We start from the raw sequence: 56,649 nt of genomic DNA on the forward strand, positions 1-56,649 counted from the left end.
CGCTGCCATCACGGCAGCCGCCGTCGCTGTTGGTAACGCGACTCCCATCGCCGCTGCCGCTGCGCCGTCGAGTGCGGGCCCGGAGCGTGTCGACGCGGCGGTCGCGGCCGATCGGGGCGGCAGCAGTGCCCCGGAGGTGCCGGTCGGATTTGGCCGTTGAGCGAGCTGGCTCACCGGCAGCTATCCGATCTCGTTGACGTTAGCGGCGGCGCGATCCAGCTGTTGGGAGTCGAGCACGACGACAAGGGCCTGACCACTTTCACCGTCTCCCTTGACACCTCCGGGGTCGTCACGCGCGGGTCGGGTATCCGCGTGCGTGCGCGGGAACGATTCGAGATCCTCGTCGAGGGTTCCTTCCCGTTGGCGCATCCAGACGTTTACGTCACGCACCGGCGATGGGCAGGGACGCCCCATGTGCAGTGGGGACGCGTCTTGTGCCTGTACGCGGCTCCTTCGGTGGAGTGGAACCCCGCGGACGGGATGCGCGGCCTGATCGGCCGTCTAAACCTTTGGTTGCAGCGTGCTGCGGCTGGAGAGCTCGACCCGGCAGGTCAGCCGCTGCACCCGCCGGTTGCGTACAGCTCGTACAAGAACGGCTGGGTCGTGGTCCGACCCGATCTGGGCGACCTCGCCCCATGGACAGACACCGAACCCGACGCCACGCGGGTGCGCCTGCTGTTCGCCTGGTGCGCCCAGCGTGGCAAACGGATCGACGTGCTGGAGTGGCTGACTGGGCCGCAGGTCTACCAGCGTCTGATGGCTGACGAACTGCAGGCCCGCGACGAGGACGGCACAGCTCACTTCGCTGCCCCGCTGGTACTGATCAGCGACACCCTCGACATGGAATACCCCAGCACGGCCGACGCCCTTGCGGCCTCACTTGAGACCTACGGGTACAGCCGCGACGAGTTGCTGCGGGCTTTCGTGACCGCCCGCACCATCAACAAAGCAGTCGGTGTCGCGCTCGACGGAGACGCTGCCGTCCCCGCCATGATGCTGCTCGGCACCCCCGCACGCCGGCTCAACCCCGGGCAGGCGCTAGCTCACGTCACGGCCTGGCTTCTGGATGACCTGGGGGCGCAGATCACTGATCTACTCCAAGACGTCAGCCCCGAACATGTCGAGCTCACCCAACAAGTGCACGACCTGGCGAAGAGCTGGCTGGGCTTCGCAAAGATTCAGTGGATGGTCATTCATGAAGCCCGCTCAGAGGTGACCCGACGCCGCGACTCCGGATCGCCCTCCCAATGGCTCACGGGCCGCAAGGTGCTGATCCTGGGATGCGGCGCCCTCGGCGCACCCATCGCGGAACACTGCATTCGCGCCGGCGTGGCGCAGCTGCACGTGGTCGACAAAGGCGTCGTCACGCCCGGAATCCTGGTCCGACAGCCCTACGACGACGCGGACATTGGCTATAACAAGGCCGAACGACTCGCGCAGCGGCTGTCTCGTATCCGCCGAGACCTCACCGTCACCAGCTCCAGGTTCGATATCGTGACCGGCACCCTCGCCGATCCCGCAACACTGCTCGAGTACGACCTCATCATCGACGCGACCGCCGACATCGGGGTGCGGGTCGGGATCGAACGCGCACGCGCAGTCACGCGCGAACACTGGCCCCCGATGATCAGCGCGCTCTTCGGGCACACCGCGCAGCGCGGCATCGCCACGGTCTCGATGCCCGGAGCTACCGGCAGCGGCCACGACATCCTGCGTCGCCTTGCCATCGACACCGTCACCAGCTCACCCCCCGGGTGGAAAGCGATCACAGAAGACCTGTTCCCGAACCCGCCGCGCGCCGATCGATTCTTCCCCGAGCCAGGCTGCTCAGCTCCCACCTTCACCGGCGCAGCAGCCGAGGTCACGGCACTGGCATCCACCCTGTTCTCCGCCGCCCTGGTCATCGTCGCCAACACGAACGCAGCACCGATGTCCGCGGTCGGCTGCGACCTGGCACCCACAGCATCAGGTGCTCGACCCGTGCCGTTAACCTGGCCAAACGATCTCACTCTCACCGACCACACCGGTGAGTACAACGTGTGCATCAGCGAACGGGCGCTGACCGAGATGCGCACCGAGGCGCGGCGAGGACGACGGGTACGCGGGGAACGCATTGAGACCGGGGGAATGATCCTGGGCAGCCTCGATGAAGCCACCCAGACCGTCTACATCGATAGCGCGACCGGCCCGTCGCCCGACAGTCACCTGTCCGCGACGTACTTCGACCACGGTATCGAGGGCACCCAGGACATCGTCACGAACATCCGCACCGCGACCGTCGATCGGGTCGGATTCGTCGGCATGTGGCACACCCATCCGAACGGCATCGCCTCACCGAGCCGCACCGACGAGGCCGGTATGGCTGACATCGTCTCGCCCGACGGTACGGGGCGCCGAGCCGTCATGCTCATCCTCGGTGGACGCAGCACCACCTGGCAGGCATGGCTGGAGACAGGCACACCACCCGACCTATACGTGCGCGTAGTGAACCGTACGACCCAGTCCCGGCCCGAAGGGCCGATCGCATCCCACCTCATCTCGACCAGCGCATGGTTCCCGGGCGGATACGCCTACCCGAGCCACAGAGCCTCAGACGACGAGCATGAGCGCTCGGGTGACCACCGATGACCGCAAAAATCGGCCTCGCCCTGTCCGGTGGCGGGTTTCGCGCCGCAGCCTTCGGTCTCGGCGCACTACGAGCCCTCCACGACCGCGACGTCCTGGACAAGATCAGCGTCGTCTCCGGCATCAGCGGTGGCAGCCTCCTGACGGCACTGTGGGCCTACGGGCCCCGACGGTTCGACGAGTTCGACGAGTTCGACGACACGGTCACCGCTCTGCTCCGAGGCGGCCTACAGAATGAACTCGTCAGCCGCGCCTTCACCCCACGCGCCGCCTTGCGCTCAACGTTCAGCACGATGCGTACCCTCGGCACACGGCATGGACGCTCCTACTCCCGCACCGACGCCCTCGTCGAGGCACTGGCCGCACGCCCATTCGGCGCCTTACAGATGACCGACGTCACGCATACCGGCCTAGACACGATCATCTCCGCCACCGACATGAGCACCGGGAACGCCGTTAGGTTCGGCAGCGCCCTGAGTGCGTCCTCCCCATACGGACGCATCCTCGATGAGGTGAGGGTCGCCGAAGCCGTCGCTGCCTCGGCCGCGTTCCCCGTTTTGCTCCCCGCCCTCCATCGGCATTATGCGTTCGAACGGACCGACGGCACCCGCCACAACGAGACGCTCGTGATGACCGATGGCGGCGTCTACGACAACCTAGGCGTTGCCCCACTGCTACCCGGTAGGTCCACCCGGCACAGCCCTCACGTCTATGACCTGGACTACATAATGGCCGTTGACGCTGGTCGAGGACGCGGCGCACGAACGGCATCGCGCTTCCTCACCGGACGACTCGCACAAAGCTTCGACATCACCCACACCAAGTCCCAAGACGCCGCCCGCAGCCGCATCCACCTCGCCGGTGAGCGAGCCGAGATCAAGGGCTTCATCCACGTCTACCTCGGAATGCAGGACCACCGGCTCCCAACCCCTGTGGCTGATCTCGTTCCGCGCCGCGCCGTGCACGCCTACCCCACGAACTTCGCAGCGATGACCAAAACGGACCTCGAGGCACTCGCCCTGAGAGGCGAACAACTCACGCGCACACTCATCACCGCCTACACGCCCGACCTCGGCGTGTCACCAACGTAATGACCCACAACAACTAGCAGCTTCGCCCTGGTTCACCCTTACTTAACGATGCCGTCCCCGGCGGGGTCGCCGGTCCTCCTCGAGGATGTACTTCACCCGACTTAGGAAGGTGATCGCCGCGTGGTCATGCTGTCTCCGGAGAGCCGGGATCGATCTGACGTGCACACCTGGGACCGTGAAGGCGTGTTCGTACTCGAGGGTTGTTCCTGAAGCGTTCGCCGTGAGTTGATAGCTCGTCCTAGCTGTCGGGTCGTTGGTCGCTAGGTATCGCACTACAGCGTGGCTCTCGGGGACTTCCTCAACGACTTCGATGAGTTGAACGTGTTCAGCACCATCGCGGGAGGCTATAAATCCCTGCATCTCCCCTACCCCATCTGGGGTGCCTGGCACATGGAAAGCCCGGACGATCGATGGGTCTAGGAACAGCGCGGCCTCTGCTGGCCGGATGAGCGCCCATACTTCAGCTGATGAGGCTGAAATATGGGTGGAGTGTGAGACCCGAACTACCTCGTCCTTCGTGCGCTGGATGAGCAAGCTACCTTCCCCCTTCTGTCTAAAACGCCACTCGAAGACGGAGTAGCTAGCCGTCAGTAAAGCAACCCATCGCTATTTCGATGAGCAATGATGCCTCCTCATGTCGCGGGAGCAGCCGCATCACAACCCTTCGGCCGAGTTACTCGAGGCCGAAGCTCTTCTCACGGGCTGGCGTATGGGGCGTCTTTGGCCGTCCCTGGAAGGGGCGCTTGGTGGTCGTGACCGATGTAGATGGTGGGGTGCCGTTGCTGAGGTCTGCGGCGAGGAAGGCTTCGACTCCTTCGCGTGCGGCGGCGTCGTCCCTGAATTGGGTCATCAGTGTGTCGGCCAGGGCTGCGCGGCGGTCTCCTGAGTCCCACAACTCCTCCGAGTTCGCGGCTGCGTTCTGGGTATCTACATCGTTTTGGAGGTTCCCGCGGATGACCTCGCTTGATTGCTGCTCAGCGGCCGCATGGTCGCGTTGAGTGTCCTTGTTTTCCGATGCCTGCTCCAGCTCGACGTTGTTCTCCTGGCCGCCCTTATGTGCCTCGAGGTACTCCTTGGAGGTCAGTTTGTACCTGGTGCGGATCTCGTCCTCCATCTGCTCGCGGGAGGCCAGCGCCATGTTGTCGAGCTTCTCCCACTGCTGGGCCATTGCGTAGTGCAAGGCGATGTCCTCGGGGCGAGCTGATTCCCAGAACTGCGGCTGGTGAACTGCCGCAAGTTGGGTGCGCATGACTGCTCTCTCGGCTTCGAATCGTTCCTGGAGTTGCCGGCGTTGCGCTTGCTCAGCGCGCTGCATCTGTTCGTTTCGTTCGGCACGTTGGCGTGCCAGCATTTCTCCCAGTCGGCCGGCTACAGCCAGTGCAGACTGCAGCTGAGGCCGGAACAGTCCTTCGGCTCCGTCGGGTGCGTCGTGATTCATTGTTCTATCTCCCCATCTCCTGGTCATTATTCCTGTCGTGCCCTTGGTGCAGCTTCACTCGGGGCGGCACCATGATCGTCGGTTGCGCTTCGTTCAATGGACGGACGGCCTTCGGCGTCATTCCTTCGGGTGCCGGCAGCTGAGGCTCTGTCACCTCGGGCAGCGGTGCTGCGACGATGGCGAGCTGCTGACGCACGCTGTCGGTCAGAACCCGGGCTTCACGTAGGTCATTGTTGCTGCGCTGCATGTCCCGCAGGAGGCGGATGGTGCGCACGACCTGCTGCATGATGAGCGCCTGCGCAACCGGTGACGGTGCAGTCGCTGCAGCCATGAGGAACGCAGCTGTACCGGTCATCCTCAAAGGCGCCTGTACGGGTGTGCTGATCGTGACACCGGAACGGTGAGCAGAACGAGCGAGAGCCCGCGATGCCTGTGCAAGGGGTCCGGGTTCGGCTTCCGTGGCCTTCGACCAGGCGCCGAGGACACCAGATGTTTCCCGGGCCACGTGCGCCCACGTCTGGTGATCATCAGGGGCGACTGAGGACATGAGCCTGCGAGCCTTGGCCATGTCGAGCGCAAGCTTCCGCGCGGCTTCCTCGTCGATGGCACGACCGAACACGGTCGTCGCACGAGGACCACGAAGCATGTCCGGGGCCCGCCCGTGAACGATGCGCTGGTGGCGCTTGGCAGCCCACCACTCCTCAGCCGCTTCCTGGGACGCTTCCGGAGTATCGGACCACTCTGTGCGCAGAGCTGGAAGGGTCAGATCCTTTGCCAGCTTCCCGCCACCGAACCACACCGGGTCCATGCCTTTGGGTGGTCGTTCCGCGACGGAGTAACCGGTGACGACAGAGCGGCCACCGTCAGCGAAGCGGGCACTCACGAGCAGGTCCTGGCGGCGTAGCCGGCGCACGAACTCTGCCTCGCTTTCGGAGGCGACAGCACTTGCCCTGACGACGCGCTCCATCCGGTGACGGGCCGGTTCGATGGTGTTCCCGGTACGGCGGTCGGTTAGTTGTTCGGCGGGCTTCAGGCCTCGCTCGGAGTGCTGTCCCAGCTCGATGAATCCGAACTGCTTCTCGAGGTTCCGGGCGGCGCTCTGCGCCTTCGGGAAGTCCGACCAGTCGCTCCACTTGGTGCCGTCTTCACGGACGCGGGACGCGACGATGTGGATGTGGTCGTTCCCTGCGGTGCTCGTGCCGTGGTGCACCGCGACCCATTGGCAGGGTGCTTTGCCGTCACTCCCAGTGAAGCCCATGTCGTCCATGAACTTCCCCGCCATGTCCGCCCACTCGCGGTCGCTGACGAGACGCTCGTCGGAGCGCAACGACAGGGAGCAGTGCCAGACGTGGCTGGCCATCTCGACGTCGTTGATGCGCTCGTTCAGGTCGATTTCATCCGCGACCAGGACCGCGGACTGGTCGTTGAGCTGGGCGTCATCGAACCACGACATGATGACCGGACTGCCCGTCACGAGGTGCGGGTCGGTGTGCTCATTACTCTTACCCGGGCCGACCAGGTACTTCATCAGCCCAACGGTGCGAGAGCCTTTGGTGATGTTGGGAATCATGGCTTCAGCTCGTACATCTTCGCTTCGATCTGGCGCATGAGTCGGCGTGCTTCCTGCACAGCTGCCAGGGCGTTGTCCTTGACCTCGCCCGTGGCGTTCGCGTGGCGTGCCAGCTGGTTCACATTGTTCGCCGCTGTTCCCACCAAACGGCGAATCTCGAGCAGCGTCACGACTTCCTGCTTCTTGACCGTCAGCACGGCGGGGTCACCGGAACCGAGCGCAGCATCGACAAGGATCGCGGACGGCGACAAACCTGTTTGAGCTTCCAGCTGCAGCAGCTGAGCCCGCTCCATTTCTGACATGGAAACCCGCACGTACACGGTCTTTCCTTCGATGCGCTTGCGCCGAGAAGACCACACGTGCCGCTTGCCGGCGCTAGGAGGACGCACAGCAGGCTCCTGCTCCTGGCTCTCGCCCATCCGCTTGTCCTCCCCTCATGCCCAGCACAGCGCCCCTCCAACGGAGGCACCACACCCCAAGTGTGTCACCGCTCAGCCGCAGGCGCCAGCGGAATCAGTGTTTGTGGCACATAAATATATAGCTTGCTCCGCAGGTGATCCGTAAGCCTCTCGCGCGGCGGTCCGTGCCGAGTGGGGTGTTCGAGCATGCGGTGCGACGCTGCGCGTCTGGATTGATCCTCACGGCTGCGCCGTTCCGTTTCGGCTTGTGAATGTACTGTCCGCCCTTCTCTTGGCAAGGCTCCGAGGACGGCTTTCGCGGCATATCCTCGCTGCGCTCCGGTATTCCACGGTCCGATCTCTCCACCTTGCCAATTCACTTCGCGTCCAAGTGATGACGGCGTTGCCGAAAGGAACGCAGGGCAAAGATGAAAGAGGGACTCATGGTGGGCACGATGATGGCACCGAAAGATGTGGCTGAGTTGTACGGTGTGACAAGCCAGGAGCTTGCTCAGTGGCGGCGGGCCAACCTCGGACCGCCCTACTTCATGCTCGGACGAAACACAGTTCGGTACGACTCCGGCGACATCGAAGACTGGTTCAACGACCCTGCTAACGGGTACCTCCACGACTACCCAGCAGGACGATAGTGATGGCAACTGGCAAACACCGGTTCGTGCACCTGATTGCACGTTCCCCGCCACCGTCTTAGGTGGGCGTTAGGGTGGTTCGTATGGCAACCATCGACCTTGAAACCACCAAAGACCAGGCGCGCAAACTCCTCGACTCGCGCATCGCATCCGTCACCGATCTGGTGATTGCCCGTAAGCGCGTAGACGAGTTGCGTGAGCAGCTCGCGGAGGCCGAACGAGAAGACAAGAAGGCATACGTCCGAGCAACGAAGGACGGATGGAGTGAGGACGAGCTGAAGAAGCTTGGGCTCGACAACGGGGCCGCAACGAAACGTCGCACGCGGCGGACGAACTCGCCATCAACTGATCAGGATGTAGCCGCCGTTTGAGTGCGGAAGATCAACACAGGAGCACAGTGCAGTCGCCGATGAGTGGCCTTTTGATAGTCGGAAATCCCTACTGATGTCGCGACCCATGCGATTCTCCTTCGGGAACATCGAGACGGATGAGGATGCGCACTACTGGCGGCTCGATGGTGTCGAACGGAGAGACCGCAACGACTCGATTGACGTTCTCGAGAGTGAGCTAAAGAACCTCAGTGCCACTCACATGCAGCAGATCTACCGGAGACTGAACAAGTTCATAGGGTGGCCCCCATCGGACATCAACGTTCGCTTTGGAGACCTTTCCTCAGACCAGGACGCTTCGGATCTTGAGTACTTCCCCCACACTGGGGTCAGCTTCTCGTTCTACGAGAACAACTTGGTGCTCGTCGTTCAAACCTTCGTCGAACTGCCCGACCGCTTTCGGGGCGAACAAGATGTGGTGACTCTCATCAGCCCGCTGTTAGCGCGAAAGCGCCTGTCCCTGCTGGATGTTGATGCGGACGGGGACAGTGATGGGCACTGGGATGTTGACGCTGCACCTAGGCTTCAACACTCGTTCGCGCAGTCTTTTCGATCTACATGCCGACGCACTCCTCGTGAAGGCCCTGCTGGAAGCATCATCTGGCGATGTCTCCCACCAAACCGTCTCAGAGTTGATCCGGGGAGGGAATGTTGAAGCACTTTTGGGTCAGCCGGAGGGTGACTGGCTCGAGGTGAAAAGGCAGCACGCGGATCTCGCGACAGATGTCGGAAAGATCCGCCTCGCCCAATGGGTGTCGCAGTTTGCAAACGCCCCCAACGGTGGGGTCCTAGTGCTTGGTCTAGCGACGAAAGATCAAGGCAGTGGAGACGTAATTATCAAGGTCTCGCCCCTCCCTCGGCTCACTGGAGTTCGAAGGAAGTACGCACAGGCGATTGACGCGAAGATCGTCCCACCGATCGAGGATCTTCGGATCGAAGTAGTCGCTCACGAGGACGGTGATTTGATCTTGATCGAGGTTCCACCGCAGAGCGAGGAGAACAAGCCCTTCCTCGTACATGGAGCAGTCATCGAGGGCAAGGCTCATGGAACCTTCTTCTCAATCGTCCGCCGCCGGCATGACGAAATGGCATCAACACATCCGGCTAACGTGCACGCCAACCTGACAGTCGGCCGAGCCTTCTTGCGAGGAAACAGGCCCCCCTCGCCCCGCAACGCGGCCGATAGAGCGGCTAATGACACGAGGCGGGACAAGGGAGGGAGGTTCGACTGATCAGCGCTCGATGCCCTCGTCGCGACGAGCAGTCTTCGTCCGGAGTGCCGCGTCCGAGCGCTGATCAGGTGGGAGCTGCACGGGCAATCCCGACTGTTTTGGTGTCGGGGTGGCGAGCCGCATATCGCGTCGTAGCTCCTCGAGCTCGGCTGTCAGTACGGTCTGCGCTCCATCCTCGCCGCGCATCTCGCGGTTGATCCGCTCGACCTCCCACTTCGCCGTCTGCAACGCGTCGGTGTGCTTGAACGGTTGCTTCAGTGCGTTCGCTGCATCCCGGTACTCTTGGCGCGCTTCCTCCAGCTGCCGCTCACGCTTCACCACCTCATCGGGCAAGCGCGTGACCTGATTCTCGAGGCGCTGGATCACACCTACGGTCGGGAAGAGAGCGTCAGTGCGTTTGAGTTCCACCGCGACGCCGGGCGCGCCCTCGATCTGCAACGCGACGCGGGACGCACCCATCTCAACCATGTTCGCCTGGCCCTGGACAAACCTGATGTCGTGACCGCCGATGGAGGCCATCACACCAAGGTCCTTCGACCCCTGAATAGGAGGTCGTCCTGCTGCGTTCCTGTCCGCCCACGTGCGCAGCGCTTCCACGGCGTCAGTGCGCTTGTCGACGGTCCTACCGTTGATGGTCATGCGGAAGGCATCGCCGCCGACGTCGGGCGTTGTACGCGCAGCGGCGTCCTTCAGTGCGGGTAGTTCAGCGGCGAGTGCTTTGCCTCGGACGATGGCGCTGTCCTTGCGCCGGCTGAGCGCTGCCTGGTTGCGGTGCCAGCCGCGCTCAAGGCGCTGCAGGCGGGTGAGTTCCTGGTCGGCTTTGGACTTTTCCAAAATGAGCGGGTTGCCGCTGGAGATGGCTTTGACCTCGGCGAAGGACAGGGTGTTGTCTCCTACGTCCTCGATCTCGCGGACGTCGAGTCGGCCGCGCATGATCTGGTCGATGAACTTGCTTTTGCGCTCCAGCGTCTGCCACATGAAGGTGTCGAACGATCCCTTGGTGACGACCTGTGAGATGCCGATCTCGGGGTTCTGATTGCCTTGGCGGATGATGCGGCCGTGACGCTGGGAGACGTCGGCCGGCCGCCATGGTGCGTCGAGGTCGACCAGGTGCACGGCGCGGGCCTGCATGTTCGTACCCGTACCCATTTTCTGTGTCGATCCGATGAGCACGGCGACGTCCCCTGTCCGGCAGGCCTCGAAAAGTCGGCCTTTCTCGGCGTCGTTCTTAGCCTCATGCGCGAAGCGCACCTTGTGCTCGGGTACGCCTCGCTGCACCAGGTCCTCACGCAGCTGCCCGTACACGTTCCACTTGTCCGACGGTGTGCCGAGGTCGCAGAACACGATCTGCAAGGCTCCCGGCGTAGGGTGCGGATCTTTCGTCTCCGGGTCCATGTAGACACGGTCCTTGGTCTCCTCGTACACCTTGGCCACGAGGTCCGCGGTTGCACTGATCTTCGTGGCTCCGACGAGGGCGTCCAGCTCCGGGTCGACCAGGCGCATGTCGAGGGCGGCTTTGCGTCCGTCGCTGGAAATCTTCAGCATGTTGTCCTCGGTCGGATCGACCAGACGTGCCTGGATCTTCTCGGCGCGGTCTGCGATGTCCGCGATGTACGCCTCGAGCTCGATGGACGGTTCAACGGTGACCATGCGGGGCAGCCGCCTGCCGTCCTCGCGTTCCTCGATGTCGGGCACGGGCAACTGCAAGTCCTCGGCGGTCTTTACGTCCGCGAAGGTGTGGAACATCTTCAGCAGCTCGGGCACATTCTGGAACTTCGAGAACCGTTCTTTCATCTTGAAGCTGTCACCGCCGGCGACGGTCATCTCCATCTCGGTGACGACCTGGCCGAAGGTCGCAGCCCACGTGTCGAAGTCGTTGATGCCGGCCTTCTCCAACAGGTCAGGGCGCAGGTAGCGCTGCATCACGTACATCTCGGTGACACTGTTGGCGATCGGCGTCGCCGTCGCGCCGGTGATCACCCTGTCACCGTGGGTGTCTCGTAGGTACTCGACCTTGGAGTGCAGATCAGAGGCACGGTTGGAGCCGTCGATCGCCGCGTCCTGGATGTTCGAGGCGGTCGAGAGGTTCTTGAAGTCGTGCAACTCGTCCACGATGAGGTAGTCGATCCCGGTTTGCTCGAAGGTGAGCCCTGGGTCGATGGGGTGCTCGAGGAGGCGTTTAATCTTCTCCTCCTGAGCTTGCAGCCGGCTCTCGAGCTTCTTGACGCTCATCGCCTTGCCGCCACTTGCGAGTGCACGCTCCTTTGCGGCCAGAATTTCCTGGCGCATGCGCTCAACCTCGCGGCCGCGGTACTGCGCTTCCGATTCGGTCGACAACGGGATCCGTTCGAACGCGGTACGGGTCATGATGACGGCGTCCCAATCGTTCGCGGCCGCGCGGGCCACGAACTGTCGGCGCTTGTCGCCGGCGAGGTCGGCGGACGACGCGGCGAGGATCTGCGCCTGGGGGTAGATCTGCAGCCATTCGCGGGCGAACTGATCGAGCATGTGGTTCGGTACGACGATCGCAGGTTTGCGTGCCATACCGAGTCGCCGTAGCTCCATCGATCCCATGACCATCTCGGCGGTCTTACCCGCCCCGACCTCGTGGAAGAGCCCAACGGACGGCTCGGAAATCATGCGAGCCACGGCGGCGCGCTGGTGCGGCCGAGGGTGCCAGTCCTTGACGAGTCCGGGCAGGGTGAGTCGTTCACCTTCGACGGTGTAGTCGCGCAGCACAAGCGAGTTGAACCTACGGTTGTATTCGTCGGTGAGGGCGATGGCGCGGTCTGCGTCCTCCCACACCCACTCCCCGAAACGGTCCTGCATCAACTGGGCCTTCTCCTGGGCCGATGCTGTCTCGACAGGGTTGAGGATGCGGCGCTGGCTCTCCGGGTCGGGGTCCGGGTCGGTGACCTGGACTCTGCGTTGCTCGAGCAGGCACTTGAAGATTTCGCCCGCCGGCATCCGCTCGGTACCCCAGTCGTTGCGCACGGTGAAGCTGTGCCTGTTCGCCTGGACGTCCCAGTTCGCGCCGGTCACCCTGTCGACGCGTGCCTGCCGATCCCGCGTAATGGTCTGCAGGAACTCCTGGTGGATGTCGGCTGAGATCCAGATGGAGCCGATACGGGCCTCAATTTCATCAGCACCCAACGGCAGGGGCATGACCGCCTTCAGGTCCTCGACGTTGCGCAGGAATCGTTCGTCCTCGGCCGCGGCGACGGTGGCGACGTCGAGCTTCTCCCGAATGTTGCCGCTGAGGTACTCGGCACGCGTCTCCATGACCCCGGGCTCACCGGGCACGTCGTAGACCAGCTCTCCCAGTGCGTCCCTGGCGGATGCTGGGTCGAGGCCGAGCAGATTGGCTATCTCGGTGAGGTCGACTTCACCTCGGGTGTCGAGGGTGACGGCAAGGGCCTCAGCCGGGGTGTCGACACCTCGAATGGGCTGTCGTGGCTGGACCTGGCGACCGCGCTGCAGGGCTGCCGGGGTCGCTGTCTGGCTGACTTCATCGAACCGCTCCAAAGCCGGGACGATCGGCCCGAAGGGGTCGCTGCGCAGCAGCGCCACCGCTTTCGGCGTCACCCTGGCCATGATGTCCTCACCGGCGTCATTGACCTTCCCGGTGCGGCGCTCAGTGAACCGGTTGATCGGGCCGAAGGAATCCACGTAGGTGCGGTAGGAATCGCGCAGGTTGGCGCGTTCAGCGGCGAGCTCCGGAGTGTCCTCCACGTTGCTCGCCTCGAGCGTGAGCACGGAGCGGGCGAGGTCGCGCAGCCGCAACAGGGACCGCAGTTCTCGTGCCTGGGTCGCAGGGATCTTCAACGGGACGATTGATCCGTCAATGTCGACCTGGCGGAAGGTGCCGTCCGGTTCGGACATGATGTGTCCGGCCTGGAGCTGCTTTCCTGTTGGGACGATGGCGACAGACTCGATGACCTGCCCGGTCTGACGCTCTGCCACTCCCCTGCCGGCGTCGACGGCGGTGAGGGCGATGTCCTGTAGCTGGTTGTGCAGCTGCTCCGCCACGGAGCGCAGATCCTCGTTGCGCACGGTAAGCGTCGCTGACCCGTACATGCCGTTACCCACCACGGGCTCACCCAGCACCCGCTGCGGGTTTTCAATGAAGTAGGCATTCATCCGGGCCACGTCCTGGCTCGCGTCGAGCACCCCATCCTGTGCGGCATCCTGGCTGTCACCTACGGACAGGACGCGCGACTCCAGCCACTGCGGGCTCATCGGTTCTTCACCTGGGAGTCGTTTGCGGAAGATCAGCACGTCGGTCAGGGCATCGGTGCCAGCGGCGCGACGGTGCGCACCAGTCGGCAAGCGGACCGCACCAAGCAGGTCGGCTGTCTCGTAGATTTCACGGCGGGCTGCCGGGTTCTGGGCGTCCATCGTGAACGCAGACGAGATGACGCCGACGACGCCACCGGGTCGGATGAGGTCCAGGGACTTAATGATGAAGTGGTTGTGCATCGAGTGGTTACCCGCGTTGTGTCGCGGGTCGTGCAGCTTGGTCTTGGCGAACGGGACGTTGCCGATGGCAGCGTCGAAGTAGCCAGTCGGCAGGCGCGTGTCAGCGAAGGACTCGGCGCGGATGTCGGCGTCCGGGTAGAGGGCCTGGGAGATACCGGCTGTGATCGGGTCCAGCTCCACACCGGTCATGGTCACGGTCTCAGGCGCGAGGCCGATGAAGGTGCCCGCACCTGATCCCGGTTCGAGCACGCGGCCGCCGTCGAAGCCGAGCGTATCGAGGGTCTGCCAGATTTCCGTGGCGAGGGCAGGATCGGTGTAGTGCGCGTTGATGACCGTCCGGTTCGCGGCCCGGTACTCGCTCTCGCTCAGCAGCTCGCGCAGTTCGGCGCGGTCAGCTTCGTACTCACTCCGGGTCTCATCGAACACCTCTGCCACACCTGTGGCACCCCAGCTCCCCCACCGGGCCAGCACGGCACGCTCCTGTGCGGTGGCTGCCCGATCCCGGTCCTGCAGCTCACGCAGGACGCGCAGCGCAGCGACGTTGGCCTGGAAGCGCGCACGGGCACCAGACGGGGCAAGATCATCCTGCCGCGCAGGAATGAAGCGTGAATCAGCTTCAGCTGAAGAAACTACCTCTGGTAGTTCTGATCCATCTCCTGATTCCGGTAGGCGTCCAGCAACTCCCTCTGTGTCTGCGCGACCTCCTTGAACGCTTCCCGGAGTTCCCTCCGCTGGCGATCCACCTCGTCCTCTTCCGTCTCGTCGTCGCCCTCCGTCTCCATCACGTCCGGCGTCAACATCTCCGCCCGCACGATTTCCTCGGCCTGCATCCTCGAGGCGTTTAACCGGCCCACCTTCTGCAGGTAGGTCTCGCCCTCCAGATCCGGTCCCGCGATTTGGTACTGCAGCTCCCCTACCTGGTTCATCGCTTCCTCCCCCAACTTCCGGAACCACTCCTCCGGGTCCGGGATCAGGGCGTACTGCGCCGGCGCGGTCATCTTCCACGTCTCCTGCGCGAACTTGCCGTACTTGTTCATCGAGAACCTCCTCTGGTGGTGCGAAAAGAAATGCGTCTAGGTCGAGAGTTGCCTGACCATCAATCTGGTTGCGCTTGCGCGATCGCGCCATCGGACGTCCCCCTGGTGCCGGTAAAAATACTGCCTTCACCGTACCTACTCGGAGTCGTTTCACTCTTGGGGATCGAGACCCACCATCTTGTCTTCGGCGTCTCGAATGTACTGAGTTAGAGCTTTCTGCCTAGCTCCTACCTTGCGCACACGGGAGGCGATATCCCATGTGATCTCTGCGTAATCGAGCGCGGCGGCCTTGCCTATCTGCTGCGGATCAGGCGCGTGAACCGCGCTATTTCGGATCCGTCGAAGCTCGTCGATCTGCGCTGCCGTCGCCGCGGGAACGTTGTACCGCTTAGCCAAGACTGAGCCATTAGGCACCCGAACAAGAGGTGTTTCCGCTCCAACAAGGTCTTGTACGGCGTTCTCAACCATTTTCCAGCTCGTAAGGATTGCCGCCAACGGGGAAACATCAACATGAGCGCTCATTAGGTCCAGGTAAGACTCCTTTAGCTCCTCGGCGGACGGTATCGGACTGGCAGAAGCTTGCTCTGCCCGTGCCTCCGGAGTAGTCGGAACTTGATTGCCTTCTTTGGAAGATGCCTGACTAGGGGGCGTAGGCGGTACTGTCGGGCCCGGACCGTTTGGTGTTGGTTGCGGGGCAGAAGGTGGCATCCCGCCACCGTCGGAAGGACCGTCATCATCTATAGGACCAGGCGACGCTTCAACTACGGGTGGCACATTTTCTACCTTGTGCTTCAGCGCGTTGATTTCAGCCCCAAGCACGCGCCCGAATCTCGCACCGAGTCCCGCCGGTCCAGACAGTTCCTCCATCTGCGGAATGCGGAGGGCAATGGCATCAATCACCTGCTTAACGGATCTGCGGAACACGAGAAACAACACGAGGACGGTCGCGGGCCAAGCGAGTGAGGCCACAAGACTTGCGATGAGGGTCAGCAACTCTCCACTGACGAGGAAGCGGCCGAGGGTCAGAAGGTTGTCCAGGCTCATCCCTGATCCTCCCGCTCGTAGACGATGCTTCCAAGGCCATCTGTACGCAGTGCGCGGATGATCGTGGAGCGGTGAACTTTGAACCTTTTCGCGATGGCTTCGACAGTCAACTTTTCCTTCTCGCGGAGCCGGCGGGCTTCCACAACATCATGGGGTTGGAGGCGCGGCGGGCGACCGCCCTTCCCTGTAGCGACGGCGAGGCCGGCTTTCGTCCGTTCCCGGATCAGCTCGCGTTCCATCTCCGCGACGCTGGCGATGATGTTGAACATCAGCCGACCCGAAGCCGTGGTGGTGTCGATGCCCTCACCGAGGGACCGGAACATGATGCCTCGCTCGTGCAGCGAGTCCAGGAGCTCCACGAGTCCGCGCACCGTGCGGCCAAGACGGTCGAGCTTGGTCACCACGAGGGTGTTGCCTGGCTGCAATGCGCGCAGGCAGCTCTCCAACTCGGGGCGGGCCATCGTTGCCCCTGACTTCCCGTGGTCCGCGTAGACGTCATAGCAACCGGCGTCGACCAGCTGACGGGTCTGCGCCTCAAGGTTTTGATCCGTCGTAGAGACGCGGGCGTATCCGATCAGGACCCCGTCCGGCACCAGCCGCGGCTCCTCGACACCCTTAAGGCGTTCCGGCCGATCCATGTTCCTCCCCCAGTCCGGAGGGTCGCAGAATCCGTTCCACCCTCGCGTTATGACAGTACACGTTTCGCACTTGGTTAGAGAGCCAAAAAACGAGAGGATTCGAGTGGTGCATAAAGACTGGCTCTTAAACGGTCCCTTTTGACCCGCGCCCTGAGACCGTACATCGAGGAGCATTCGCACCACGGCAGACCGCGTTGACACTTGCTTGGCGGTACCGTAACGAGGTGACGAGCAATGGGGAAAAGAAACCGCCAAACCGTGTGACATCGGTCGAACTCAGTAAGCGAAGCGTGTGGGCTTGCTGGATCCTCGGCGTCGCCGCCCTATGCATCGGCGCCGTGGCTACCTTCATGTCCGACAACCAGGCTGGAACGACAGCCTTCGTCGTGGTGGGCGGGGTTCTCATATTCCTCGCCGTAGCTGGCAGATTGCCGCTTGCGTTCGAGATGGCAGGAGCTCGGATGGATGCGTCCTACCTTCAAGATTCCGCTTTCGAGGCGGGGCTTGATGCTGGTGCCGATCTAAATCGGCCTGATGACGACGACTCGACGGACTCTTCGGCCGCCAGCGACGTTCCATTTTCCTGGACGCCGACGGCAGCAGCGTGGTCGAGGATGAATTTCTCAGGTCCGGAAACCTGCCGCTTGTCATCCACAACGTACAGGCAACTCGATTACTGGGTGCGCACGGGTCTCATCACTCCCTTGCCGCAGTCTGAGGAGTCGCCGAACACCAGTTGGCGGTCAATGTTCTCCTTCAAAGACGTAGTCATTGTTTCAACAGTCAAGGAACTTCTCGAGGCAGGGCTGAGCCTGCAGGTGATTCGTGAGGCAGTAGATGAGTTGAAACGAGTGCCGATTACCTCACTTCATGAAGCGGTCGTTGTGATGGGTCCAAGGCAGTCACCTCTTCTTACTGACCTGGCGACCGCTTTTTCCATGGTTGAGTCCGGCGTTTCCGCCGTGATAAAGCCACTTGAATCAGTAATTTCGGGAATCATTGGAAAGCTGGAAAAGCGAGCTTCGCATGAGGCAAATGAGAGTAATAAGTAAAGTATGCTCACACATGTCCAACGGCTCGTTTTGTCCCTCTGGCGAGGGTTAGACCAACAGCCGTTCACTGACCCAGGGGAACCGGCCATTGGCAGCCAGACAGCAAAGCCCTAGCCGATGATCAGTGACTGCCCAGTAGCTCGTTCTCGCCTCAGTCAGAGATGAGTAGGTAGAGTGCATGGAACTAGCCCGTCCTAGGAGGGCTCGCAACGACTGGGGACCCTTTGAATCTTGCACATGCTCCATCTGCGCTTTTCGATCTGAACAGACGAAAAGGTCGGTACGGAGTGACATACCTGCGCAATATCTGTGCGCAGTTCGGCGTCGGTCTGGATGAAACATCGTCCGACGAGGATGTACATGGATTTGATTGTGCTGTGAAATATCGGATAGGCAGCGTTCCCGTACAGGTGAAGTGCACTTCAAAAAACTTCAGCAGAGACACACATCTCACAATGCCTGTCGAGGATGGATGGAAAGAAGCTTGGGCTGGCTACACTTCCGGCCCCGCCTACTTCCTGGTCGTTCGAGTGCCGGAGACAGCCGAGGAATGGATCGACCATGCGGTTGACCACGAGACGACGCATCGCGCTGCAGCATATTGGGAGCGTATAGATAAACGCGAAATTGGATCGAGTATTCAAGTTCAGCGATCCAACCGATTTTCTGCTTCCACCCTGCAGAGTTGGTACGAAGATGTACTTCGCGCCAACGGGGTGCCGACATGAACCAAACGACACCGGACGTCCAGGACCTCGTTGACTATCTGAACCTCACCGGCTGGAATCAACGCACCAGTGGCGAGTCCGGCGGTTTGTGGGAAGCGAAGAACGGCGACGTCATCGCAGTCCCACACAAGGCATCTGCCGGCGACCTAGCTTGGAACGGCGTAGTCGAACGTGTTGCTGACAGCGCTGGCCTGAGCAAAAAATCTATTGAAGCGTCGGTTCGGAATCTCTACGTAGATGTAACCGAGTTCCGTGCTGCTGACGACATCCTGATTCATGGATCAATCCCAGTGGAAGCGGGCTTCTCGCTAATCTCCACCGCACGAACACTTTTGCGCACAAGCGCGACCACATCTCGCGGCCCTAAAGCTCTCATTAATGGCAACTACTCCCGCCCTGGAGAACGGATCGTCGAACACGCCCGCTTTGGTCACACCATCCCGGGCTCGTACATCCTGCCGATGCTCGTGCCGATCTCACGACCACAACGCATCAGTGACTCCCTTCTCCATGACCCGAAATCACCAAGCCTCTACGAGCCAGAGGAGCGCCGCGCCACACGCACGATGGCCCAAGCGCTGAGCGCGATCCAGAACCGAGTTGTTGATCCCGATCGCGTGCCGGGACCCACGGTCATCATTGACCTCATCATTGCGGGAGTGAGCCGGGAAATGGTGAGTGCTTTGCATCAAGTGGTCAGCGATGCGTCGGTCACGACCTTCGATGCTTCCTTCCGGTGGGCTCCGGGTTTTCAAGAGCCACAGAAGCTGCCGTCGAAGATTGAGATTCCAGCAGGTGCAGCACGTGTACTGAAGAGCACGTTCGAGCTGATGCGACCACTGAAGAAAAGCCGCACTGAGAGCCTGACAGGTCAAATCGTTCAGCTTCGTGATGATGATTCAGTCGTCTTCGGTGATGTCAGTATTCGCACCATGCGAAATGGAAGAACATCGGAGGTCGATGTTCGGCTAAGAGGGCCCGAACTGCAGCAAGCACACCGGTGGTTCGAGGAACGTGAAGTTCTCGTCGTCGAAGGCGAGGTAGAGTCAACGCCCGGCAAAGGCTTGCGCATTGACGCACCCATACGAGTAGAGCCTCTAACCAACACGCTGTTGTTCGACGGATAAATGAGTCTCGCAAGACCACCCGTAAGGTGGTCGCTGTGATTACACGCAGTGGGGATCCGGCCGTACCGAGTTGGTTGCAGGAGTACGTGTCTGCTTTCGGAGCGGACTGCAAGAGAAAGCTCAAAGATCACGTTGGGCAGGCTGAGGCCTCGATTCGGAAGCCGCTGGACGTCCTCATCACGTCCTTCGGCGCCCAGCTGGGACTCGCCGTCGTCGCGTTCGACGAAGCCGCGGATGTGGAACGAAGCGTGCGACCTGATTACGCGGTACAAGTCAACGGAGCCGTCACCGGCTACGTTGAAGTGAAAGCACCAGGCGAGAATCTGGACCCCGCAGCGTTCAAAGGTCACAACCTGCAGCAGTGGAACCGCCTTAAGGACCTGCCGAATCTCGTCTACACCAACGGGATTGAATGGCGGTTATGGCGCGGAGGTGAAGCGGTTGGCGACCCCGTTCACTTGCTCGGTGGAACACTCATGTCTGCTGGCTCAGCGCTGCTTCCAAACGAACGCTTCGAAGGGCTCCTCACGGACTTCCTGAGATGGGAGCCAGTCCCCATACACTCCGTGAAAAAGCTTGTTACGACGATTGCTCCCCTCACTCGCCTGCTACGCGTCGAGGTCTTGGATACCCTCGCTGCCGAACGGCGCGCTGTCAGCAGTAGCGGCGGCAAACTGAGCAATCAGGTGTTCCTCGGCATGGCGAAGGAGTGGAAACACCTCCTCTTTCCCGGCGCCACGGACGAGGAGTTTGCGGATGGTTACGCCCAAACAGTGACCTTCGCACTACTCCTCGCAAAGTCCGAAGGACTCGATCTGAACGAGAGAGGCTTACATGACACCGCTACCGAGCTCGGGGAATCACATGGCCTGATGGCTCGGGCCCTGCAACTGCTAACCGACACCGTCTCTAAAAAGTTCAGGGTCACCCTGGACCTGATGGTTCGAACCACCAACGCTGTTCATTGGAACGGAGTCCGCTCCGGTGTAAGCGACATGTACCTTCACCTCTACGAGCACTTCCTTGCCGTCTACGACAACGAGCTGCGCAAGCAGTCAGGCAGCTACTACACGCCGGCACCAGTGGTCGAAGAGATGATCCGACTTACAGAAGAAGTGCTCGCCGGCCGACTCGGCAAATCACTGCGCTTACGAGATCCTGATGTTCGAGTGATCGACCCAGCTATGGGAACCGGTACCTTCCCCGTCCACATCATGGAAAGAGCCGCCTCTCAAGCAGCAGCTGAGATAGGCCCCGGAGCAGCCACCGAAGCTATCAATTCGATCGCCAGGCGACTGTACGGTTTCGAGCTCCAGACTGGCCCCTACTCGGTCGCGGAACTCCGGCTATCCGACCTGATTCGCGCTCACAACGCTCGCGTTCCCAGTAATGGTCTCAACCTGTTCGTAGCAGACACTCTCGAGGACCCGACGGCAACAGTAGGACAGATGTCCTACATGACCCAGCTCATTGCACAGCAACGTCAACGAGCCAACCAGATCAAGGCCACTACAAACGTGACCGTTTGTATCGGAAACCCTCCGTACAAGAACAACGCGGAAGGCAAAGGCTCCTGGATTGAGAATGGTGCCATCGACAGCGAGGGCGAGGGCATCCTCCGTGACTTCCGTAAGGACGGAAACGGCCCTGTCGAGTACACACTCAAAAATCTTTATGTCTACTTCTGGAGATGGGCCTTCTGGAAGGTTTTTGAATCAACGCCAGCTCCCGGCGCTCTGGATGGTGACTCTGGAATAGTCTGCTTCATCACGCCATCCAGCTTCATGACCGGGCCAGGGTTTAAGGGGATGCGTGAGTACATCAGGCGCCACTGCACAGAAGGGTGGATCATCGATTGCTCACCTGAGGGTCTTCGACCATCAGTGAACACACGCTTCTTCCCGGCCGTTCAGCACCCCCTTGCAATCTCGATCTTCCTTCGAAAGCCCGACAACGATCCCGACGTCCCAGCTGCACTTCACTACACATCGCTTCATGGCCGTCAGGCCGAGAAGTTCCGTCAGCTACAGGCGGTAAGGATCGATGACTTCGAATGGACTCCCGTCCGTGATGATTGGACTGCCCCATTCACCGCTGCCGCGGCTGGAGAATGGGACTCCTATCCGGGCATAGGGGATCTGTTCTCATGGTTGACTCCTGGAGTGAAACCCAACCGGAACTGGGTATTTGCACCTAGTACGGAGACGCTCGCCTCACGATGGCTCGAGCTGGTGTCGTGCGACAACCGCGCTCGGAAAGAAGAGTTGTTCAAAAAGTCTCGCGACTCGTCCTTGGATCGGAGCAAGCCGCCTCTACCCGGATTCGATGTGGAAAAATTCACCACGAAACGATTCGCTGATGAGATTCGGCTGGAACCCACCATCGTTAGGGTGGGTCATCGCTCTTTCGACCGTCAGTACCTCATCGCCGACCATCGTCTAATGGATACCCCACGACCTGACCTTTGGCGCTCACGCATCCCTGGTCAGGTGTTCCTCTCTGAACTGCACTCGAGCTCGCTAAGAACAGGACCCGGCGTAAGCTTTTCCAGCCTCATACCCAGTGAGCATTTCTTCCGAGGTAGTGAAGGTGGACGACTCGCTCCTATCTATCACCCCGACGGCACAGCGAACACAACCCCCGGATTGCTCGAGGCCCTGTCCTCACACTTTGGAGTACCGGTATCGGTTGAGGATCTGACCGCTTACATCGCGGGCACCGTGGCCCACAGCGCTTACACCGCCACTTTCGGTACTGAACTTCAAACGCCCGGAATCCGCGTTCCTCTCACTAAAGACCCCGAGCTCTGGACGCAGAGCACTGAGATTGGCAAGGAAGTTCTGTGGTTGCACACCTTCGGACAACGCTTCGCAGGTCAGGGCCGGAGCCAAAGCGTGCTCTCTGCCAGCCCACATCAGGTCAGGTATCTCTCCACCGTTGAGCGACTGGACGACGAGTACTCCTACGATGCACTCACCCAAACGCTCAGTTTCGGTGGTGGTTCGTGGGGTCCGGTGTCACCACAAGTGATGGAGTACAACACGGCAGGTAAACCAACCGTTGGCGCGTGGTTTTCTTACCGGAAGAAGGCACCGGTGGGTAAGAAGACCTCGCCCTTAGACAGCATCGTAGCGACGTACTGGCACCCTGAGTGGTCAACCGAGCTAACCGAGCTTCTCACCGCGCTTACACATCTCATAAGCCTCGAACCGCGCCAAGAAGAATTACTCAGTCAGGTCATCGCCAGCGATCACTTCACAGTGGATGAGCTGAAATTACTTGGTGTGACACCCGGCACCGATCGAAGCAGCCGGTCCCCGCGGCTCAGCTTATCCTCGGAGTCCAGCGATGAAAGTCTCTTCTAACCATCTACCGACTACTTCACCAACTGGTTAGGCACACGCCGCATCTACACCGCGATAGAATCAATGGCTGGGGTTCGATGATCTAAACCGAAGATTTAGGAGCGGAATGGCACAGCGCGTACAGGTGGAATTGATTGATGACCTCAATGGTGAAGTAGCACAGGAAACCGTTCGGTTTAGTGTGGATGGCGCCGAGTACGAGATTGACTTGACAACGGAGAACGCCAAGAAGCTGCGCTCTACACTCTCCGAGTACGCGGACAAGGCACGCAAGGCTCGCAACGGCCGGAAGAACCAGGCCGGACAGCAGTCAACGTCGACCAGTCGATCCAAGCGTGAGAACACTCAGCAGATTCGCCAGTGGGCGCAGGAGAACGGCTACAACCCCAGCTCACGGGGCCGCATCACGCAGTCGATCGTCGATGCTTATAACGAAGCTGCACAGTAGGGCAAGCGAAAGCAGGGCGTAGCTGGCCACGCTGGGACCATCTGAGAACCTAAGAGATGGTCTCAGTGTCGCTGGGCGACGCAACGGGCATCGGCATGAATGCCTTCGTATCCGTCCTCGAAGACGCCGCTGCAGTCGAGACAGTTGAAGCGGAAGCCGTTCGGCTGTAAGCGGTAGCGGGGGTTATCGCGGACCGCCTGGAGCTGTGCAGCTCGTGCGTCTTTCGCTGCTTGACGCGCAGCAATTTCATCTGCATTGCGTGCTTCGGCCATCCAGAACGGTGTCCCTTGAGGACCAATGACGTCTGAGTGCTGGGGCGCTGGTGCCGACTCGGTCATCTGTCGTTTCGGTTTTTTCTCTCGACGCTCCGGCTGCTTCTGTTGAGGTCGTGCGCGAAGTGCTTCCCATCCTTGGAGCGCCTGCTCGGAAGGGGCGTAGCGTGCTGCTGGTCCTTCCGCTCCTGTGATGAGTGACCACTTGTTTGGCGGAATCATGCGGATCAGCCGTTCCTGGATCAGCTGATTGCATTCCGAGCACTTAAAGGCGAAAGGATTACCCGAGCCCTTGAGAGGAACAAGCCTGCCTTTCACAACCGGAACGGTTACTAGCTCCAGCCAATCGTCGACGAGTCGATGAACGTCGCGAAGGTTCTCCCTCTCCGACAGCCAACCCTGCTTTTTTGGGTTGCTTCTTGTCGGATTCGTCAGCCGCCAGATCAGCACGGCGTGCTGGCTGTTCGGGCATCTGACTACGCTCCCCCAGGTTCGAACGCCGGTAACAATCGGCAACCCGCTGGTGACCGCGTGCGCGGGCATTGCCAACCGTACGAATTTTGCAGCTTCCTCTGCGGCTACTGAAGCCTGCTGTTGCTTGATCTTCCACTGAGCGGCCATTTTCCGCGCAGCCTCGTTGCTACGAATGAGCTCCGTCGCCGCTGCCGCCTCAGCTCTTTGGCGAGCAGCTTCCGCTTCTGCCAGACGGCGCTGCCGTTGATGGTCTGGGCTGCCAGGTTCCCATTTGAAGGAGGGATTCAGCACGTAGTCGACACATACGCCGACGCTCGTGGTCTTCCGGTGCAACGGCTGGTACTCCTGGCGGCCCAGCAAGTCGCTCGGCGCCTCAGGCAAGTCACTGCTCTTACCGAAGCCGGTAACGATGACCGGCAGCTCGAGCTCGCGCCAATACACCTCCTGTGGCACGACCCAGATGGGACCGATGCCGGCGTCAGCGTATCTCTGGGAGCGGTTGAAGTAATCTTCTTCGGTTTGTGCGGAGAGTTGCACCTCAAAGGCCAGGCGTCTGCCGTTGTCGTGCATGGCCATGACGTCTGCGATCCACTTGCGGTCGGGACCGACGTACTCAACCTCCGCACGCCACCCCGGACAGGCAGTGATCCGATCCTTCAGGGCAAGCTTCATCGCTAGATGTTGTGAAGACTCGGACTTGTGATCGATCTTGCAGTTGATTCTCGGCCAGTGGGCGAAGAATTGGCGCCCTAGGCGCGTGACTCGTTTGGCTCTTTTGCCGCATTCGAGGAGGACCAGGTCCTCATAATCGGACTGCTTTGGGAGAGCGCGCCAAGGATCATGAGGTATCTCGGTCGCGTCTAACCGCTCACCCTTCAGATACGCCACCAGCTGCATCCAGTCCCCCTGCTATTGATCGCCAGTCCTCCAATCCAACAGGACGATCAACCACCAATGGCTCATTTTCTGAGCATGTTTTTCCACAGCATTCGCATCTTTCCGCGACAGAGATTCACCAGGGGGGTTTAGCCTGTCGACTCAATCGGCTTGATCAGTTGGGGTCCGTTGTTGCGGACTGATCCGACCTCCTTGCCCACGATCCGTGGGACGAGGTTGGGTTCGGGGATGGTGTCGATGAAGTGTTGCACCTGGTCTCGTTCGGTCATTGTGGGGTTCAGCCACTGATCCTGCAGGTCCTTGGGGATGATGACCGGCGTCCGGTCGTGGATGTGCCCGAGCGCGTCGTGGGCGGCCCGGGTGAGGATCGTCGCGGTCACCAGCCACTTGTCGTCGGCGTCCTCCGCCTTGCTTGGGTCGGGCCAGAACTCGTACAGGCCGGCGAAGCCCAGCAGCTGCTCCTCGTCCTCACCGTGGAGGTAGTGCGGGGTCTTTGTCCCGTCCTCGTTCTTCTGCCACTCGTAATAGCCGTTCGCCGGTATCAGGGCCCTGCGCTTGGCGGCCGCCGTGCGGAACGACGGCTTCTCCGTGACCGTCTCGCTGCGGGCGTTGATCATCCTCGCCCCGGCCTTCGGGTCTTTCGACCACACGGGTACAAGTCCCCACCGGGCTATCTCAAGGCGACGCACCATCTCGCCCTCGCGCAACTGCTCGGACACGAACGGGATCCCCTGCATCGGGGCCACGTTCCACGATGGCTTCAACTCGTCCTGGAATGTCTCGTCGACGCTGAACTCGTCCCGGATGGCGGCCTTGTTCCCTGCAATCACGAAGCGTCCACACATACGGGTAATTCTGCCCCGTCTCTCGCCATAGGGCCTCTGCCGTGGTGAACTTAGGCTCCGCTGCGCCGACCTGTACGGACGCCTCCTCACGGGCCGGCGCAGCGCCATCACCGTCGTGAGGACTCATCCGTGGAAATCGCCATACTCGTGGGCGTCAGCCTGGCACTACTCGCCGGGATCATGTTCGGTCCCCGGCCCAAGGGCCGTAAGGACAGCAAGAGCGAGAGTTGATTCATCGTCACGTTGCTGCGCCTCCTGCGCACATGGGCACGGCACAAGCTCCCCACGCTCCGCTGCTTGTCCCGCACACATGCTGCACAGCAGGAACCAAGGGCCCGCCTGCACACAACCACCTGCGTCACCGACACGGGTAGCTCACCTCGAGTGAGCAGTGGCTGTGCACAGCCTCCATGGGTGTGGGGTGACTTGAGCAGGACAAACGATCAAAGTCTGATTGTCAGCGCAGGCTCGTACTGTCCCCACGTGGGCCAGAACAAGCGGTACGCGGCCTCGTATGAGCGGCTGATGAACGAGCGGATCGAGGAGTTCGTCATGCGTGAGGAACTGATCATGCTCACCGCGGCCGAGCTCGACGTCGAGAACTGCCGGCCCGCAGACTTCCCAGAACCGCGCCGGGTGTACGCCTGGGTCCGCTACCCCTCGAAAGCGATTCGGGTGCAGGCGCACGCGATCGCGTACACGCGCACTGCCGTGAAGATCCGGTTCCTCGAACCGCTGATTAAGATCCAGCGTGAGGGTTGGGTGTGGCTAAGCGCCGTAACACCTGTATCTCCGAATCAGGTTGAGAACGGATAAACGGGCGTACTCCACCGCTCGTAACCGTCGTAGCCCGGCTCAAAGGCGTCGCCGGTGTAGATCGACGTCGGTGGGTTCTTTCGCATCTTCCATCGGTCCCGAAACCCGTACTCCCTGTAGACGACGCTCACCGTTTCAATGGTGTCGGCAGGAGTTACACGGATAAGTTCTGTATCTCCCCGCCGAAAAAGGTCCTTCGGCGTTCCCCTGGCGTTCATTGCACTAAATTGCAACCCAGCACACATCTGACCGTACTCGAAGCGTCGTATCGCAGCTGGTTTGCGATGGACTCGTTCCAACAGCCACACACCACCCCCAACAGGCGTGAACTTCCACGGTGATTCCATACCCACTTGACGCCAGTCGAGATATGCGACTGCCAGCGCAGCAATCGCGATAACCGTCGACAGCACGCTCACGATGAGCGCCCAAAGCGCCAAGACGTTCCCAAGCTCACTCATCACTTATCCCCTTCCCCATGAAGTGAATCACCTTCCGAAATTTCGGTGCGGGCTTTGGCGTAGGCGGCGGTGATGTAGTCCTCGAGCTTGGTGCGTTCGATGCGCCACTGGCCTCGGCCGCCGATCTGGATGGCCGGCAGATCCCCGGAGGCGATGAGTGCCCGGATGGTGTTGTGCTTGGTGTTCAGCTCATCGGCTACCTGCTGCAGGGTGAGAAACCGCAACGGCTTGGCCATCTCATTGGGCTGCCCGATGTCGTGGGGTTGGTCTGTCATGTACCCAGCATTCCAGCCACCAAACGCTGCCCTGCTGATCGACGCCGCATCGACGCCCTTAAGTGGGTGGAGACGGAACCACACCACATGGTCCCGTCTCCGGTTTCCCCTCGTGACAAGGAAATCTATTGGGCTCCCCGTCTGGGCGGAAGCCTTGTCTGCACTGTAGTCCGCGTCGACCACGGGCGCGCGTTGCACGCGCCCCCGTCCCGCGTCCGAAAAAGCTCCTCGCACCTTCTCACCGGTGCGCGTGTACCGGTGGGGTCGACTTGGGAGTGCGACCCTTCGTGTCTAGCAGTGGGCAGGGGACGTGCAGGGGCGGCAGGGACGCTGTGTAACGCTCGCGCCCTGCCGCCCCGCCTCACTCCCCTACTCGGTCGCCTACTCGTCCTTGCTGCCCTTGGTGTCCTTCATGGCGTGGGCGGTGATGAGGGATTCGACCTCGCTGAGCGTGTAGCCCCATTCTTCGAGCTGGAAGAGGTAGTAGGCGGCCTGGGGGCCGGGGCGTCGCCATGATTCGCGACTGAGGTCCGCCTCGTGCGCGGCGAGCATCATCGCCAGGACTGCCTTGTCGGGGTTCGTGGTCGGCTTCTCCACCAGTGCCCGGTACGCCCGGTAGTCCGGGTCGGTGACGCCTGCGAGGCCGGCGGCGAGTTCGTGCTTCTGCGCCGTCGCCCGGGCGACCGAATTGCCGTAGTTCGCCAGCGTCGTGGCCGTGAACTGCGCCCAGCCCTTCGGCGGGGTCTTCCTCCCCAGAAGGGTCGTCAGCCAGTTCTGCCGGACCTCGGTGCTCGCGTCCCACTTCTTATTGTTCTGGATCACCGTGCGGCGCTCTTCCTTCTGCGCGTCCGTCATCGGCCCTGACTGACCCGCTGTGGGGCTCATGCCGAGTCCTTCGCGGATCGTGAACCCGTGGTCGCGGAAGTTCGCGACCACGCCGGTCACCTGGACCTCGCCCCGGTAGGTCGGGCTGATCACCACGGCGTTCGCGTCCTCCTTCGTCGCCTTCTCGCCATCTGCCCGCAGGAGCATGTTCGGGTGCTGGTTCTCCGGGGTCCCGTACCCGTATCCGTCGACGACGGTGTTGCCGAGGGCTTCCTGCTCCGTCTTCGCGGCCGCGATGAGGCGTGCGGTGGCACGTTCCTGCCGGAGGTAGGCGACCTGGTGGTCGAACTGCTCGGGCTGGACCTCGAGGATGTGCTGTAGGCGCTTCACGGTCAGTTCCTCGTCGCTGAACTCCTCGAGCGCCGCTGACTGCTCCAGCGTCCATCCGGCGGTGAGTGCTTCGGTGGCGGTGGTGTTGGCGCGGACCTTCAGCGCAGTCTCGATGGTGATTTTCTTCGTGCCGGTCTTCTTCGCGATCTGCGTGGCTGTGATGCCCATGAGGGACAGCTGGTGGAAGGCTTCGGTGCGGTCCCGGTCGCTCAATGCCAGGCGCTGGTCGTTCTCGACCATTTGCTGCACCAACCGGTCGGCTTCCGTGAGCGAGGCGACGACGTAGACGGGCATGGTGGGCTGTGCGGTCTCCACGGCGGCGAGGGTGCGGCGCTGTCCGTACAGGACGTGCACGCCGGCCTCGGTGCGGTGGGCGACCACGGGCTGCAGGACGCCGTGCTGCTTGATGGAGGCAAGGAACTCCGGATCGAGACGGACGTCGGCGCGGACGTTGGCGTCGATGGTCAACTGGGTCGGGTCGAGGTGCTCGAGGACGGTCGTTGTGGTGTTCATGGTTGTTGCTCCTTGGGTCACGAGGTGGGGAGAGGGCCTGTGGTGAGCCAGCTGGTCTTGGCCCTTCCCCCTTGTTTTTTGCCTGCTGGCGAGCTCGCTCGCTCGTCCCCGACGGAGCAGTGTTCAACCCGAAGGGCGAAGGCGGACGGAAACCTCGGAGGAAATAAGCGACGCAGGAGCGCCGGAGAGGTTTGTGGCCGGCGACGTCGGCGCAGCCGATTGACGCTGTGGAGCGGGGCGCACAATCCGAAGGACAGCAGACAAAAAACATCCCGGACTGGATGCGACGAAGGAGCAGCCTGGCCGGAACAGGCCGGAGCGAAGCGAAGGACCATAGCCCTGCTCGGAGCCCCCTGGCGGAGAGCAGGGAAGCACTATAGGTGAGACACCCGCGGCCGCCGGCCATCACACTTCCGTAGAGTTGTGACCATGACTATGGGGACGAACGACCACGCACAGGCACCACCACGCTCACGAACGCGCAGCACCAAACGCACTGCGCTGATGTACGGCATAGGCGCTGTGGTGTTCGGCCTGCTCTTCGTCATGCAACTTCCCGGCGGCAACAGCTGGCTTGCATTTGTGGCTATGTGCGTCCTCGGGATCGCGGCCCTTTGGAACGTCGCCAAAGTGATCATCGCGCTGCGCCAGGACGGATGAAGATGAGCGAGCGTGTACGGCTTGGCTTGTCGGCTGTCGCTGCCCTGGCGGCCTTGTTCATGGCCCTGACTGTGTACTCCCCCGCGTCAGGTTCGCTCTCACTTGCGTGTGAGAGTCAGTCCTGCCGGGATGAGGTTTCCGCGAATGCGTGGAACCCGATCTGGGTGATCGGTCAGCTGCTGTCCGCAGCGGCGTCTGATATTTCAGCCCATTAGAGCCGCGACCTCGTGAGGGCGGGCTTGGGTCAGGCTTTGTGGGCGTGCTCGGGGCAGTAGTAGCGGCCGACGTCGACGGTGATCGTCCTGTAGAGCCACCCCTCGGGCAGGGGTCGTCCCTCGTCCTGGAGCCTGGTTGTGGCGCGGCAGACACAGCACTGTGCCAGGGCCGGGGTACTCATCAGGTCACACCTCCGCATCGAAGCTATCTGGGGAGCGCTCTCACCCAGTAGAACTATCGGTGAAGGCTCCGGTCGTCTGCGTGTTTATCCCCCATCCACGCAGCCTCCCCGGGGCCTTCCTTTTATTCGTCCTCGAACGCACCTGCTGGTGGCGGTTTTCGGTCGCCGGCCAGCTTGTCGAGCTCGCCCTTCTTGTAGATCCTGATGACGTCCTGCCAGCCCTCGGGCATCCGCGGCTTGTGCAGCGGACAGAGGGTGATGCCCGCATCCGCGATGTACACCCAGTCTTTCGGGGTCCCGTCCCCGGTGAGCGTCAGCGGAGCTGTTCGTCCGCATTCCGCGCATTCGGCCACTTGGTCATTGTCGGGTCGAGTCGCGGGCATCTGTTCAGTGTGTCAGCCACGGTGTCAGCACCGTGTTCTACGCTCTGTAGTGGAGTCCCGTCCGGGGTGTCCGTCGTACTCGACCTACCGTGCACCCTGGGCAGGACTTCCTGCCGTTTCTCGCTTCGTAGTTTCGTAGATTTCTACCGAAGTAGATTTCTATGCTTCTACATTTCTAGGAATGTAGTGCGGCTAGGGCTCAGCTGTCGTTAGTGCTCTCGAGGGCGATGACGTGCTCGATCTTAGGTGGGTTGAGACCGCACCAGTGATCCTCCGTACCGTCCCTTTCATAGAGAACGACCGGTGCTTGACTGTAGCCAAGCTCCTCTGAGATGTAGGCCAGGGCCTGTTCGTTGGTGGTGATGTCGATGGCCGTGAACTCGATGCCGGCTTCAGTCAACTTCTGCTTGGTCTTGTCGCACGCGAAACAATTCGCAGGTTTGATGTACAGCGTGAGTGTCATGAGGACCCTCCCCCTAGGTGAGTACGTCGAGACGGTGGTGGTGTGGCCCTATCCCCGTTGTTTTTTGCCTGCTGGCGAGCTCGCTCGCTCGCCCCGACGGAACAGTGCTCAACCCGAAAGGCGAAGTGCTGAGGGAATGTGGGAGGAGATAAGCGACGAAGGAGCGCCGGACACATTGCCTGGCCGCGACGTCGCGTAGCGATTGATGCTGTGGAGCGGGGGCGCACAATCCGCCAGGACAGCAGCAAAGACCAGAGGGGCCGGTGCGACGTAGGAGTACCGGCCCCTCTGGTCCGGAGCACCGCGGAGGACCATTATGGCGCAGCGGAACCGCACCGCTCGTCCCTGATTCCTTATCTCCTGGGCACCATCGCGTACCTAATCGCTGTACCTGTTGGTCTGGTAGCCGTGGTCGTCATCTGGTTCATGGGGTCGCCGTCCATCGTCATCAAGGAAACCGCTTCGAATGGGCGTTCGGTGCTTGTCCGTCAATGAACCGTTTTGGACCAGGTGACATCGACGTGCTGATCGAAGATGGTCTCCACACCTACCGTTCCTACGGGGGCCAAACTTCGGTGGCCCTGTCGGCTGGGTCGACGCTGACGAGTGCGACCTGAGGCCGACCGCGACTGCCCTCGTGCTGGCCTGCGCTCAAGGATCAGTGAACATCAAGTCCGGCTGAGGGGCACCTTTAGGCTGGTACAGCGGTGATCTAGACGCTCCTGACCGGCGCCTCAATATCACTCCTTGCCCTGTCCCAGCCGGACAACACCCGGGTCAGGGTTTCCCGTCGGTCGGCGCGGAGCCTATCCTTCCGCTGCCAGGTGCGTTGGCGGCCGAGCCAGACCGCGAGGACTTTCTCGTCCGGGTGGCGCTGCGGGTCATAGATCGGGAGCCGGCCGGTCTCGTCCCGGAACTGCCGTACCTGCTCGAGGCGCCGCGCCCACAACTCCTCCGGGTTTCCCTTGCGGGTACCTACCCACTCCCCCAGCCTCTCCAGGGCCGCACCCTTGTCCTGGGCGAGCCGACCCGCATCAAAGCTGCGGCGCTGGTTCTCCAGCCACCGGTACAGCACCCGGGCCTCCGCGCTGTCGTTCTGCGCCGGCAACCCACCCACCCGGGCCACATAGGCACTTATGTGGGCGTGGTGCTCCCACCACACCTGCTCCCGGCCCCGCCGGAACCGCCGCCGATTGCTACTGGCGGCGGGTTGATCGTGGATCAGCCAGCACCGGCCGAACCACCCAGGATCTCGGCCAACCTGCCGGTCGACGGCCCGGTCAACGTGGCGGACATCGACCCTGCACCATGCAGCGATCACCGCCGGCGGCACCCCGCGGGAGTACATCAGCAGCCACTCCTGCCGGTTCTCACACGCCCCCGGCGGGCACTCGTCCTCGGCCAGGATCACGTCATCGAAACGCATGATGCCCTGCGCCTGTCCGCTCAGCCACCGCTACTCCCCCGCTGCCGAAGGACCGCGCCCGCTCCGATGACAGCGGCGCCGTGTCGGCCCTCGGCGAGGGATGGCGACGATCGGGGCGTGCCCCTTCTCCGTCGGACTCGGGCGGCGTGCTGTGCATGGTGTTGAGAGTAACCAACGTCCGCAAGGGTGTTGCGGGCGGCTCATCCACAGGTGGATGGCTTTGAGCTCATTCCTCCGGGCTCCACCCGCCCACAGATGGATGACCCGCAACCCCCACCCGCGTCCGCAGTCCGGCTTCCCAAATAATCGAACCTGTGTTCTATTTTAAAGCCTATATGAGGAACACCAGGGGTAAGGGAGAAGCAGCCGATGACAGCGCAACCAGTGGACACCACACCACCCACCGAACCAGGCCAGCAAACGGCCCAGGAAGCTGCACGCGAGGGCGCGCAGGGAGGCGCGTGGCACCTCCTGGACGAGCCGGCGGCCGTCCGGTTCCTGCCCTCCGGGACACCCCTGGCGCTGCGCTGGCGGGGCAGCATCTGGCAGGTCATCGGCGAACCCCTTGCCTGGTCCAGCTCGGACACCTGGCGGGAACCCGCCACCACTCCCCCAGGCACAGACAACACCCACAGCAGCCGTGGCAGCCGTGGCAGCCTCGGCAGCCTCGGCAGCGTGAATGGGCGAGGCGGCCGGGGCAGTCTGGGCAGTGTGGTGACGACCCGGTTCTGGCGGTTCCGCGCCCAGACCGGGCCGGCGTCCCCGGTCCTGGAGTTCGACATGAACGCCGATGCCCGGTGGGAGGACTGGCGGCTGCGCCGCGTCACCACCATCGACGGCTACTAACAGTTACTGACAGCTACGGACGGATAGTGATCGTCGCGAACATTTTCCGACCAGGTCCGCGTTACAGCATGAGCAGCAGGTGGCGGGGCGGAATGCAGGGCCATGGGTCAGAACAAGAGATACGCCGGGCGGTTTGCGAGGCTGATGGACGACAGGATTGAGGAGTTCGTGATGCGGGAGGAGCTGATCATGCTCACCGCGGCCGAACTCGACCTCGAGAACAATCCTGCCACCGACTTCCCGGAACCACGCCGGGTGTACGCGTGGATCCGCTACCCCTCCAAAGCCATCCGCGTCCAGGCTCACGCGATCGCCTACACCCGCACAGCGGTGAAAATCAGATTCCTCGAACCACTCATCAAGATCCAACGCGAAGGCTGGGTATGGCTCAGCGCCGTCACCCCAATACCTACTCACGATAACGGTGACAGTGACTATGCGAAGCGTGCTTAGTTTCATTTGGGATAGAATCCACAAAAGGGGAACAAGTAATCACACCAACAATTTTTAGGAGTAAGACAATGGCGCAACGCGTTCAGGTGGAACTGGTCGACGATCTCAATGGTGAAGTAGCCGATGAGACGGTGCGGTTCGGTGTCGATGGCACCGACTACGAGATCGACCTCACGACGGAGAACGCGGAGAAGCTGCGCTCGACCCTGTCCGAGTACGTGGACAAGGCCCGGAAGGCAAAGACAGGCCGGCGCGGACAGAGCGGGCAGAACACATCCTCGGCGTCGACGAGTAAGTCCAAGCGTGAAGAGACCCAGAAGATCCGCCAGTGGGCGAAGGACAACGGACACAACCCCAGCCCCCGCGGACGCCTCACCCAGACCATCGTCGACGCCTACAACGAAGCCCACTAGGGCCTTACTCGCGTTCGACCAGGTGCAGGGGGAACTGTGGCGGGACGGGAACGAGGTGGTTACGAGATGGACGACATCGTTCGGACGAAAGCCGGCAAGTGGGAGAAGGCCAGTTACGCCGCGTCGATCGGCTTCCTGTTTCCGGCCCTGTTGGGCAGCACGGTATTAGAAGAAGCCGGAGTTGAGTCCTTCTGGCTTCGTGTGGTCCTCGTCCTCGTCCTCGGGGTTCTGGGCCTCGCGCTGTTGAGTCGTCCCGCAATACGGCAGGCGAGAAGCCGTCTGGCTGCCGACCTGGAGAACGGGGTCTTTGACTGCGCCATTCGATTCGCGACTGCGACGCCTGGTTCTCTAGGTGACCTCTGGAACGCAGGAGCGGCTCAGGTGACCGCCGATCACCTGGCATTTCAGCCTCATCAGGGGACGTACACGCCACAACCAACCGGACGAACGCGCACCTTCAATCATCCTGTTGTCCTTGGGCAAGCGGACATGACAGGAAAGAAGGCTTCTGGGTGGGGCCGGAGCTGGTCGATCCGCGAGCTACGCACCGACAACGGACGGATTCATATAGCCGCCGGGCCGGCTGGTCTGGCACTCATGGAAGAAAAGTTCATCCATAACGCGTCCTGACGCTTGAGCGTAACGGGTTCTTGAGTTGCACCACCAGCACTGACCAACCGTCAGCTGCCAGCAGAGTCAGGGATTCCTCGCCCCTGCTATCTCCTCACTCTCCTCAGTGACATACGGCAGAGGTCCCTGATCATTATCGCGGGCGATGTCGGTCCGGGCGCTGGCGTAGGCGGTGGTGATGTAGTCCTCGAGCTTGATGCGTTCGATGCGCCACTGGCCTCGGCCGCCGATCTGGATCGCCGGCAACTCCCCCGAGGCGATCAGCGCCCGGACGGTGCTGTGCTTGGTGTTCAGCTCATCCGCTACCTGCTGCAGTGTCAGGAACCGCAACGACCTAGGCTGCCCGTCGTCCTGGGATTGATTTGTCATGTACCCAGCATTCCAGCCACCAAACGCTGCACTGCTGATCGACGCCCTAAAAAGGTGGAGACAAAACCGCACCATGAACTGCACCCCAGAAGTTGGACTGCACATTAGTCCAGTCTCTGAGGAGCCATCTGGTGTTCGAGGTTGTGCACGTCCGCCGATGCTAAGTGGTGAGCGGACATGGCGCGGTGACTCGGCGGTGGTGTGCAACCGGTCGGCCCGGGTCCCGTCGTCCCCCTGTGTGCGGGAAAAGCCCGAAGGACAAGTAGCTTTTGCCGTGCACCTGGGGTCGAGGGGCGACCAACGCACCTTCACTCCCCCACCCCCTAATGTCCGGGCCATAGTGGCTTGCCGGCTGTCGTTCGTGCGCGCGGCGCGATGAGCGTCCGTGCTGGGGTCTGGCGTGAATCGCGGTTCGGCGCAGCTGATCCGCGCTCGAGTTCCATGGCAGCCGCCTCCGCAGCGAGACCGCACCACATAGTTTTGTGGGATCTTCTCAGCTCGATGGTCGTCTGCTTACCCGACAGATGGGAGTGACCAGCGTAGTCGTTAGACGACTATGCCCGGGCTCAGGGCCGAATACAGAAACACAGTTTTACGGGTATCTGTGTATCTCCTATTCTGTGTATGCAGATTTCTGTTTTAATTCTCAGCTGGCCTGCTGAGCAGCGGCCGTGCGGGGAGGACCCAACACTCAGGTGGTGGAAGAGGGGCGCGTGGATGACTCACCAACATCACGTCGCTCGCCGTCACCACTCCCCCCGGTCGAATGAACCTGGACACCTATGCCCACTCGATCCATGATTACGACTTACAACATGAACTTCCTCCGGCCTGCTCTCAGATCCCCAGGGCCCGGCATGAGATGCCGTTCATGCATGAGGTCTAAGGTGCATGGCTAACGGCAGCCCCCCCCGAAGCGGTACTCCCCCACTTGTTGCGCTTCTGTGTTTACGGCATTCTGTTTCCACGCACTTCAGCACCCACCCTTTCTGTAATTACGCTTTTCTGTGTATCAAGAGCGGTGTCTCGAGCGCCGTGCGAGATCGGGCGCCGACCTCACCCTTGGCAAGAACTCGGAGTACGGAGCAACCGTGTCATGGAGTGGATCACAGGTTCTGACGAACCCGAGTTGTTGTTGGTCGGGTCCATAGCCGTGAACCCCTACAGATCTCTGTGTACACAGCCCCCTGCATAAGCGTGTTTCTGTGCAGAGTCAGATAACCGCTTCTTTGGGGCCCAGCAGAGTGCAGCGCGCACTCCCCCGTCGCTCAATTTGACTTATGCGTGCTCCGCCTTGCCCTAGCTGCTTCGTCCTCTGGCCCACGTATCGGTGCAACTGGCGGTCTGATCTCCTTCGCCTGGCATTCCTGCAATCGCTGGCCTGCTCCTAGCATCTTTGAAGTCTATGTTTACAGGATGCAGTGCTTCTGTGTATCCGCCTCCACAGATCGTCAGGTCTCTCCGCTGCCCACGTCCGACGCTTTCCGTGTTTCTGTTTTTCTGTGTTTATGGTATTCCGCCTTCACTGCAATCTATAATTCTGTGAATACGTACCTGCGGCATGTCATATCCCGTGGTAAAGCTTCAGAGATGCCCTGAACAGCAAGGGTGGTGCTGCATCGTGGGGGAGTGGCGGACTGTCGGCCAACAGGTGAGGACCAGCCACTTGTCAGACTCTCACTTGGCTGGGGATACCGATTCCACGGCTGACTCCTGCAATGACCGGCTTGCCCTTCACACCTTTTGAGGTCTGTTTTTACAGAATTCAGTTTTTCTGTGTTTCCGCCTCCACAGATTGACATGACGCTGCCGCCCGCCCATGAACCGAACTCGTATTTCTGTGTATCTGTATCCACAGTGATCTTTGGTTCTATGTACGATGTTCACCGCATACCTTGTTCTGCTGGTCGAGCGTTGGAGCTGCTCTTGACTGCGGGTTGAAGCTTCGCCACGGGGGAGTGGCAAATCATCCCTACCAACACGTGAGGGCCGGCCATATGGCCGGCCCTCACGTGGCTGGGGGAGTGCCGGTTCCACGGCTGGTCTCCTGCAGTCTTTCTGTGTTCCTGCTTTTCCGTGCCTGCATCGAGTGATGGCGAGACAGTCGGGATAGCGGGGGAGCGCTGCCCGTGGAGCGGTAGTTCTAGTCGGTGATTCCGTCGATGTAATCGCGCAAAATCTGTGCCATGGGGACTCCGGTATCCATAGCGCGCAGTTTCAGCTTGCGGTGCTGCGCAAGTGTCAGGTCGAGGGTAAGGCGCTTGGCATAGTCTTCGTTGGCGCTCTTGAACGATGTGGACACGGAGGGCCCACTGCCTGGAGCCACAGCAGCGGGTGCGGCCGTCTTAGGTGCCATTCGTTCTGCGAGTGATGGCTTCTTAGCTGGCGATGCCATGGTGTACCTCCAGTAGGTCGGTCGCTACTTGGTCGTAGCCGTGCAGGTTGGTCGGGATTGTGCCGTAGGCGTTCTTTATGTCCTCGCGCAGGGGGATATAGGCGTCAATGACAGCCGCTCCGGCCTGCTCGAAGGTTTCGACTGCAATAGCGAGGCTTCTGGTGTTCAAGCGCGCGCGGACGATAAGTACGGCTGCTGGCTTGCCTGCTCGTGCGGCTGCTTCGATTGAGGGCCAGACACGCTGAATGTCCATGGCTGAAGCGTCGGTGGGGATGACAACGATGTCGGCGGTGGCGATGGCTGCATCGATGACTTGCGGGTTGCCCGGGGGAGTGTCGATGACGCCGTAATCAAAACCCTGGGCAGCTTTTTTCATGGTGCGTTGATTGACGACTTTCACTGTGAAAGGCATTGGCTCGCCGCTGTCTTCGACCAGGCCTGTCCAGTCTGAGGCAGATCCCTGGGGGTCACCGTCGAGGAGGACGACGGTACCTTTCCGGGCTAGCGCAGCCGCGATGTAGATCGAACTGGTGGTTTTCGCTACTCCACCTTTGAGATTCACGAGGGCGACTTTCATAGTTTGACCGTATCACTGAAACACAGAAAGACGTATGTACAGACAACCGTGTTTCTGCATTCCTGTGCAGTCTCTCTGTCGAACGGTGGAGCGACGGGGTCAGGCCGCATGCCAGAGGACTCGTTGTTGTTGATGTTCGTCGTTAGTGGGCGGTTGCCAGTATTCGTCCACTTCGGGGTCGTACAGGTCGTGTTCTTCGAGGTGGGGGAGTAGGTGGCGGTCGAGCCATGCGTGCCAGGCGGCGCGTTCCTTGCGGTAGCGAGTGATCTGCTGTTCGCGGTCTTTGGTGGCGCCGAGACGGTCTGCGAGTTCCACCAGACCGGTCGTGGTCACGACTTCCCAGGCGCCGTGGTGCCGGCGAATCATCTGCAGGGCCTCCATGTGTGCAAGGTGATCGGTGAGGGCGCGGCGGGAGATTCCGGTAGTGCGGGCGAGGTCTGCGGTGGTGGGGGAGTGGCGGCCGCGTTCGATGCCTTCGTAGGCGAGGGCTGCGACGTCCCCCAAAACCCGGAAGACGGGCCGAACGGCGTGGATCTTGCCCTTGCGCCAGGTGAGGTCGCGGGCGATTTGCTCGAACTGCTGGGGAAGCTGGACGAGGTAAGTGTCGGCGTTGCGTCCGCGTCCACGATCGACACGGGTGAGGATCCCCGCTGATACCGCCTCGAGGGTTGGCAGGAGGCGGGCGATGGTGACGTGGTCCTTGCCCAGTGCCACCGCGAAGGTGCGGCAGCCGACGTCGAGAACGTTTGTTTGATTGGTGCGCATGTATGCCAGGACGGCCCGGATGAGAAACCGCAGGCTGATACCTAGCCGGCCCTGACCCTGGAAACGTTGGTCAAGGATCGCGTAGAGGACATTTTCGAGATCGTTCACGAGCTGGTGGATGGAGTGGTGACTTGGGTCCGACGACGGCGTGAGCGTGCCCCCCGTGAGATAGGTAGGGCTTGTGTTGAAGTTGTGCGCAGTCGTTTCCCGTGGTCGCCGGGCGGGGTTTTTGGAGGAGGCTCGGGTGGCGGTCCAGGATTGGGCTTTGGCCCACTCGATGGGCAGGAGCCGCTCTGCTTTGGTGCCATAGAGGGCGGCGAGACCTGCGTAGGGGCCGGCCATGCCGGCGCGTACTTGGTCGACGGTCCAGTGGCAGGCCGCGAAGTGGTTGAGCACGGCCATGCGGGCTTCTGAGTCGCTGGCATATCTGCTTGTGTCGTACAGCCCGGTACGGGCTGCCGCGCGCAGAGGAGAGTCGTTGCGGCCAATGGAGGCGACGCCCGGCCTGGTTCCCGGTGTGGTTGCTGCCTGCAGGGCGGTCGTGGCGGCTGCTGCACGTGCCTGGGCGCGTCGTCGGTCCTGCTCAAGGCGGTATATCTCTGGTGCGAGGGCTTTCCGCAGCACGGCCAGCGCGGCGGCGGGGTTGCGTCGGGTGAGGATGCCGTAGGCATCGGTGAGCGGCGTGATGAGCGTTTGGTGTCCGCCGGACTTGTGGGCGGAGCCTGGGACGCGGATGCAGCCGTGGACGACGTTCTGGTGCGGGCTGGGATCCAGGCTCGGCGCGCGTCGGCCGAGGGCTTCGACGAGCTGGCGTGCCTCGGCCGCACTGATCGCCTCCTGCAGTGGCACGTACAGGTGCCGGCCACCGCTGGGGGACTGGTCCTCGACATAGGAGAGGCCTGCTGTGTTTAGGAGGTCCGCTAAGCGTCGGGCGTCGTCGTCGACGACGGCTTTCCGAGCCTTCGACGTGTCGAGGTCAAGGCACAGTGTGCGGACGGCGCCGTCGACGTCGTGGATCATCACGGCAGCCGGTTTCGCCGGCAGCGTCCCGGTAATCCGCAGGGCAGTGGTGGGCTGCGGGTACTGGAACCGGCCGTCCTTCCACCGCCCAAGGCGGTAGGAAGGCTGGCCTGCGATCAGCGGTGCGAGGACCCAAGCAGCACCATGGTGGGAATCGTCACGGCGTGGCGCAGCATAAAGAGCTGGAGGTGCTTCAAGCACTCGGTGTACACTTTCAACTAAGGGCACGACCTGAAAAGGACGTACTCGGTTGAGCTCTTCACCGGTGATCTTGGCGGAACGACGGTGTGGAGCTTGGAAACTTGAATATGAAGAGGCCCGCTTCGGCGGGCCTCTTTTTTTATGAAGCCTTAGAGAGAGGCAGTGCCTCCTGGTTTGTGATCTGTTCGAGGTTCATGGACGCCAGCTTCTCGGACATCACTTCGGCGATGAACGAGCTGGCCGATGTGCCCAGTGCTTCAGCGATGGCGAACAGCTTTTCTGCTTCAGCAGTGGGAATCCGCGCGGTAACGACGTGGCGATCGCCCTTGGATGGGCGGCCAACCGACCTGTTCCTCTGAATAGCCATACTGTGCACTCTAGATTTCTGAAATGGGTTAAGCCCAGACCGTGCGGGCGTGTCGCGGTTTATTTCTTCGCGGACGTCGCTCATCAACCCATGTCCTGGTACTGGTGGCCGACGATGTCCCACTGGTTGTCGTGCTTCTCGAGGTAGATCGTGACGATCTGTCGGCCGGTGGTGGTGAGCTCGGTTCCGTCGCGGCTGATCCAACGCCAACTGACGTCGTAGGCGCGCATGGCCTTGTCGTCTGCTACGTCCTGGGAGACGTCGCCGGGGGCGGGGACGATCGAGGGTGCGCTGTATGCCTGGTGCTCGGCCGGCTTCAGCCATTCGCCCTGAGCGCCGTTGCGTTCGGGCTCGACCTGGTTGGTCGCCCATTCGTTGCTCATCAGCGGGATCGCACGGATAGCGGCTGCTGTCTGCGTAGTGTCCGTCGTGGTATCCCACGAGTGCAGCATGAGGGCCGCGACCTCGGCCGTGGACTCCACGTCGGAGCGGTCGGCGTCAGCCACCGTGGTGAAGGTGCCGTTGCCGATCATGTCCTCGGCGGCAGGCGTCGTGTAGGAACCCTCGTAGATGGTCGTGGGCGTCGGGCCGGGCGTTGACCCTGCTTGGCCCTCGTTGCTGCTGCAGGCGACGGCTGAGAGCGTCAGGGGCAGCACCAGGCACAGAGCAGCCACCGTGTGGCGTGGCTGGCGCAGGTGCTGGCGTGTGGGTCGGTGGTGCGTGGGGGTCGGGGTCATGATGATGGCCACGCGCCTTTCTCTTTGAGGATCGGTTCGGGGTCAATGTTGAAGCCCTCGTACGGGAAGGTGACGTCTGGCGCTTCGGGTGTATAAATCTCGAAATGTAGATGTGTAGGAACGCTGCCGAGGTCGGCCTTATTGCCCTCGGTGCCGATGATGTCGCCGCGTTTGAGCTTGTCGCCCTTCTCCACGGAGTAGGCGTTGAGATGGCAGAAGGCGAACCCAAAATCGGGGTCGTCGCCGTCTTCCTTGGCGATCACGCACCCGTCCTTGTCGTTGAACCCAGTAATCCTGAGGTCTGTGGGTGCGACGACGGGGCCGCCGTTGCCGAAGCCGGCGCCGGGGCTCGAGATGTCCACACCGACGTGGTCCTGCGCCCAGGCGGGAAGGTACGGAACATTGCGCTTTCCGTAGCCGGAGGTGAAGACGCCTCCGGGTAGGGGAGTGGTCCACTCGCCGTCTCCGAGGTCGCCGTCCCACGGCTTGCCGCCGGTGGGTGCCTTGCAGTCCATGGAGAACCCGCTCTGCGCGGAGTCCAGGATAGAGCTAACGTACTTCTGCGTCTCCTGGTACGGCGGGATGCCCTTGTACTGCTGCACGGCTCCCGGGCCGGCGTTGTACGCGGCAAGGGTGAGCTGCACGAGCAGGTTCGCATCGCTGCCTGCAATCGACTGCACTTGACCCTTCAGCGCGGCCATGTACCGCCCGTAGGCGGGAATGGCGTCGGTCGCGGAGAACGGGTCGCCTCCGTTGCCGTAGCTTGCCCACGTTCCGGGTATGAACTGGGCGACGCCCTGGGCTCCGACGGGGCTGGTGGCGTTCTCGTTCCACCCGGATTCTTGGTTCAGTTGTGCGGCGACGACACTGGCAGGAAGGCCCACCTCCTTCGCCGCCGCCTCCACCAGTGGTCCCCACCCGTTGGGGACAGCCTGCAGGGCACCCGGCGTCGCACCCGCATCTCCGGAAGTGTCCTCGGACACGACGCAGGATGCTGGTTCGAGCTGGTTGGCTTCCTCGTCTTCGGCGATGCCGGCGACGAGCATTGTCATGGCCACGACCGCGCCGATGGGTGCGAGGGTGAGCGCGGCGATGCCGCACCCGATGGCTTTCCCCCCTGCCATGCCTTCCTAACCCCTGCGTTTGAACTGAGACCGAATGTGAGACCGAATGTGAGACCGGATGTGAGACCGGATGTGAGACCGGATGTGAGACCGGATGAGGTGTGTCTAGAGCTGGTCGGTGAGGGCTGCTGTTGCTTCCTCGTAGGCCCGGCGGGTGGCCGGGTTCAGAGCTTCGTAGTCGAAGTTCTGGCCTTCCTGCAGGGACCGGTCGAAGGGTACGACGACGACGGCTGCGAGGCCGATGCTGGTTCCGTACTCCTTCAGCTGGGCGAGGCGCTCAGTGTTGGGTTGGGCGGTGTTGGTGATGACCAGGATCGAGCGGCCGAACTTCGCGGCGTGACCTTGGGCTTTGACGCCCTCGATGGTCGCCTCGAGGAGCCGGAAGTCATCGGCCTTGTTCTGCGAGACGAACACGAGCGAGTCAGCGACGTCGACGGCTGCCTGCCAGGTCGATGCCTGGGCTGAGTTGCCGGTGTCGAGCAGGATGAGGTTGTAGAGAGAGAGCAGCACGTCGTGCGCGGCTTTCACGGAGGTGCCGTCGACGCGGCGCCGGTCAGCGCCTTCGGGTGGGGAGGCGAGGACGTGGATCCTGTCGTCGCCCTGGGGGCGGATGTAGCGCACGAGGTCGCTGGTGCGCCGGGTAACTGTGCCGAGGTTCCGGATCAGGTCCAGTGTGGTGCGGTCGTGCGAGCCTGCGAGGGCACGCTCACCAAGGGTTCCCTGGTTTTCGTTGAACTCACCGGCAAGGATGTTCCCTCCGCGGATCCGCCCGTAGGTCGCGGCCAGGTGGTAAGCGACGGTGGTTTTCGTCGCTCCGCCCTTGAGTTGGACGACGGCCATCGTGCAGTGGGTTTCCAGCGGCCGCTGGATGCGGGCCCGGCGGGCCCTGCTTGCCTGCTCTGCAGGGGACGCGGCGAGGTTCGCTTTGAAGGTGGCGTTCAGCCAGCCCCGGAAACCCTCACGGGCCGGCGCTGCAGTCTTCTCGGCCTTCACTTCGGGGCGTAGCTTGATCCGCTCATCGCCGGGCTCCACCTGCACAGTCGCTGGTGCACCCTGCGGCGCCTGAAGGGTCTGCGGTGTGCGAGCCGGTTCAGTGGATGCCGTTGAGGGCAGGTCAGAGGTTTGGTCAACGGCCGGCTGAGGCACTTGACGTGAAGCCCCAGGCTTCGCTGATTTGGGCTGAGCATCCTGGATTACAGGTGCGGCGGCTACGGGAGCCGGGTTCATGTCTGCTGTGATGGGACGCTCTGCTGGGTGCTCGGGCTGGCTTGTAGCTGCTGCCTTGGCGGGACGGGGAGTGGTACGACGAGGAGGTCGCTTCTTCACGGGCACGCTGGTGTCTGCATCGACAGAACCGTCCTCGTTGACGATGAGGTAAGTTTCGGGCTGCGTTGTCGACGACGGGTCGTAGGCGGTGACCTTGAGTGGGCGGCCAAGATCACCGGCCGTGCTGGTGAAAAAGTCGATCGCTTCCGGCATGGAATCGAACGTGCGGTCGACTCCATCAACCGTGACGCTCACTGTGTCGTCATCACCGATGGTTGCCGTGCACACAGGTCTGGTCAGCGCTTCCGTCGTCATCATGTCCCCTCAAGATTCTCTGGTTTCTCGTCCTCTACACCTGATTCCGGTGCAGAGCTGGGGCCAGGCGTGTTGTAGTGCGCCTCGAGGTGGTCCTTGATGTCGTCGCGAAAGATGATCCATGTCCCGCCAAGCCTGATCGCAGGTATCCGCCCCTCGCGCAGCCACCGGTACGTCACTGTCTTGTCAGACAAACCAAGAACGTCAGTGAGCTGTTCGACACTAAGTCGCGAGGGCAGGTCAGCGAAAAGCACATCGAGCGCTCTAGACATACTGACCACTCCAGTCCCCATGCAGGGAACAGTACCCTAGATTGAGCCTTGGTTCACTTTTATTCACTTCGGTTGACATAACGGCCTTTCGGTTCACTAAGTAAGCTACTATGATCGAAGTCGAGTCTATGGGAAGCCGCTGGGGGCATAGCTAAATGAACAATCGTTGGGGTGACTTCGTCACGCGCGAGCCCGTTGAGGCGCCTGTCGTGACAGAAACCGAGATTCGCGACGCCGTTGAGGTTCTACGCGGTGTCGCCGGTCCTCAGCAGGGCATTCTTGGCCTCGCCGCTGGCAAAGGAATGGCCCGCTTCATCACGGATAACCCCGAGGTCTTCTGGCTTGGTGTGCACGGCGGAGCCGGCGAGAACACCATGGCAGAGCTCCTGGGCGGCGTCCCCTGCCACCACCGCTGGCCCTCGCGCTCGGACGCTGACCCGACCGTGCCACCGGCCGATGTTTTCCTCGTCGCCCGGCAGAACCATCGAGGGCTGAAAGCCGCTCAGCTTGCCGCCCGCGATTGGGCCGCTGGCTCGCACCCGACCATTACCCTGCGCGGCCTCGTCGTGATTGCAGATGCACCCGGCAAGCTGCCGAAGACCCTGCACAACCTGACCCGCATCACCGCCGGCGGCGTCCCACAAACATGGACGCTGCCGTGGATAGAAGAGCTTCGACTCGAGGGCGCAGTCGACCCCGAGTCGCTGGCCCGCGAGCCAAGGAAAGTCCTCACAAGTCTCAGTGAGGTCATCGAACACCGTGATTCTGGAAGGAATTAGAACCATGCAACTGCTGCTCATCGCACAGGATGTCCTGATCAACGCCAACACCCTGCCCGACAGCGGACCGCTCGCCCCTCCCGGTATCGGGGACGCCTGGAACCGCATGGTCGGTGTCGGCAAATGGATCGCCCTGGGCATCTGCGTCCTGGGTCTGCTCGTCGTCGGCGGCAAGATGGCGTTCGACTCCAGCCGCGGCGAAACCACCCAGGAAATCTCCGGCATCATCAAGATCGTCCTCGCCGTCGCCCTCATCTCCGGCGGAGCCTCACTGCTGACCTTCATCTCCGGCGGCGGCACGGCGTAGCCACCCTGCAGAATCAGCCCTACCTACAGGAGTAGTCATGGCCGAAACCGAAGAAACCGAGAACGTCTGGTGGGCCGCACCCCGCTTCCTCATGTCGGCCGTCGCCGTCCTGCTGCTCATCATCGTCGGGATCATCCTCTTCGTCTGGATCGGCAACGACGACGAATCCGACGCCGCACCACCAGCACAGACACAGGCGGCAACGCCAACGCCGTCCGCCTCGCTAGCAGCATCGGACGAGTCCGTGTGTGGCCTGGACCCCACTGGCGGAACGACCCTCACCGCCGCGCCCGAGGACGTTGAGTGGGAGTTCCTTGGAGGCATTGCGGCGCCCAAGTCAGCTGAACATGGCCCCGGCGTCGTAAACGAGCAGACCAGTGTTCGCTCCTGCTACTCCCATACACCCGAAGGTGCATTGATGACTGTCACCGGCATGTTGGCAGCCAGCGGAGACACTGAATTACTCCTAGAAACGACGCGTGCTTTGGTTCTCGACGGGGTAGGGAAACAATCAACGCTCGAGGGCTTGGAGCAGCGACTGAGTACCGGTGGTACGTCTACTGTTCCCATCGAAGTAGCAGGCTTCCGTCTGTTGTCATACTCGGCTGATCGAGCGACTGTCGAGGTAGTTCTTGCTGGGGATAGCGGTGATGGAGAGGTCTACCAAACCACGTCGGCGAACATCGTTTGGCAGGACGGTGATTGGTACTTCGAGCTGAAGGATGACGGGTCTGGAGGCCCGGTTGAGGGGCAGATCAGTAACCTCTCCGGCTATATCCCTTGGGGACCCAACAGTGGGTGAAGAAGAGTGCAAGTGGTTTGATACTGGCTGCAAGCTCCAGAACGGCGTATCAGATGCCGTATCTGGGGCAGCTGGAAATGCGATTGAAGCGATGGCCGATGCCGTACAGGCGGCATTGGTCGCGACGATCGCTCAGCTCGGCACGCTGTGGACCACGATCGACGCTGGTGATCTGACGACTGGGGCCACTGGATCCGGGGACGCTCCCGCTGGGGGTGCGTTCAACGATCAGGTTGCCATGATCCTCGGTTATGCGACGTGGATCGGGCTGGGCATCAGCACGATCGCGATCATCCTTCTCGGGATCACACTGGTGACCAATGCCCGCCGTGGTGATGGCGCCGGCCTGGTAAACACGGCCACAATCGTGTTTGCTGGGGCAGCCCTTGTTGGTGGCGCCACCTCGCTCGTCGGGTACATCGTTCCTCGACGGGCGGCGTCCTCAGCCCCGGCCGTGGGCTTCGTGCAGGATCAGACCTTCTATCTGACGCTCGCACTGGCGGCTATCAGCATGATCGTCGCCGGAGTCCGCATGGTGTGGTCCCAGCGTGCCGAACCGGCACAGGACCTTCTCAAGGGACTGCTGACGCTGGCCATCGTGACCGCCTCGGGTGTCGCCCTCCTCAACGTGCTCCTCGGAGCTACCGACGCTCTGGCTGAACAGATCATCACAGCCGGCGTCGGGGACGACTTCCAATCAGACGTCCAGATGCTCCTGGGCATGGAGGACACAGGCGCCTCCAGTGCGACGTTCCTCATGGGCAATCAGATGCTCATCATCGTCGGCGGTCTGCTCGCTGTGGTGGTGAACATCGTGCAGATCATGCTCATGGTGCTGCGAACGGCGATGCTGTTCCTCATCGCGGGCGTCCTGCCCCTGTCGGCGGCGTTCATGAACACCGAGACGGGTAAGAGCTGGTTCAGCAAGATCATCGCGTGGACCCTCGCTTTTGCCTTCTACAAGCCGGCCGCCGCACTGATCTACGCGACCGGTATCCAGATGACGACCTCGGGGCTGTTCTCCGGTCAGGCGCTCCTGCAGTTCTCCGCGGGCCTCATGCTGATCCTCGCGTCCGTCGTCGCTTTGCCGGTCCTCATCGGGTTCCTCAGCCCGGCGCTGGGTGCAATGGCATCCTCCGGTGGCGGTGGTGGGACCGCGATGGGCTTCGCCGCGTTGGGTGCGGCAATCCCGCAGGGTGCCTCCCGCACGCCGCGTGGAGGACAAGGATTCGGCAGCCAGGCACCCCCGCAGGGACCCCCGGCGAAGTCGGAGAAATCTGCGTCAGCGCCTACCGGCGGTGGAGCCGGAAGCGGTGACGGCGCGGCTCCCAAGGGCGCAGACGCAACAGGTGGCGGTTCAAAAGCAGTACCGACCGGGCCAACTGCCGGTACTACAGCCGGGGCCGGCAGTACCGCAGGTGCTGGTGCGGCTGCTGGTGGCGGAGCTGCTGCTGGTGCGGCTGCTGCCGCGCCTCCCACAGCTGCAGCGGTGATCGCCGGTGAAGCGGTCAAGAAGGGCAGTGAAGCAGTGAAGGGTGCGGTCCAGGAGGGCGCACACACCGGATCGGGAAGTGCACAGAGCGGCGCGGGACAGGGCGGCGCGAAACCCTCTGCCCAGGGCGCTATCCCGCCCCAGACCGCCGGAGGACCGCCGGGTGCGAAAGCGGCTGGGCCCAAGGGCGCATCCGGTGCCTCTAGGGCGTCGGGTCCGGCGGGCGCTGCGCTGAGTCAGGGAGCTGCGCAGATTCAGAAGCAGGCGCAGCAGTTGAAGAACGAAGTCGCTAACACCACCGGCAACACTGGGAACGAGGACCGCACTGATGGCGCAAACCGAAGCTAAGACCCCCGACGTCCGACCACGCATTTACGGCAACTACCGGTTGCCGACGAGCAAGGGTCTGGCCGGGCTGTCCACGGCCGGCACCATGATCCTGATCCTCGGTGTCGTTGTCGGCGTGGTCCTGATGATGCTCGGCCAGTGGATGCTGGCCCTGATCTTCGAACTGCTGATCGGACTGTTGATCCTGCTCTCGATGCAGAAGAACAAGCACGGCCGCACGATGATCGAACGCATCATGCGCCGCTTCGGGTGGATGAACGCCCGCTACGCCGGGGCGAACGTGTACCGGGCGGGGCCGATCAGCCGTGTCCCGTCCGGGACCACGCAGCTGCCGGGTATTTCGGCACGCTCGACCATCAGCGAGCACACCGACGGCTACGGCCGCCCCTTCGCACTGCTCCACATCCCGGTGAAGAACCACTACACCGTGGTCCTCGGCTCCGAGCCCGACGGTGGCGGCATGGTCGACCAGGAGCAGATCAACCGCTGGGTCGACCGGTGGTCGCACTGGCTGGGCATGCTCACCGACGAGCCCGGTCTGATTGCCGCGTCCGCGACCATCGAGACCGCACCGGACTCCGGGTTCCGGCTCGCTCGCAAGGTCGAAAACCGGATGGACCCCAACGCCCCCCAGTTCGCCCGCGACATCATGAATGAAACCGTGCGGGCCCTTCCCACCGGTGCGACGGTCACCCGTGCGTACATCGCGGTGACGTTCAAAGCCACGCTGCGCCCGGGCGGGAAGATCCGCAAGGCCGATGAGGTCGCCAACGACCTCGCGGCGCGTCTGCCGAACCTGACCCTGAGCCTGGGGGATACCGGAGCCGGCGTCTCAACCCCCTTGTCCGCGCAGGAACTGTGCGAAGTGATCCGTGTGGCCTACGACCCGGCCGAGGCGATCCTGTTCGACCGCGCCCACGCCGAAGGCAAAGCGCCCATGCTCGACTGGAACGAAGTCGGCCCGCAGGCCGCTGACGCGTTCTGGGACACCTACCACCACAACAACGCGTGGTCGAAGACGTGGGCGATGTCCGTCCCACCCCGGTCGACGATTCAGGCGAACGTGCTGCAGTCCCTCGTCGCACCGACCCCTGAGGTCGTCCGCAAGCGCGTGACAATGCTCTACCGTCCCATCGACCCGGCGCGCGCCGCGCAGCTGGTCGAGAACGACGTCAACACCGCAACCTTCAACGCCTCCTCCCGGAACCGTGCGACGTCGCGGGACAGCCGTGAGACGCGGGCCGCGAAAGCGACAGCGGAGGAAGAGGCCGATGGAGCAGGTCTGCTGAACTTCGCGATGATCGTCACCGCGACCGTCCGACACAAGGAGGACCTGCCCGAAGCCGAGGCCGCGATCGAGAACCTTGGCGCGTCCGCTCGTATCCGCCTCGAGGAGGCTTACGGGGCGCAGGACTCGACCTTCGCCGCCGGCCTGCCGCTGGGCATCGTCATTCCCGACCACCTGGCACTGCCCAAGACTGTAAGGGACGCACTCTGATGGCCGCACTCAACCCCGCTGCAGGTTCATTTAACGCTGCAGGTTCATTCACCTCGGGTCAGGCTCCTCATGGCGCGTGGGCTCAGGTTCTCGCGAAGCTGGGCACGAAGGCTCCGTCGAAAGCGAAGGGCCGAGGCAAGAGCGGCACGAAGGCGAAGAAGGCTCGGACCGGCAGCACTGCGGTCAAGGCCGCGATGCGTCCGGGCCCTCGTGGGTTCAAGGGCCGTGGGATGGGTGAGGCGCAGCTGCTGCACCCGGTGAAGGAGATGCGCGGCACGAACTATCAGGTGTGCGGTCTGTACCCGTTCCCGATGGGCGGCGGCGCACCCCTGGAGGGTGTGCCGCTGGGTCGGAACCTGCTTTCGAACGAGCCGGTGTGCTGTGACCCGATTTCGTGGTTTCAGAACGTCCGCCTGATTTCGAACCCGTCCGCGTTCGTCATGGCGAACCCCGGTCTGGGGAAGTCTTCGCTGCTGCGCCGCATGGCGATCGGCTTGTGCGCGTTCGGGGTGAACCCGATGATTCTCGGGGACATCAAGGGCGAGCACATTGACATGATCGAAAAGCTCGGCGGCAAGGGCCTGCCCTTGGGACGCGGCATCGGCCACATCAACCCCCTCGATGATGCCGGCGCCCTGGAAGCGGCGACCCGGCTGTCCCCGGTGAAGCGGGAGGAACTGCTCACCGAGCTCCACGCACGACGTCGCGGCCTCGTGGCGGCGCTGATTGCCATCCTGCGCAAGAAGCCGCTCGATGAGCGTGAGGAGTCGATTCTCGACCGGTGCCTGATGGTCCTTGAGGCGGAGCACAACCCCGCGGGCACTGTTCCCCTGATGGATGACCTGCGGGCTGTCCTCAAATGCCGTCCGGCTCAGGTGCGGGAGGTGGCTTTGGATCGTGGCAGCGATGAGCGGTACGACACGATCACCGAGGGTCTGGAAAGCTCGCTGAACTCGCTCTGCGGGGCTGGCGCGTTCGGTGACATGTTCTCCAAGCAGTCCACTCACAAGATCGATGCGACGACGCCGATGGCGTTCGACCTCTCGCGGATCTCGCAGGCCGAGAACGATCTGCGGGCGGCAACGCTGATGGCGTGCTGGTCGGCCGGGTTCGGGACCGTCACGACCTCGAACATGCTTGCTGACGACGGCGTGATCGAGCGTCAACGGTTCCTGGTGATCCTTGATGAGCTGTGGAACACCCTCGCGGCCGGTCCCGGCATCGTGGATCAGGTCAACGCGCTCACCCGTTTGAACCGTGAGTGGGGCGTGGGTCAGATCATGGCGTCCCACACCCCGTCTGATCTCAAAGCGGTCAAGGACGAAGCGGACCGGCACAAGGCACAGGGCATCATGGACCGCTGCGGCATCAAGATCCTCGGTGGCCTTGCCCGTTCCGAAATGCCGCTGCTCACCCAGTCGGTGCCGTTGAGCAACCGGGAGCAGGAACAGCTCGCCGCATGGCAGGACCCGCCCGCCTGGAACCGGGCAGGGGATGACGCGATGCGGTACACCAACGACGACGTGTTCCGGCGGACCGATCAGTCGTTCACCGATGATGAGCTGGCTGCGTGGCTCGAGGACGACGACAACGCCGCCTGGTACAACGATGACCGCTCCACCCAGCCCCCACCAGGGCAGGGCAAGTTCTTCATTAAGGTCGGCTCCCGGGCCGGCATCCCGTTCTCGATGGAGTTCACCCCCACCGAGCGTCGGTCGCGTGTCCACGACACCGAGAAGAAGTGGCACAAGGCCAAGAGAGCCGCTGCAGAGGAGAGAGGCGAGCTGTGAGCTCACTGGACCGCAAGCACAAGGCGGGACTCGGCGGTGAGGCCGCACTGCTGGTCGTCCTCATCGTCGCTCTCGTCGGCGTCCCGGGAGCCCTGTACGGGCTGAACACCCTCGGCCACCAGCTCGCACCCCGACCCGAAGGCATCCCGACCGAGTTCTGGCCGCGGTCGCTGGGCAACTTCACCGGCATCATGGCCTGGCGGTCCACCGAGATCACGCTGGCGATCATCGCCGGCGTCGTCCTGTTGGCACTGTTCGTCCTGTACATCGTGATGAGCATCCGCAAGGGCCGGAAGATCGTCAAGCACGACCGGGCCGCAGTGAAGATGGCGTCCTTCAAAGACGTTGCGCCCTTCACCGAGAAGCAGGTCAAAGCCAAAGCCGCCCGCTTCGGCCTGAGTGCTGACCAGTCGCCGGGCGTGATGATCGGGCGCATGGTGCGCGGAGGGAACACGCTCTACGCCTCGTGGGAGGACACTCTCCTGCACATCTGGGGCACCCGTACCGGTAAGACCACGACACAGGCCGCGCCGTCGATCATCGAGGCACCCGGGCCGGTGATCGCCACCTCGAACAAGCGGGACCTATCCGATCTGACCCGCGACATCCGCGCCGAGAACGGCGACGTGTGGATCTTCGACCCGCAAGGCGTCGCCAACGAAAAACCCACCTGGTGGTGGAACCCACTCAGCTACGTGATCGACGCCGAACGCGCCGCGGAGATGGCGAACAACTTCGCCCTGGGCTCCCGATCTGTTGGGGGTAAGGGCGGCGATGCCTACTTCGACAATGCAGGTAAGGACTTGCTCGCCGGGTACCTGCTCGCTGCCGCTGTCAGCGACCGTCCCATCAGTCAGGTCCATAGCTGGCTCTCGCACTCCGAGAACCAGGAAGCCGCCGGTCTTCTCTTTGATGCCGGATGGCGGAAGGAAGCCGACTCGATGGGCAGCACGATGTCTCTGCCCGACAAGCAACGTGAAGGTGTCTACGGCACCGCACGGCAGATGGCCACGTGCCTGAAGAACGAGAAGATCGCCGCATGGGTGAACCCCAGCGGCCCGGATGATCCGCGGCCGCAGTTCACGCCCGAGGACTTCATCAAGAACAAGAACACCCTCTACGCGCTCTCCAAGGAAGGCGCCGGCACAGCAGGTCCCCTGGTGACGTCGCTGACCGTGGCCACAGCAACCGCAGCCGAAAATTACGCATCTACCCAGGCAGGTGGCCGCCTGGCGGTCCCGATGGTCTGCGTCCTCGATGAGGCTGCGAACGTGTGCCGATGGGAGAACCTGCCCGACCTCTACAGCCACTACGGTTCCCGCGGGATCGTGGTTTCTACATTCCTACAATCCTGGTCTCAGGGCGTCGACGTGTGGGGCGAATCCGGGATGAAAAAGCTGTTCTCCACGGCCAACGTCTTCACCTACGGCGGCAACGTCAAGGAGGAAGGCTTCCTGAAGATGCTCTCCGAGCTCGTGGGTCAGTACCGGTACACCTCGGTATCGACCTCGAGGCAGAAGGACAGCCGCTCCACGAGCCGCCAGGACTCCACCGACGACATCCTCTCCGTCGCGGACCTCGCCGCGATGCCCAAGGGCCGGGCCATCATGCTCGGCTCCGGCTCACGCGCCGTCCTGCTCCGCACAGTCCCCGTCAGCGACCGTTCCTACGCCGATAAGGTCGCGGCGTCGGAAGCCGCTCACAATGGCACACGGGTCGCCTCCGCAGCCGCTGCAGCGACACCTCCGGTGGTGGAAAGCATTGCCGAAGTTCCTGCCAGCCCTGCTGTCGCGGCTGGCGGTAACCGCTGGTCGGCCATGGTGAAGGAGTAGCCCGATGGATCTACACGCACCCTTCGGGTCCGACGACGCTGCCGATGATGTGTTTCCCGGGGAGGAGCCCGACACCGATAGCGTCCCTCGAGCTCAGGGGACCGCGCAGCCTGCTCTCGAGACGGTCTTCGACAACCTCGAGGAGTTCGTCACCGAGTTCCTGGTGCACCAGTATCAGCGTCCCGTTGTGTCTCATGGACGTGCGGAGTTCACTTGGTGCGCCAGCTGGTGGCGGCACAAGGAGGCCGTCAACCGGCTCAACGCACTATGGCGTGCATGGGAAGCACTGCGGACGGACCCGACCACAGGACTTGCGAACTGGTGGAACAGCTACGCCGACCCCACAATGACCGTCCTCTTCTCTGGTACCGGCCCCTTTCAGGGGTGCACGCCAGGGGAGCACAAACCTGCCAACAAACCCTTGCCTGTGGTGCTAGCACCGGAGGGTCTTTACTCAAGCCAGTAGAGGAGAAGAGTCCCTTAATTAGTTCAAAGAAGCTTCTGCCAGCTCTCGGAAGCGGGCGTCCCACCCACGAAACTGAGGCTGGGACCCGAGTAGGGATGTGATGGCGCCAGCTTCGAGGAGGTCGCCGAGCAGGGTGATCCGGGTCGTCCGCGGGTGTGGCTCGTTTTCGCCGGTCCTGACGACCGTCCCTGGAACCCGTACGTGTCCCGCATGCGGGACATCGCTGGCGAGAATGTTGCACACCTAACAAGCGATTTGGGCGGGAACCTCCTGCCGTCGCGGTAAGCGGTGCTCAGGTTAATGTTCGTGCGAGGTATCTAAATTGAGTGCGGGTTGTGGGATGCGACGAACTCGATGATGAGAGCGTTCAGGTCCTGCGTTGCTTCAACAACAAGCTGCCCGGCCGCTCCAGGGGATGCGATGACGACACCCGGCTCAAGGACGTACCGCACCTTCCCGTCGGGCCGTGATGCTGTTCCGCGCCCTGAAACGCAGTAGAGCGAGGTGCCAAGGCCAGCAGGAACGCGGAGGGGCTCGGATTTCTTGTCTAGCCTCACCTCCCTCAGGGTGTAGCCCATGTGGCTGTCAGCGGTAAGTATTGCACCGTCCTTCGAATTCGCCCGATCGGCGGTCGTGGAGTGGATCATTGCGCCTCCTGATTGGTTTCGCGTCGGCTGAGCATGAGCAGTTGGTCGAGCAGGCTTTGGTTCGCGCTGAACAGGGGGAGTGGGGCATCAAGGGTTTCCCTATGCAGCAGGTCCACGCTTGGAAAGCCGCTGCCGGGGACCAGGATTGAATCGGCGCCGTGAAGGTCGGTCGTCCTCAAATGTTGCGCAAGCAGCCGTGGGTCGATTGCCCACTTTGCCCCGTGGTCGAATCGGTCCTGACGAGGGAACTGCTCCCACTCCGGACCGGCTTCAAAGTACTCAAAGGCGGCAGGGGTCACGCCCAGACGACCGAGATAGGACGACAGGGCGCGCACGGTAGGTTCGGTGAACCACGGGGGCAAGACCACGAACGGGGAGCTTGCCCCCTCCTCCAGCATGCACTGGCCGATGGCCTCGGCGGCCGTGAGGGTTACCCACCTGGGATTGATGCTGCGTGCGACGCTCTTGAACTCCGTGTCAAAATCCTCGGGGTTGAAGATGCTGCTGCTGGTAAAGCACAGGCCCACCGCGTCGACGTCTATACGGTTCAGCGTGTGCATGGCGGTGCGGAAGTGTGATCCGACCACGTGGGGTGCGCCGCCAGCAGCGGTGTATTCGGCCCCCATGTCGCGTGGCAAGTGGAATCGGGCTACGTGCACGCTTACGCCGGGTGGGGCGGCATAAGCGATTTCCATTTCCGGCACCGGGTCGTTCTCGACGACGATCAGGCCGATTCGGAGCCGGTCGTAGTCGCCGGTGATCCTCGGGAGGGGAGTCGCCTCAGTGAGCATGAGCGTCTCCCCTCGTTCTGGAAGAGAGCGCGAGCAACACCCCAACGGCGGCGAATGCGCCGTTGATAGCGAAGGCGACCTGGTATCCAAAGACGCCGCTCACGAGGGCGATGACGAGGACCAGTAGGGCGAGGCTGATCCCGCCGGACACGTACTGCGCCGTCGTGATGAGCGAGCCGGCTGCACCCTGGGCGTCCTGGGGAGCATCCGAGGTGCCGATGACGAACATGGCCGTGTAGATGACCCCATGTCCAAACCCACTGATCACGAAGCCGGGCAGGAGCCCCAGCCAGAAGCTCTCGATACCGAGGGAAAGCGCCAGGAGGATGAGTCCTGCAGCGGCGATGCTGAAACCGAGGGCAAGGGTGTATTTCGCGGATCGTGCTGCGATGAGCTTCCCGGCCCCGATGTTTCCGACGGTCACCATTGCCGCCAGTGGAAGGAATGCGATTCCTGCGGCGAGGGCGGAGTAGTTCCGCTGGTCTTGCAGGAACAGGGTGACGAGGAAAAACTCGGTTCCGACGCTTGCCATGTAGAGCGCTGCGGCTGCGGAGCCCACCTTCAGGGAGGCGATCTTGCGCAACGGTCGGTCGATGAGAGGTGCCACCGAGCGTCGTTCGTTGACCAGGAAGACGACCACCGACGCGACGGCGAGGACGAGGCTGGTGATCAGGAGCGCCGGGGAGGTGCTGCTGTCGGCGAACAGGGTCAGGACCAGGACGACGAGAAGGACAGCTGCGGTTCCGGTCAGGCTGGACGCAACGGGCACACGAGCTGTGGAACGCTCGGAGCGGTCTGAGGAGAACGCCTTGATTGCCCCGAGGATGCAGATGATGACGAGCGGGAGGTTGATAAGGAACGTCCACCGCCAGGAGAAGGTAGTCAGCACCCCGCCCAGGACCACGCCTGCAGCGAGTCCTGACGCGCCGACGGCACCCCAGATGGAATAGGCACTGCTACGCAGCGCGCCGGACGGGAACGACTTGCTAAGCAGCGAGAGGACTGACGGCAGCAGTGCGGCGGCTGCGATCCCCTGAAGCGCACGGGCCAGCAGCAGAAGCGTCGAATCCTGAGCGATTCCGCCGAGGAGTGACGCGATACCGAAAACGGCGATAGCCGCGATGAAGACCCGCTTGCCTCCGATTCGGTCAACGATGCGTCCACCGAGGAGTAGGAGACCAGCGAACAGGAGGGCGTACGAGCTCACGACCCACTGCAGCGAGGCCTCGTTCATGCTCAGCTCGGCGCCGATGCTCGGCAGTGCGACATACACGATCGAGTAGTCGAGAGCGATGATGAATTGTGCGATCGAGATGACGAGGAGGGTCAGCGTCTGGGCACTGGTTCTTTTCTCGACAGCGGTATTGGTGGTCACGTCAGGGTTTCCTTCGTTCGGGGTATTGCTTCCAGTGCCTCTAGAAGGTCAACAGATTGTTCGCAGATCACATTCGCTCCGGAAGCGAGCAGATCGGTTCGGTTATCGACACCCCACAGGACGCCGACAGAGTGCATGTGTGCGGACGCAGCCATTCCTATGTCGTGCACGGAATCACCGACGACGATGCAGGTGTCAGGGGTGGTTCCGAGCTTCTGGGCGACGAAGAGAGCCATGTCAGGAGCAGGCTTTGGGTTCTCGACACTGTCCGCCCCCGCCACCACGTCGAAGAACTCGAGCAAATCTGCTGCGTCGAGGATCTCTTCGGCGCTGCGCAGGATCTTGCTGGTGGCTACCGCGAGCT

At 62.3% G+C, this 56,649-nt stretch carries 53 protein-coding genes (1 of these 53 only partly in view); 23 read left to right on the forward strand and 30 right to left on the reverse strand.

What is annotated here, in order from left to right; all coding sequences use genetic code 11:
- Window positions 1–156: 156 nt before the first annotated feature.
- Both cap2-3 and AC4D2O_RS16800 read left to right on the forward strand, forming a co-directional pair.
- The gene (gene cap2-3 / locus AC4D2O_RS16795; RefSeq protein WP_490908496.1) at window positions 157–2,628 is read left to right on the forward strand and encodes an anti-phage 6A-MBL system cap2_3 protein; all 2,472 of its coding nucleotides are present in this window, start codon (window positions 157–159) and stop codon (window positions 2,626–2,628) included.
- Entirely contained in the window at window positions 2,625–3,716 is a 1,092-nt protein-coding gene (locus AC4D2O_RS16800) for a patatin-like phospholipase family protein (protein ID WP_490908497.1), read from the forward strand. The genes cap2-3 and AC4D2O_RS16800 overlap by 4 nt, the downstream gene beginning before the upstream one ends.
- A 42-nt stretch (window positions 3,717–3,758) precedes the next feature.
- On the opposite strand, the gene AC4D2O_RS16805 is transcribed toward AC4D2O_RS16800, so the two are convergent.
- From AC4D2O_RS16805 to mobC, 4 genes are all read right to left on the reverse strand, one after another.
- The gene (locus AC4D2O_RS16805) at window positions 3,759–4,250 is read right to left on the reverse strand and encodes an SRPBCC family protein (RefSeq protein ID WP_490908498.1); all 492 of its coding nucleotides are present in this window, start codon (window positions 4,248–4,250) and stop codon (window positions 3,759–3,761) included.
- 139 nt (window positions 4,251–4,389) lie between these two features.
- Window positions 4,390–5,154 (reverse strand): hypothetical protein, encoded by a 765-nt coding sequence (locus AC4D2O_RS16810; RefSeq protein ID WP_490908499.1) that lies wholly within the window; start codon window positions 5,152–5,154, stop codon window positions 4,390–4,392.
- Window positions 5,155–5,158: 4 nt separating this feature from the next.
- Window positions 5,159–6,682 (reverse strand): relaxase/mobilization nuclease domain-containing protein, encoded by a 1,524-nt coding sequence (locus AC4D2O_RS16815; RefSeq protein ID WP_490908500.1) that lies wholly within the window; start codon window positions 6,680–6,682, stop codon window positions 5,159–5,161.
- Window positions 6,683–6,720: 38 nt separating this feature from the next.
- Complete coding sequence (gene mobC / locus AC4D2O_RS16820; RefSeq protein ID WP_490908501.1) at window positions 6,721–7,143, reverse strand: plasmid mobilization relaxosome protein MobC; 423 nt, start codon at window positions 7,141–7,143, stop codon at window positions 6,721–6,723.
- A 712-nt stretch (window positions 7,144–7,855) separates the two neighbouring features.
- Here mobC and AC4D2O_RS16825 point away from each other — a divergent pair.
- Both AC4D2O_RS16825 and AC4D2O_RS16830 read left to right on the forward strand, forming a co-directional pair.
- On the forward strand, window positions 7,856–8,143 hold the full coding sequence (locus AC4D2O_RS16825) for a hypothetical protein (protein ID WP_490908502.1): 288 nt from the start codon (window positions 7,856–7,858) through the stop codon (window positions 8,141–8,143).
- Between the two features lie 593 nt (window positions 8,144–8,736).
- The gene (locus AC4D2O_RS16830) at window positions 8,737–9,393 is read left to right on the forward strand and encodes an ATP-binding protein (protein ID WP_490908503.1); all 657 of its coding nucleotides are present in this window, start codon (window positions 8,737–8,739) and stop codon (window positions 9,391–9,393) included.
- On the opposite strand, the gene AC4D2O_RS16835 is transcribed toward AC4D2O_RS16830, so the two are convergent.
- The 4 genes from AC4D2O_RS16835 to AC4D2O_RS16850 form a co-directional block, all read right to left on the reverse strand.
- Window positions 9,394–14,298 (reverse strand): helicase-related protein, encoded by a 4,905-nt coding sequence (locus AC4D2O_RS16835; RefSeq protein WP_490908505.1) that lies wholly within the window; start codon window positions 14,296–14,298, stop codon window positions 9,394–9,396.
- Between the two features lie 203 nt (window positions 14,299–14,501).
- On the reverse strand, window positions 14,502–14,909 hold the full coding sequence (locus AC4D2O_RS16840; RefSeq protein WP_490908506.1) for a TnpV protein: 408 nt from the start codon (window positions 14,907–14,909) through the stop codon (window positions 14,502–14,504).
- 150 nt (window positions 14,910–15,059) lie between these two features.
- A complete protein-coding gene (locus tag AC4D2O_RS16845) occupies window positions 15,060–15,953 on the reverse strand; it encodes a hypothetical protein (protein ID WP_490908507.1) in 894 nt (297 codons plus the stop codon).
- Window positions 15,950–16,591, reverse strand: coding sequence for a recombinase family protein (locus tag AC4D2O_RS16850; protein ID WP_490908508.1), 642 nt, complete (start codon window positions 16,589–16,591; stop codon window positions 15,950–15,952). The genes AC4D2O_RS16845 and AC4D2O_RS16850 overlap by 4 nt, the downstream gene beginning before the upstream one ends.
- A gap of 338 nt (window positions 16,592–16,929) precedes the next feature.
- Between AC4D2O_RS16850 and AC4D2O_RS16855 the strand changes: the two genes are divergently transcribed.
- The 5 genes from AC4D2O_RS16855 (at window position 16,930) to AC4D2O_RS16875 (ending at window position 23,311) form a co-directional block, all read left to right on the forward strand.
- The gene (locus AC4D2O_RS16855; RefSeq protein ID WP_490908509.1) at window positions 16,930–17,643 is read left to right on the forward strand and encodes a MerR family transcriptional regulator; all 714 of its coding nucleotides are present in this window, start codon (window positions 16,930–16,932) and stop codon (window positions 17,641–17,643) included.
- A 287-nt stretch (window positions 17,644–17,930) separates the two neighbouring features.
- Window positions 17,931–18,371 carry a DUF4365 domain-containing protein gene (locus tag AC4D2O_RS16860; protein WP_490908510.1) on the forward strand — a complete coding sequence of 147 codons (441 nt, stop codon included), beginning with the start codon at window positions 17,931–17,933 and terminating at the stop codon, window positions 18,369–18,371.
- Window positions 18,368–19,498 (forward strand): hypothetical protein, encoded by a 1,131-nt coding sequence (locus AC4D2O_RS16865; protein WP_490908511.1) that lies wholly within the window; start codon window positions 18,368–18,370, stop codon window positions 19,496–19,498. The genes AC4D2O_RS16860 and AC4D2O_RS16865 overlap by 4 nt, the downstream gene beginning before the upstream one ends.
- 35 nt (window positions 19,499–19,533) lie before the next feature.
- Window positions 19,534–22,863, forward strand: a complete 3,330-nt coding sequence (locus AC4D2O_RS16870) for a type ISP restriction/modification enzyme (protein ID WP_490908512.1) — start codon at window positions 19,534–19,536, stop codon at window positions 22,861–22,863.
- 106 nt (window positions 22,864–22,969) lie between these two features.
- Window positions 22,970–23,311, forward strand: coding sequence for a histone-like nucleoid-structuring protein Lsr2 (locus tag AC4D2O_RS16875; RefSeq protein ID WP_490908513.1), 342 nt, complete (start codon window positions 22,970–22,972; stop codon window positions 23,309–23,311).
- 62 nt (window positions 23,312–23,373) lie between these two features.
- Here AC4D2O_RS16875 and AC4D2O_RS16880 read toward each other — a convergent pair whose 3' ends face one another.
- Window positions 23,374–24,954 (reverse strand): competence protein CoiA, encoded by a 1,581-nt coding sequence (locus AC4D2O_RS16880; protein WP_490908514.1) that lies wholly within the window; start codon window positions 24,952–24,954, stop codon window positions 23,374–23,376.
- A gap of 128 nt (window positions 24,955–25,082) precedes the next feature.
- Window positions 25,083–25,799, reverse strand: coding sequence for an SOS response-associated peptidase (locus AC4D2O_RS16885; RefSeq protein WP_490908515.1), 717 nt, complete (start codon window positions 25,797–25,799; stop codon window positions 25,083–25,085).
- Window positions 25,800–26,282: 483 nt separating this feature from the next.
- Between AC4D2O_RS16885 and AC4D2O_RS16890 the strand changes: the two genes are divergently transcribed.
- Window positions 26,283–26,615 (forward strand): hypothetical protein, encoded by a 333-nt coding sequence (locus AC4D2O_RS16890; protein ID WP_490908516.1) that lies wholly within the window; start codon window positions 26,283–26,285, stop codon window positions 26,613–26,615.
- Here the strand turns inward: AC4D2O_RS16890 and AC4D2O_RS16895 are convergent.
- From AC4D2O_RS16895 to AC4D2O_RS16905, 3 genes are all read right to left on the reverse strand, one after another.
- Window positions 26,597–27,076: a hypothetical protein gene (locus AC4D2O_RS16895; RefSeq protein ID WP_490908517.1), complete on the reverse strand. Its 480-nt coding sequence runs from the start codon at window positions 27,074–27,076 to the stop codon at window positions 26,597–26,599. The genes AC4D2O_RS16890 and AC4D2O_RS16895 overlap by 19 nt on opposite strands.
- Complete coding sequence (locus AC4D2O_RS16900) at window positions 27,076–27,351, reverse strand: helix-turn-helix domain-containing protein (protein WP_490908518.1); 276 nt, start codon at window positions 27,349–27,351, stop codon at window positions 27,076–27,078. The genes AC4D2O_RS16895 and AC4D2O_RS16900 overlap by 1 nt, the downstream gene beginning before the upstream one ends.
- Before the next feature lie 381 nt (window positions 27,352–27,732).
- Window positions 27,733–29,079, reverse strand: coding sequence for a ParB/RepB/Spo0J family partition protein (locus tag AC4D2O_RS16905; protein ID WP_490908519.1), 1,347 nt, complete (start codon window positions 29,077–29,079; stop codon window positions 27,733–27,735).
- A 429-nt stretch (window positions 29,080–29,508) separates the two neighbouring features.
- Here AC4D2O_RS16905 and AC4D2O_RS16910 point away from each other — a divergent pair, with 429 nt between their 5' ends.
- Complete coding sequence (locus AC4D2O_RS16910; protein ID WP_490908520.1) at window positions 29,509–29,739, forward strand: hypothetical protein; 231 nt, start codon at window positions 29,509–29,511, stop codon at window positions 29,737–29,739.
- A 244-nt stretch (window positions 29,740–29,983) separates the two neighbouring features.
- On the opposite strand, the gene AC4D2O_RS16915 is transcribed toward AC4D2O_RS16910, so the two are convergent.
- From AC4D2O_RS16915 to AC4D2O_RS16930, 4 genes are all read right to left on the reverse strand, one after another.
- The gene (locus tag AC4D2O_RS16915) at window positions 29,984–30,136 is read right to left on the reverse strand and encodes a hypothetical protein (RefSeq protein ID WP_490908521.1); all 153 of its coding nucleotides are present in this window, start codon (window positions 30,134–30,136) and stop codon (window positions 29,984–29,986) included.
- 122 nt (window positions 30,137–30,258) lie between these two features.
- Window positions 30,259–30,489, reverse strand: a complete 231-nt coding sequence (locus tag AC4D2O_RS16920) for a hypothetical protein (RefSeq protein ID WP_490908522.1) — start codon at window positions 30,487–30,489, stop codon at window positions 30,259–30,261.
- 229 nt (window positions 30,490–30,718) lie between these two features.
- Window positions 30,719–30,982: a glutaredoxin family protein gene (locus AC4D2O_RS16925; RefSeq protein WP_490908523.1), complete on the reverse strand. Its 264-nt coding sequence runs from the start codon at window positions 30,980–30,982 to the stop codon at window positions 30,719–30,721.
- 712 nt (window positions 30,983–31,694) lie between these two features.
- Window positions 31,695–32,408: a helicase associated domain-containing protein gene (locus AC4D2O_RS16930; RefSeq protein WP_490908524.1), complete on the reverse strand. Its 714-nt coding sequence runs from the start codon at window positions 32,406–32,408 to the stop codon at window positions 31,695–31,697.
- Window positions 32,409–32,777: 369 nt separating this feature from the next.
- Between AC4D2O_RS16930 and AC4D2O_RS16935 the strand changes: the two genes are divergently transcribed.
- The 4 genes from AC4D2O_RS16935 (at window position 32,778) to AC4D2O_RS16950 (ending at window position 34,750) form a co-directional block, all read left to right on the forward strand.
- Window positions 32,778–33,254, forward strand: a complete 477-nt coding sequence (locus AC4D2O_RS16935) for a hypothetical protein (RefSeq protein WP_490908525.1) — start codon at window positions 32,778–32,780, stop codon at window positions 33,252–33,254.
- Window positions 33,255–33,356: 102 nt separating this feature from the next.
- The gene (locus tag AC4D2O_RS16940; RefSeq protein ID WP_490908526.1) at window positions 33,357–33,707 is read left to right on the forward strand and encodes a hypothetical protein; all 351 of its coding nucleotides are present in this window, start codon (window positions 33,357–33,359) and stop codon (window positions 33,705–33,707) included.
- A 68-nt stretch (window positions 33,708–33,775) separates the two neighbouring features.
- Window positions 33,776–34,120, forward strand: a complete 345-nt coding sequence (locus tag AC4D2O_RS16945; protein ID WP_490908528.1) for a histone-like nucleoid-structuring protein Lsr2 — start codon at window positions 33,776–33,778, stop codon at window positions 34,118–34,120.
- A gap of 66 nt (window positions 34,121–34,186) precedes the next feature.
- Window positions 34,187–34,750 (forward strand): hypothetical protein, encoded by a 564-nt coding sequence (locus tag AC4D2O_RS16950; protein WP_490908529.1) that lies wholly within the window; start codon window positions 34,187–34,189, stop codon window positions 34,748–34,750.
- 66 nt (window positions 34,751–34,816) lie between these two features.
- On the opposite strand, the gene AC4D2O_RS16955 is transcribed toward AC4D2O_RS16950, so the two are convergent.
- The 9 genes from AC4D2O_RS16955 to AC4D2O_RS16995 form a co-directional block, all read right to left on the reverse strand.
- Window positions 34,817–35,119, reverse strand: coding sequence for a helix-turn-helix domain-containing protein (locus AC4D2O_RS16955; protein WP_490908530.1), 303 nt, complete (start codon window positions 35,117–35,119; stop codon window positions 34,817–34,819).
- Window positions 35,120–37,262: 2,143 nt separating this feature from the next.
- A complete protein-coding gene (locus AC4D2O_RS16960) occupies window positions 37,263–37,421 on the reverse strand; it encodes a hypothetical protein (protein ID WP_490908531.1) in 159 nt (52 codons plus the stop codon).
- 76 nt (window positions 37,422–37,497) lie between these two features.
- On the reverse strand, window positions 37,498–38,091 hold the full coding sequence (locus tag AC4D2O_RS16965) for an AAA family ATPase (RefSeq protein ID WP_133083020.1): 594 nt from the start codon (window positions 38,089–38,091) through the stop codon (window positions 37,498–37,500).
- Window positions 38,092–38,190: 99 nt separating this feature from the next.
- Entirely contained in the window at window positions 38,191–39,876 is a 1,686-nt protein-coding gene (locus AC4D2O_RS16970; RefSeq protein ID WP_490908532.1) for a hypothetical protein, read from the reverse strand.
- Between the two features lie 340 nt (window positions 39,877–40,216).
- A complete protein-coding gene (locus AC4D2O_RS16975) occupies window positions 40,217–40,444 on the reverse strand; it encodes a hypothetical protein (RefSeq protein ID WP_490908533.1) in 228 nt (75 codons plus the stop codon).
- A gap of 83 nt (window positions 40,445–40,527) precedes the next feature.
- Complete coding sequence (locus AC4D2O_RS16980) at window positions 40,528–41,193, reverse strand: hypothetical protein (protein WP_490908534.1); 666 nt, start codon at window positions 41,191–41,193, stop codon at window positions 40,528–40,530.
- The gene (locus AC4D2O_RS16985) at window positions 41,178–42,305 is read right to left on the reverse strand and encodes a transglycosylase SLT domain-containing protein (protein WP_490908535.1); all 1,128 of its coding nucleotides are present in this window, start codon (window positions 42,303–42,305) and stop codon (window positions 41,178–41,180) included. Before AC4D2O_RS16985 ends, AC4D2O_RS16980 begins: the two co-directional genes overlap by 16 nt.
- Before the next feature lie 105 nt (window positions 42,306–42,410).
- On the reverse strand, window positions 42,411–43,886 hold the full coding sequence (locus tag AC4D2O_RS16990) for a MinD/ParA family ATP-binding protein (protein ID WP_490908536.1): 1,476 nt from the start codon (window positions 43,884–43,886) through the stop codon (window positions 42,411–42,413).
- Window positions 43,886–44,179 (reverse strand): helix-turn-helix domain-containing protein, encoded by a 294-nt coding sequence (locus AC4D2O_RS16995; protein ID WP_490908537.1) that lies wholly within the window; start codon window positions 44,177–44,179, stop codon window positions 43,886–43,888. The genes AC4D2O_RS16990 and AC4D2O_RS16995 overlap by 1 nt, the downstream gene beginning before the upstream one ends.
- A gap of 188 nt (window positions 44,180–44,367) precedes the next feature.
- Between AC4D2O_RS16995 and AC4D2O_RS17000 the strand changes: the two genes are divergently transcribed.
- Genes AC4D2O_RS17000 through AC4D2O_RS17035 form a run of 8 tightly spaced genes read left to right on the forward strand, consistent with a single transcriptional unit; the run spans window position 44,368 to window position 53,472 of the window.
- Complete coding sequence (locus tag AC4D2O_RS17000; RefSeq protein ID WP_490908538.1) at window positions 44,368–44,937, forward strand: DUF6668 family protein; 570 nt, start codon at window positions 44,368–44,370, stop codon at window positions 44,935–44,937.
- A gap of 4 nt (window positions 44,938–44,941) precedes the next feature.
- Window positions 44,942–45,244 carry a hypothetical protein gene (locus AC4D2O_RS17005; RefSeq protein ID WP_104181678.1) on the forward strand — a complete coding sequence of 101 codons (303 nt, stop codon included), beginning with the start codon at window positions 44,942–44,944 and terminating at the stop codon, window positions 45,242–45,244.
- A 37-nt stretch (window positions 45,245–45,281) separates the two neighbouring features.
- Window positions 45,282–46,046 carry a DUF8175 domain-containg protein gene (locus AC4D2O_RS17010; protein ID WP_490908539.1) on the forward strand — a complete coding sequence of 255 codons (765 nt, stop codon included), beginning with the start codon at window positions 45,282–45,284 and terminating at the stop codon, window positions 46,044–46,046.
- Complete coding sequence (locus AC4D2O_RS17015) at window positions 46,039–47,886, forward strand: TrbL/VirB6 family protein (RefSeq protein ID WP_490908540.1); 1,848 nt, start codon at window positions 46,039–46,041, stop codon at window positions 47,884–47,886. Before AC4D2O_RS17010 ends, AC4D2O_RS17015 begins: the two co-directional genes overlap by 8 nt.
- The gene (locus AC4D2O_RS17020) at window positions 47,867–49,384 is read left to right on the forward strand and encodes an SCO6880 family protein (protein ID WP_490908541.1); all 1,518 of its coding nucleotides are present in this window, start codon (window positions 47,867–47,869) and stop codon (window positions 49,382–49,384) included. Before AC4D2O_RS17015 ends, AC4D2O_RS17020 begins: the two co-directional genes overlap by 20 nt.
- Window positions 49,384–51,174 carry an ATP/GTP-binding protein gene (locus AC4D2O_RS17025; protein ID WP_490908543.1) on the forward strand — a complete coding sequence of 597 codons (1,791 nt, stop codon included), beginning with the start codon at window positions 49,384–49,386 and terminating at the stop codon, window positions 51,172–51,174. Before AC4D2O_RS17020 ends, AC4D2O_RS17025 begins: the two co-directional genes overlap by 1 nt.
- On the forward strand, window positions 51,171–53,006 hold the full coding sequence (locus tag AC4D2O_RS17030) for a type IV secretory system conjugative DNA transfer family protein (protein ID WP_490908544.1): 1,836 nt from the start codon (window positions 51,171–51,173) through the stop codon (window positions 53,004–53,006). The genes AC4D2O_RS17025 and AC4D2O_RS17030 overlap by 4 nt, the downstream gene beginning before the upstream one ends.
- Window positions 53,007–53,010: 4 nt before the next feature.
- Entirely contained in the window at window positions 53,011–53,472 is a 462-nt protein-coding gene (locus tag AC4D2O_RS17035; RefSeq protein WP_490908545.1) for a DUF4913 domain-containing protein, read from the forward strand.
- A 317-nt stretch (window positions 53,473–53,789) separates the two neighbouring features.
- Here AC4D2O_RS17035 and AC4D2O_RS17040 read toward each other — a convergent pair whose 3' ends face one another.
- The 4 genes in view from AC4D2O_RS17040 to AC4D2O_RS17055 are tightly spaced (each overlapping or abutting the next) and all read right to left on the reverse strand, a layout consistent with a single transcriptional unit that may run on beyond the window.
- Entirely contained in the window at window positions 53,790–54,119 is a 330-nt protein-coding gene (locus AC4D2O_RS17040; protein WP_490908546.1) for a cupin domain-containing protein, read from the reverse strand.
- Entirely contained in the window at window positions 54,116–54,910 is a 795-nt protein-coding gene (locus AC4D2O_RS17045) for a hypothetical protein (protein ID WP_490908547.1), read from the reverse strand. The genes AC4D2O_RS17040 and AC4D2O_RS17045 overlap by 4 nt, the downstream gene beginning before the upstream one ends.
- Complete coding sequence (locus AC4D2O_RS17050) at window positions 54,900–56,285, reverse strand: MFS transporter (RefSeq protein ID WP_490908548.1); 1,386 nt, start codon at window positions 56,283–56,285, stop codon at window positions 54,900–54,902. Before AC4D2O_RS17050 ends, AC4D2O_RS17045 begins: the two co-directional genes overlap by 11 nt.
- Window positions 56,282–56,649: the 3' portion of an HAD family hydrolase gene (locus AC4D2O_RS17055; RefSeq protein ID WP_490908549.1), read on the reverse strand. 298 nt of this gene lie beyond the right edge of the window; the window shows 368 of its 666 coding nt (coding positions 299–666); its start codon lies beyond the right edge, outside the window — the gene reads right to left on this strand; the stop codon is at window positions 56,282–56,284. The genes AC4D2O_RS17050 and AC4D2O_RS17055 overlap by 4 nt, the downstream gene beginning before the upstream one ends.

The sequence above is a fragment of the Arthrobacter sp. TJ-238 genome (genome assembly GCF_058269215.1).

Coding starts and splice junctions, on each gene's coding strand:
- AC4D2O_RS16970 (WP_490908532.1), bottom strand. CDS start 39,876: ATGATCCACGACGTCGACGGCGCCGTCCGCACACTGTGCCTTGACCTC.
- AC4D2O_RS17020 (WP_490908541.1), top strand. CDS start 47,867: ATGGCGCAAACCGAAGCTAAGACCCCCGACGTCCGACCACGCATTTAC.
- AC4D2O_RS16825 (WP_490908502.1), top strand. CDS start 7,856: ATGGCAACCATCGACCTTGAAACCACCAAAGACCAGGCGCGCAAACTC.
- AC4D2O_RS16840 (WP_490908506.1), bottom strand. CDS start 14,909: ATGAACAAGTACGGCAAGTTCGCGCAGGAGACGTGGAAGATGACCGCG.
- AC4D2O_RS16885 (WP_490908515.1), bottom strand. CDS start 25,799: ATGTGTGGACGCTTCGTGATTGCAGGGAACAAGGCCGCCATCCGGGAC.
- AC4D2O_RS16915 (WP_490908521.1), bottom strand. CDS start 30,136: ATGAGTACCCCGGCCCTGGCACAGTGCTGTGTCTGCCGCGCCACAACC.
- AC4D2O_RS17010 (WP_490908539.1), top strand. CDS start 45,282: ATGGCCGAAACCGAAGAAACCGAGAACGTCTGGTGGGCCGCACCCCGC.
- AC4D2O_RS16950 (WP_490908529.1), top strand. CDS start 34,187: ATGGACGACATCGTTCGGACGAAAGCCGGCAAGTGGGAGAAGGCCAGT.
- AC4D2O_RS17005 (WP_104181678.1), top strand. CDS start 44,942: ATGCAACTGCTGCTCATCGCACAGGATGTCCTGATCAACGCCAACACC.
- AC4D2O_RS17045 (WP_490908547.1), bottom strand. CDS start 54,910: ATGCTCACTGAGGCGACTCCCCTCCCGAGGATCACCGGCGACTACGAC.
- AC4D2O_RS16955 (WP_490908530.1), bottom strand. CDS start 35,119: ATGACAAATCAATCCCAGGACGACGGGCAGCCTAGGTCGTTGCGGTTC.
- AC4D2O_RS16910 (WP_490908520.1), top strand. CDS start 29,509: ATGACTATGGGGACGAACGACCACGCACAGGCACCACCACGCTCACGA.
- AC4D2O_RS16800 (WP_490908497.1), top strand. CDS start 2,625: ATGACCGCAAAAATCGGCCTCGCCCTGTCCGGTGGCGGGTTTCGCGCC.
- AC4D2O_RS16810 (WP_490908499.1), bottom strand. CDS start 5,154: ATGAATCACGACGCACCCGACGGAGCCGAAGGACTGTTCCGGCCTCAG.
- AC4D2O_RS16930 (WP_490908524.1), bottom strand. CDS start 32,408: ATGCGTTTCGATGACGTGATCCTGGCCGAGGACGAGTGCCCGCCGGGG.
- AC4D2O_RS16815 (WP_490908500.1), bottom strand. CDS start 6,682: ATGAAGTACCTGGTCGGCCCGGGTAAGAGTAATGAGCACACCGACCCG.
- AC4D2O_RS16865 (WP_490908511.1), top strand. CDS start 18,368: ATGAACCAAACGACACCGGACGTCCAGGACCTCGTTGACTATCTGAAC.
- mobC (WP_490908501.1), bottom strand. CDS start 7,143: ATGGGCGAGAGCCAGGAGCAGGAGCCTGCTGTGCGTCCTCCTAGCGCC.
- AC4D2O_RS16995 (WP_490908537.1), bottom strand. CDS start 44,179: ATGGGGACTGGAGTGGTCAGTATGTCTAGAGCGCTCGATGTGCTTTTC.
- AC4D2O_RS16895 (WP_490908517.1), bottom strand. CDS start 27,076: ATGAGTGAGCTTGGGAACGTCTTGGCGCTTTGGGCGCTCATCGTGAGC.
- AC4D2O_RS16900 (WP_490908518.1), bottom strand. CDS start 27,351: ATGACAGACCAACCCCACGACATCGGGCAGCCCAATGAGATGGCCAAG.
- AC4D2O_RS16880 (WP_490908514.1), bottom strand. CDS start 24,954: ATGCAGCTGGTGGCGTATCTGAAGGGTGAGCGGTTAGACGCGACCGAG.
- AC4D2O_RS16965 (WP_133083020.1), bottom strand. CDS start 38,091: ATGAAAGTCGCCCTCGTGAATCTCAAAGGTGGAGTAGCGAAAACCACC.
- AC4D2O_RS17025 (WP_490908543.1), top strand. CDS start 49,384: ATGGCCGCACTCAACCCCGCTGCAGGTTCATTTAACGCTGCAGGTTCA.
- AC4D2O_RS16990 (WP_490908536.1), bottom strand. CDS start 43,886: ATGACGACGGAAGCGCTGACCAGACCTGTGTGCACGGCAACCATCGGT.
- AC4D2O_RS17040 (WP_490908546.1), bottom strand. CDS start 54,119: ATGATCCACTCCACGACCGCCGATCGGGCGAATTCGAAGGACGGTGCA.
- AC4D2O_RS16945 (WP_490908528.1), top strand. CDS start 33,776: ATGGCGCAACGCGTTCAGGTGGAACTGGTCGACGATCTCAATGGTGAA.
- AC4D2O_RS16905 (WP_490908519.1), bottom strand. CDS start 29,079: ATGAACACCACAACGACCGTCCTCGAGCACCTCGACCCGACCCAGTTG.
- AC4D2O_RS16935 (WP_490908525.1), top strand. CDS start 32,778: ATGACAGCGCAACCAGTGGACACCACACCACCCACCGAACCAGGCCAG.
- AC4D2O_RS16975 (WP_490908533.1), bottom strand. CDS start 40,444: ATGGCTATTCAGAGGAACAGGTCGGTTGGCCGCCCATCCAAGGGCGAT.
- AC4D2O_RS17035 (WP_490908545.1), top strand. CDS start 53,011: ATGGATCTACACGCACCCTTCGGGTCCGACGACGCTGCCGATGATGTG.
- AC4D2O_RS16875 (WP_490908513.1), top strand. CDS start 22,970: ATGGCACAGCGCGTACAGGTGGAATTGATTGATGACCTCAATGGTGAA.
- AC4D2O_RS16845 (WP_490908507.1), bottom strand. CDS start 15,953: ATGAGCCTGGACAACCTTCTGACCCTCGGCCGCTTCCTCGTCAGTGGA.
- AC4D2O_RS16925 (WP_490908523.1), bottom strand. CDS start 30,982: ATGACACTCACGCTGTACATCAAACCTGCGAATTGTTTCGCGTGCGAC.
- AC4D2O_RS16850 (WP_490908508.1), bottom strand. CDS start 16,591: ATGGATCGGCCGGAACGCCTTAAGGGTGTCGAGGAGCCGCGGCTGGTG.
- AC4D2O_RS16985 (WP_490908535.1), bottom strand. CDS start 42,305: ATGGCAGGGGGGAAAGCCATCGGGTGCGGCATCGCCGCGCTCACCCTC.
- AC4D2O_RS16940 (WP_490908526.1), top strand. CDS start 33,357: ATGGGTCAGAACAAGAGATACGCCGGGCGGTTTGCGAGGCTGATGGAC.